General features: G+C 35.7%; 56 protein-coding genes, 1 pseudogene, 1 riboswitch and 1 other annotated feature. Of the genes and pseudogenes, 37 read left to right on the top strand and 20 right to left on the bottom strand.

Annotated features, from left to right (window positions below):
- Positions 1-134: 134 nt before the first annotated feature.
- Positions 135-458, bottom strand: a complete 324-nt coding sequence (locus D8M06_RS17360) for a hypothetical protein (protein ID WP_121205850.1) — start codon at positions 456-458, stop codon at positions 135-137.
- Positions 459-661: 203 nt separating this feature from the next.
- Positions 662-768: riboswitch (SAM riboswitch) on the top strand.
- A gap of 262 nt (positions 769-1,030) precedes the next feature.
- Between D8M06_RS17360 and metK the strand changes: the two genes are divergently transcribed.
- Both metK and D8M06_RS17350 read left to right on the top strand, forming a co-directional pair.
- Positions 1,031-2,227: a methionine adenosyltransferase gene (gene metK / locus D8M06_RS17355; protein WP_121205849.1), complete on the top strand. Its 1,197-nt coding sequence runs from the start codon at positions 1,031-1,033 to the stop codon at positions 2,225-2,227.
- Positions 2,228-2,448: 221 nt separating this feature from the next.
- Positions 2,449-3,405 carry an SLAC1 anion channel family protein gene (locus tag D8M06_RS17350; RefSeq protein ID WP_121205848.1) on the top strand — a complete coding sequence of 319 codons (957 nt, stop codon included), beginning with the start codon at positions 2,449-2,451 and terminating at the stop codon, positions 3,403-3,405.
- A 109-nt stretch (positions 3,406-3,514) separates the two neighbouring features.
- On the opposite strand, the gene D8M06_RS17345 is transcribed toward D8M06_RS17350, so the two are convergent.
- The gene (locus D8M06_RS17345) at positions 3,515-4,036 is read right to left on the bottom strand and encodes a gamma carbonic anhydrase (RefSeq protein ID WP_121205847.1); all 522 of its coding nucleotides are present in this window, start codon (positions 4,034-4,036) and stop codon (positions 3,515-3,517) included.
- Between the two features lie 101 nt (positions 4,037-4,137).
- On the opposite strand from D8M06_RS17345, the gene D8M06_RS17340 reads away from it, so the two are divergent.
- Complete coding sequence (locus D8M06_RS17340; protein ID WP_338323000.1) at positions 4,138-5,214, top strand: tetraprenyl-beta-curcumene synthase family protein; 1,077 nt, start codon at positions 4,138-4,140, stop codon at positions 5,212-5,214.
- 629 nt (positions 5,215-5,843) lie between these two features.
- Here D8M06_RS17340 and D8M06_RS17335 read toward each other — a convergent pair.
- Positions 5,844-7,037, bottom strand: a complete 1,194-nt coding sequence (locus tag D8M06_RS17335; protein ID WP_121205846.1) for a DUF4317 domain-containing protein — start codon at positions 7,035-7,037, stop codon at positions 5,844-5,846.
- Positions 7,038-7,121: 84 nt separating this feature from the next.
- Entirely contained in the window at positions 7,122-7,688 is a 567-nt protein-coding gene (gene mnmM / locus D8M06_RS17330; RefSeq protein WP_121205845.1) for a tRNA 5-(aminomethyl)-2-thiouridylate-methyltransferase MnmM, read from the bottom strand.
- Positions 7,689-7,848: 160 nt separating this feature from the next.
- Positions 7,849-8,068: a binding site (T-box leader), on the top strand.
- A 64-nt stretch (positions 8,069-8,132) separates the two neighbouring features.
- Here mnmM and leuS point away from each other — a divergent pair.
- Positions 8,133-10,547: a leucine--tRNA ligase gene (gene leuS, locus D8M06_RS17325; protein ID WP_121205844.1), complete on the top strand. Its 2,415-nt coding sequence runs from the start codon at positions 8,133-8,135 to the stop codon at positions 10,545-10,547.
- Positions 10,548-11,017: 470 nt separating this feature from the next.
- Here the strand turns inward: leuS and D8M06_RS17320 are convergent, their stop codons facing one another.
- From D8M06_RS17320 to D8M06_RS17315, 3 genes are all read right to left on the bottom strand, one after another.
- Positions 11,018-11,770: a hypothetical protein gene (locus D8M06_RS17320; protein WP_121205843.1), complete on the bottom strand. Its 753-nt coding sequence runs from the start codon at positions 11,768-11,770 to the stop codon at positions 11,018-11,020.
- A gap of 218 nt (positions 11,771-11,988) precedes the next feature.
- On the bottom strand, positions 11,989-12,156 hold the full coding sequence (locus D8M06_RS19915; RefSeq protein ID WP_158591819.1) for a hypothetical protein: 168 nt from the start codon (positions 12,154-12,156) through the stop codon (positions 11,989-11,991).
- A 120-nt stretch (positions 12,157-12,276) separates the two neighbouring features.
- Positions 12,277-13,548 (bottom strand): BaiN/RdsA family NAD(P)/FAD-dependent oxidoreductase, encoded by a 1,272-nt coding sequence (locus D8M06_RS17315; RefSeq protein WP_121205842.1) that lies wholly within the window; start codon positions 13,546-13,548, stop codon positions 12,277-12,279.
- Between the two features lie 333 nt (positions 13,549-13,881).
- Between D8M06_RS17315 and D8M06_RS17310 the strand changes: the two genes are divergently transcribed.
- The 6 genes from D8M06_RS17310 to D8M06_RS17285 all read left to right on the top strand — a co-directional run bounded on the left by D8M06_RS17310 (position 13,882) and on the right by D8M06_RS17285 (position 19,632).
- On the top strand, positions 13,882-15,507 hold the full coding sequence (locus D8M06_RS17310; protein ID WP_121205841.1) for a putative polysaccharide biosynthesis protein: 1,626 nt from the start codon (positions 13,882-13,884) through the stop codon (positions 15,505-15,507).
- A gap of 18 nt (positions 15,508-15,525) precedes the next feature.
- Positions 15,526-16,239, top strand: coding sequence for a pseudouridine synthase (locus tag D8M06_RS17305; protein ID WP_121205840.1), 714 nt, complete (start codon positions 15,526-15,528; stop codon positions 16,237-16,239).
- Between the two features lie 11 nt (positions 16,240-16,250).
- The gene (gene thpR, locus D8M06_RS17300; RefSeq protein WP_121205839.1) at positions 16,251-16,832 is read left to right on the top strand and encodes an RNA 2',3'-cyclic phosphodiesterase; all 582 of its coding nucleotides are present in this window, start codon (positions 16,251-16,253) and stop codon (positions 16,830-16,832) included.
- Positions 16,833-16,959: 127 nt separating this feature from the next.
- Positions 16,960-17,796 carry an NERD domain-containing protein gene (locus D8M06_RS17295; RefSeq protein WP_241558982.1) on the top strand — a complete coding sequence of 279 codons (837 nt, stop codon included), beginning with the start codon at positions 16,960-16,962 and terminating at the stop codon, positions 17,794-17,796.
- Between the two features lie 3 nt (positions 17,797-17,799).
- Positions 17,800-18,729, top strand: coding sequence for a diacylglycerol/lipid kinase family protein (locus tag D8M06_RS17290; protein ID WP_121205837.1), 930 nt, complete (start codon positions 17,800-17,802; stop codon positions 18,727-18,729).
- Between the two features lie 84 nt (positions 18,730-18,813).
- Positions 18,814-19,632, top strand: coding sequence for a phosphotransferase family protein (locus D8M06_RS17285; protein WP_121205836.1), 819 nt, complete (start codon positions 18,814-18,816; stop codon positions 19,630-19,632).
- Here D8M06_RS17285 and D8M06_RS17280 read toward each other — a convergent pair.
- A complete protein-coding gene (locus tag D8M06_RS17280) occupies positions 19,619-19,903 on the bottom strand; it encodes a YtzH-like family protein (protein ID WP_121205835.1) in 285 nt (94 codons plus the stop codon). The two genes, D8M06_RS17285 and D8M06_RS17280, sit on opposite strands and share 14 nt — an antisense overlap.
- An 80-nt stretch (positions 19,904-19,983) precedes the next feature.
- Here D8M06_RS17280 and trmB point away from each other — a divergent pair, with 80 nt between their 5' ends.
- A complete protein-coding gene (gene trmB / locus D8M06_RS17275; protein ID WP_121205834.1) occupies positions 19,984-20,625 on the top strand; it encodes a tRNA (guanosine(46)-N7)-methyltransferase TrmB in 642 nt (213 codons plus the stop codon).
- A 187-nt stretch (positions 20,626-20,812) separates the two neighbouring features.
- Here the strand turns inward: trmB and D8M06_RS17270 are convergent, their stop codons facing one another.
- Positions 20,813-20,992, bottom strand: coding sequence for a hypothetical protein (locus D8M06_RS17270; protein ID WP_121205833.1), 180 nt, complete (start codon positions 20,990-20,992; stop codon positions 20,813-20,815).
- A gap of 286 nt (positions 20,993-21,278) precedes the next feature.
- A complete protein-coding gene (locus tag D8M06_RS17265; RefSeq protein WP_158591818.1) occupies positions 21,279-21,701 on the bottom strand; it encodes a YndM family protein in 423 nt (140 codons plus the stop codon).
- A gap of 215 nt (positions 21,702-21,916) precedes the next feature.
- On the opposite strand from D8M06_RS17265, the pseudogene D8M06_RS17260 reads away from it, so the two are divergent.
- Both D8M06_RS17260 and D8M06_RS19910 read left to right on the top strand, forming a co-directional pair.
- Positions 21,917-23,094: pseudogene (locus tag D8M06_RS17260) on the top strand (DHH family phosphoesterase).
- A 113-nt stretch (positions 23,095-23,207) separates the two neighbouring features.
- Positions 23,208-23,375 (top strand): hypothetical protein, encoded by a 168-nt coding sequence (locus tag D8M06_RS19910; protein WP_158591817.1) that lies wholly within the window; start codon positions 23,208-23,210, stop codon positions 23,373-23,375.
- A 70-nt stretch (positions 23,376-23,445) separates the two neighbouring features.
- On the opposite strand, the gene D8M06_RS17255 is transcribed toward D8M06_RS19910, so the two are convergent.
- On the bottom strand, positions 23,446-23,904 hold the full coding sequence (locus tag D8M06_RS17255; protein ID WP_158591816.1) for a YndM family protein: 459 nt from the start codon (positions 23,902-23,904) through the stop codon (positions 23,446-23,448).
- Between the two features lie 183 nt (positions 23,905-24,087).
- Here D8M06_RS17255 and D8M06_RS17250 point away from each other — a divergent pair, with 183 nt between their 5' ends.
- Together D8M06_RS17250 and D8M06_RS17245 are read left to right on the top strand one after the other, a co-directional pair.
- A complete protein-coding gene (locus D8M06_RS17250) occupies positions 24,088-24,426 on the top strand; it encodes a hypothetical protein (protein WP_121205830.1) in 339 nt (112 codons plus the stop codon).
- Positions 24,427-24,443: 17 nt separating this feature from the next.
- Positions 24,444-24,836, top strand: a complete 393-nt coding sequence (locus D8M06_RS17245; RefSeq protein WP_121205829.1) for a hypothetical protein — start codon at positions 24,444-24,446, stop codon at positions 24,834-24,836.
- A 209-nt stretch (positions 24,837-25,045) separates the two neighbouring features.
- Here the strand turns inward: D8M06_RS17245 and D8M06_RS17240 are convergent, their stop codons facing one another.
- Positions 25,046-26,065, bottom strand: a complete 1,020-nt coding sequence (locus D8M06_RS17240) for an NAD-dependent epimerase (protein WP_121205828.1) — start codon at positions 26,063-26,065, stop codon at positions 25,046-25,048.
- A gap of 246 nt (positions 26,066-26,311) precedes the next feature.
- Here D8M06_RS17240 and D8M06_RS17235 point away from each other — a divergent pair, with 246 nt between their 5' ends.
- The 4 genes from D8M06_RS17235 to D8M06_RS17220 all read left to right on the top strand — a co-directional run bounded on the left by D8M06_RS17235 (position 26,312) and on the right by D8M06_RS17220 (position 31,169).
- Positions 26,312-27,403: a glycosyltransferase gene (locus tag D8M06_RS17235; protein ID WP_121205827.1), complete on the top strand. Its 1,092-nt coding sequence runs from the start codon at positions 26,312-26,314 to the stop codon at positions 27,401-27,403.
- Complete coding sequence (locus D8M06_RS17230) at positions 27,378-28,778, top strand: protein kinase family protein (RefSeq protein WP_194074651.1); 1,401 nt, start codon at positions 27,378-27,380, stop codon at positions 28,776-28,778. The genes D8M06_RS17235 and D8M06_RS17230 overlap by 26 nt, the downstream gene beginning before the upstream one ends.
- Positions 28,779-28,946: 168 nt before the next feature.
- Positions 28,947-29,852 (top strand): UTP--glucose-1-phosphate uridylyltransferase GalU, encoded by a 906-nt coding sequence (galU, locus tag D8M06_RS17225; RefSeq protein WP_121205826.1) that lies wholly within the window; start codon positions 28,947-28,949, stop codon positions 29,850-29,852.
- Positions 29,853-29,855: 3 nt separating this feature from the next.
- Positions 29,856-31,169, top strand: a complete 1,314-nt coding sequence (locus D8M06_RS17220) for a UDP-glucose dehydrogenase family protein (RefSeq protein ID WP_121205854.1) — start codon at positions 29,856-29,858, stop codon at positions 31,167-31,169.
- A gap of 135 nt (positions 31,170-31,304) precedes the next feature.
- Here D8M06_RS17220 and D8M06_RS17215 read toward each other — a convergent pair whose 3' ends face one another.
- A complete protein-coding gene (locus tag D8M06_RS17215) occupies positions 31,305-32,414 on the bottom strand; it encodes an MGDG synthase family glycosyltransferase (protein ID WP_121205825.1) in 1,110 nt (369 codons plus the stop codon).
- Positions 32,415-32,563: 149 nt separating this feature from the next.
- Between D8M06_RS17215 and D8M06_RS17210 the strand changes: the two genes are divergently transcribed.
- Both D8M06_RS17210 and D8M06_RS17205 read left to right on the top strand, forming a co-directional pair.
- Complete coding sequence (locus D8M06_RS17210; RefSeq protein ID WP_241558981.1) at positions 32,564-33,118, top strand: YkoP family protein; 555 nt, start codon at positions 32,564-32,566, stop codon at positions 33,116-33,118.
- A 223-nt stretch (positions 33,119-33,341) separates the two neighbouring features.
- Positions 33,342-34,202: a metallophosphoesterase gene (locus D8M06_RS17205; RefSeq protein ID WP_121205823.1), complete on the top strand. Its 861-nt coding sequence runs from the start codon at positions 33,342-33,344 to the stop codon at positions 34,200-34,202.
- A gap of 40 nt (positions 34,203-34,242) precedes the next feature.
- On the opposite strand, the gene D8M06_RS17200 is transcribed toward D8M06_RS17205, so the two are convergent.
- The 3 genes from D8M06_RS17200 to D8M06_RS17190 form a co-directional block, all read right to left on the bottom strand.
- Entirely contained in the window at positions 34,243-34,527 is a 285-nt protein-coding gene (locus tag D8M06_RS17200) for a hypothetical protein (protein WP_121205822.1), read from the bottom strand.
- Between the two features lie 117 nt (positions 34,528-34,644).
- On the bottom strand, positions 34,645-35,154 hold the full coding sequence (locus D8M06_RS17195; protein ID WP_121205821.1) for a DUF3231 family protein: 510 nt from the start codon (positions 35,152-35,154) through the stop codon (positions 34,645-34,647).
- Between the two features lie 128 nt (positions 35,155-35,282).
- The gene (locus D8M06_RS17190; RefSeq protein WP_121205820.1) at positions 35,283-35,489 is read right to left on the bottom strand and encodes a heavy-metal-associated domain-containing protein; all 207 of its coding nucleotides are present in this window, start codon (positions 35,487-35,489) and stop codon (positions 35,283-35,285) included.
- 137 nt (positions 35,490-35,626) lie between these two features.
- On the opposite strand from D8M06_RS17190, the gene D8M06_RS17185 reads away from it, so the two are divergent.
- The 5 genes from D8M06_RS17185 (at position 35,627) to D8M06_RS17165 (ending at position 39,438) form a co-directional block, all read left to right on the top strand.
- Positions 35,627-35,842, top strand: coding sequence for a WYL domain-containing protein (locus D8M06_RS17185; RefSeq protein ID WP_121205819.1), 216 nt, complete (start codon positions 35,627-35,629; stop codon positions 35,840-35,842).
- Between the two features lie 382 nt (positions 35,843-36,224).
- The gene (gene uraA, locus D8M06_RS17180) at positions 36,225-37,484 is read left to right on the top strand and encodes a uracil permease (RefSeq protein WP_121205818.1); all 1,260 of its coding nucleotides are present in this window, start codon (positions 36,225-36,227) and stop codon (positions 37,482-37,484) included.
- 543 nt (positions 37,485-38,027) lie between these two features.
- Complete coding sequence (locus D8M06_RS17175) at positions 38,028-38,297, top strand: hypothetical protein (protein WP_121205817.1); 270 nt, start codon at positions 38,028-38,030, stop codon at positions 38,295-38,297.
- 63 nt (positions 38,298-38,360) lie between these two features.
- Complete coding sequence (locus D8M06_RS17170; RefSeq protein ID WP_121205816.1) at positions 38,361-38,612, top strand: YppG family protein; 252 nt, start codon at positions 38,361-38,363, stop codon at positions 38,610-38,612.
- Between the two features lie 103 nt (positions 38,613-38,715).
- Positions 38,716-39,438, top strand: coding sequence for a class I SAM-dependent methyltransferase (locus tag D8M06_RS17165; protein WP_241558980.1), 723 nt, complete (start codon positions 38,716-38,718; stop codon positions 39,436-39,438).
- A gap of 168 nt (positions 39,439-39,606) precedes the next feature.
- Here the strand turns inward: D8M06_RS17165 and D8M06_RS17160 are convergent, their stop codons facing one another.
- Complete coding sequence (locus tag D8M06_RS17160; RefSeq protein ID WP_121205815.1) at positions 39,607-41,193, bottom strand: peptide chain release factor 3; 1,587 nt, start codon at positions 41,191-41,193, stop codon at positions 39,607-39,609.
- A 318-nt stretch (positions 41,194-41,511) separates the two neighbouring features.
- On the opposite strand from D8M06_RS17160, the gene D8M06_RS17155 reads away from it, so the two are divergent.
- On the top strand, positions 41,512-42,081 hold the full coding sequence (locus D8M06_RS17155) for an O-acetyl-ADP-ribose deacetylase (RefSeq protein WP_121205814.1): 570 nt from the start codon (positions 41,512-41,514) through the stop codon (positions 42,079-42,081).
- A gap of 31 nt (positions 42,082-42,112) precedes the next feature.
- Here the strand turns inward: D8M06_RS17155 and D8M06_RS17150 are convergent, their stop codons facing one another.
- Entirely contained in the window at positions 42,113-42,658 is a 546-nt protein-coding gene (locus tag D8M06_RS17150) for a transcription repressor NadR (RefSeq protein WP_121205813.1), read from the bottom strand.
- 415 nt (positions 42,659-43,073) lie between these two features.
- On the opposite strand from D8M06_RS17150, the gene nadC reads away from it, so the two are divergent.
- From nadC to D8M06_RS17130, 4 genes are all read left to right on the top strand, one after another.
- Positions 43,074-43,955 (top strand): carboxylating nicotinate-nucleotide diphosphorylase, encoded by an 882-nt coding sequence (nadC, locus tag D8M06_RS17145; RefSeq protein ID WP_121205812.1) that lies wholly within the window; start codon positions 43,074-43,076, stop codon positions 43,953-43,955.
- Entirely contained in the window at positions 43,940-44,956 is a 1,017-nt protein-coding gene (locus D8M06_RS17140) for a TAXI family TRAP transporter solute-binding subunit (protein ID WP_121205811.1), read from the top strand. Before nadC ends, D8M06_RS17140 begins: the two co-directional genes overlap by 16 nt.
- Before the next feature lie 49 nt (positions 44,957-45,005).
- A complete protein-coding gene (locus D8M06_RS17135; protein ID WP_121205810.1) occupies positions 45,006-46,988 on the top strand; it encodes a TRAP transporter permease in 1,983 nt (660 codons plus the stop codon).
- A gap of 151 nt (positions 46,989-47,139) precedes the next feature.
- Positions 47,140-47,499, top strand: a complete 360-nt coding sequence (locus tag D8M06_RS17130; RefSeq protein ID WP_158591815.1) for a biotin/lipoyl-containing protein — start codon at positions 47,140-47,142, stop codon at positions 47,497-47,499.
- A 67-nt stretch (positions 47,500-47,566) separates the two neighbouring features.
- Here D8M06_RS17130 and D8M06_RS17125 read toward each other — a convergent pair whose 3' ends face one another.
- Positions 47,567-49,477, bottom strand: a complete 1,911-nt coding sequence (locus D8M06_RS17125) for a vWA domain-containing protein (RefSeq protein WP_121205808.1) — start codon at positions 49,475-49,477, stop codon at positions 47,567-47,569.
- 15 nt (positions 49,478-49,492) lie between these two features.
- Positions 49,493-50,365 carry an ATP-binding protein gene (locus D8M06_RS17120; RefSeq protein ID WP_121205807.1) on the bottom strand — a complete coding sequence of 291 codons (873 nt, stop codon included), beginning with the start codon at positions 50,363-50,365 and terminating at the stop codon, positions 49,493-49,495.
- Between the two features lie 213 nt (positions 50,366-50,578).
- Here D8M06_RS17120 and D8M06_RS17115 point away from each other — a divergent pair, with 213 nt between their 5' ends.
- The 6 genes from D8M06_RS17115 (at position 50,579) to D8M06_RS20315 (ending at position 57,535) form a co-directional block, all read left to right on the top strand.
- A complete protein-coding gene (locus D8M06_RS17115; RefSeq protein ID WP_121205806.1) occupies positions 50,579-51,148 on the top strand; it encodes a biotin transporter BioY in 570 nt (189 codons plus the stop codon).
- A 182-nt stretch (positions 51,149-51,330) separates the two neighbouring features.
- A complete protein-coding gene (locus D8M06_RS17110) occupies positions 51,331-52,059 on the top strand; it encodes a YkgJ family cysteine cluster protein (protein WP_121205805.1) in 729 nt (242 codons plus the stop codon).
- A 261-nt stretch (positions 52,060-52,320) separates the two neighbouring features.
- Positions 52,321-53,409 (top strand): DUF6920 family protein, encoded by a 1,089-nt coding sequence (locus D8M06_RS17105; RefSeq protein ID WP_241558979.1) that lies wholly within the window; start codon positions 52,321-52,323, stop codon positions 53,407-53,409.
- 204 nt (positions 53,410-53,613) lie between these two features.
- A complete protein-coding gene (locus D8M06_RS17100) occupies positions 53,614-53,958 on the top strand; it encodes a DUF378 domain-containing protein (protein ID WP_121205804.1) in 345 nt (114 codons plus the stop codon).
- A 79-nt stretch (positions 53,959-54,037) separates the two neighbouring features.
- The gene (locus D8M06_RS17095) at positions 54,038-56,101 is read left to right on the top strand and encodes a sensor domain-containing protein (RefSeq protein WP_121205803.1); all 2,064 of its coding nucleotides are present in this window, start codon (positions 54,038-54,040) and stop codon (positions 56,099-56,101) included.
- A 225-nt stretch (positions 56,102-56,326) separates the two neighbouring features.
- Positions 56,327-57,535, top strand: a complete 1,209-nt coding sequence (locus D8M06_RS20315; RefSeq protein ID WP_121205802.1) for a PcsB-like coiled-coil domain-containing protein — start codon at positions 56,327-56,329, stop codon at positions 57,533-57,535.
- Positions 57,536-57,671: the final 136 nt, after the last annotated feature.

Raw genomic sequence — 57,671 nt, 5'->3', positions numbered from 1 at the left:
TTTCCCCAGGAGGCTCGAAGCCGTGCCCACGGAAAGCGTAGTATTCTGCAGGAGCGAATGTAAGTACACTAAATCATTAGAACAATCAAGAGGCAATAACAAGGAAGATATTCATAATTTCAGCCTCTTCTACATTAAGTTAAGTTAGATAAGGATGCGATGTCATCTTTAGAAAGAGGGTTGTTGTTAATTAACAACCTGTCAAGTAAAACTTTTCCATCAATTAAGTTTTTTTCTAATATGATGCAGGGGATATCATAGTTAATTATTTTCCCTTCATTGTCATAAAAAAGATGACCTTCTTTTTCATCAAAGATAAAAGAATTGATTTTCATATTAGGGGTGATAAATAATGTTATTTTTTCATTGTCATTCCACATTACTTTAATGAGAGTTTTTTTCTTTAATTTACTTTCCACTAACGATTTAAGAGCGCTTAAGGAAACTGTTTTCTGCATGATAATACACCAACCTTCTGTAATAATGAACAATGCATTACTTTTGTGTTTTATTATTTGCAAATTGTAACATTAATATAGTAACTAATAAATTGATATTAATATTGTTATCTTAATGTAATACTTACTCCTACTTAGTTACCTACAACTAAATTGTTGACAATATAAGGCTGTTTCGTTACCATAAACAACGAACGGATACTCTCTTATTCAGAGTCGGTGGAGGGACAGACCCGATGAAGCCCAGCAACCATCACTACGGTGAAAAGGTGCTTACCTGAAGCAAGGAACATTCCTTGGACAATAAGAGTGAAAGGACCGGTACCCCCTTTCCTCATTGCAGGAAGGGATTTTTTACTTTTGTAGAGAGATTTTTCACTCCTCGGTATAAAAATCTTTGGCTTCTCCAATGCTTTATTATAGATAAGAATAACAGGAAAGGCCTTAGGTGTACTTTGAATAGTAGATAGTTTTTGAGTGTGTGTTCTAAAAGATAATGTACTGGATTTTTTGAACTGCCTCTTTGATTTAATAGAGTTCCGTAACATTACATAAAGGAGAGAATGAGCCTAATGGCTGAAAAACGTCGTTTATTTACATCCGAATCTGTAACAGAAGGTCATCCAGATAAAATGTCAGATCAAATTTCTGATGCCATTCTTGATGAAATTTTAACAAATGATCCAAATGCCCGTGTAGCATGTGAAACTACTGTAACTACAGGATTGGTACTAGTAGCTGGGGAAATTTCGACAAGTACATATGTGGATATTCCAGCAATTGTACGAAGAACGGTGAAAGAAATTGGGTATACAAGAGCGAAATTTGGTTTTGATGCAGAAACTTGTGCCGTATTAACTGCAATAGATGAACAATCCCCTGATATTGCGATGGGTGTTGATCAGGCACTTGAAGCACGCGAAGGAAAAATGAGTGATGAAGCTATCTCAGCAATTGGAGCTGGGGATCAGGGGTTAATGTTTGGCTTTGCTTGTGACGAAACAGAAGAATTAATGCCACTGCCAATTTCATTAGCTCATAAGTTGTCCAAGCGTCTGTCCGATGTACGGAAGGAAAATGTAGTGGATTATTTACGCCCAGATGGGAAAACTCAAGTGACTATTGAATACGATGAAAATGACAAACCTGTTCGCGTGGATACTGTTGTCATCTCTACACAGCATCATCCGGAAGCAACACAGGAACAGATTGAAAAAGATATGAAGGAGCAAGTTATTGAACCAGTTGTTCCTGTTGAGTTATTGGATGAAGGGACGAAATATTTCATTAATCCAACAGGTCGATTTGTTGTTGGGGGACCACAAGGAGATGTTGGATTAACAGGGCGTAAAATTATTGTTGACACATATGGTGGTTACGCTCGTCACGGTGGTGGTGCATTTAGTGGAAAAGATTCTACAAAAGTAGACCGTTCTGCAGCTTATGCCGCACGTTACGTGGCTAAAAATATCGTGGCCGCTGACTTAGCTAAATCTTGTGAGGTGCAATTAGCTTATGCTATTGGTGTTGCAGAACCGGTTTCTATTTCCATAAATACATTTGGAAGTGGAAAGGTTTCTGAAACGGACTTAGTAAATGCTGTGCGTGAATTATTTGATCTGCGTCCAGCAGGAATTACCAGTATGCTTGATTTAAGAAAGCCTATCTTTAAAGATACTGCAGCTTACGGTCATTTTGGCAGAACGGATATCCAATTCCCTTGGGAGAGAACAGATAAAGTAGAAGAATTAAAAGCATTAGTAAAATAACTTGTAAGAGCCACTTAACTAGGATTAGTTGAGTGGTTTTTCTTTTTTGGCTATTTTCAAAAGAATATTTCTTAGACAAAACTTTGTTCTGAATTTTATATAGAATGTGAAAATCTTTAAAGCAAAAAAGATGACAAATGGTACTTTTTTTCGTATGATTCAAATGACATCATACCTATATAGGTATATTAAGTTTATATTATGATTATGGGGGAAACTAAATGAATCAAGAACGGGGAATACGTTATTTTCCAATTGGGTTATTTGCTAGTGTTATGGGGTTAGCAGGTGTAACCATGTCCCTGAAGCTTTGGGAAAATTTATATGAAATCCAATCAATAATTTCGACTATCTTTCTTATTATAACTTCCATACTTTTTGTTATAAATGCAGGGATATTGCTTTATCGACTTTTTCGGTATGGTTCTGATGTAAAAGTGGATTTTGACCATCCATTAAAAGTTAACTTTTTTGCAGCTATTTCAATTAGTTTATTATTGTTAGCTGCATTGTATTACGAGATTCATGTAACATTATCGTTTGTTGTATGGGGAATGGGTACTATTTTGCAACTCCTTTTAACACTTATTGTTTTGAAGAGGTTGTTGGGTAATACAACTTTTGAGCTTTCACAGTTTAATCCTGCCTGGTTTATTCCTATTGTTGGAAATATTGTAGTGCCATTAGCTGGTGTAAATCATGTTAGTCAAGATATTAATTTGATTTTTTTCAGTATAGGTATATTATTCAGTATTATTTACATGGTATTATTTGTTTTTCGTATGTACTTCCAGAAACCATTACCATTAAAATTAATTCCAACTATCTTCATTATCTTAGCACCACCAGGTATAGGTTTTGTTTCTTATATAAAAATTACTGATCAGATGGATGTATTTGCATATATATTATTTGGAATAGCGTTTTATTTAGGGCTGCTTCTCGTTATTCAAATCAAGCAATTTATAACGATTCCATTTTTTATTACTTGGTGGGCATATCTCTTCCCATCAGCGGCGGTAACAAACGCAACTTTTTATATGTATTTAGAAACAGAAAAAATCTATTATTATTGGTTTTTTCATATCCAAATTGCTGGGTTAATCATATTGACAATCTATTTATTGTGGAAGACAATAGCGCTTGCTCGTACGCGTAAATTATGTTTAAAAGATTAAAAGCCCCAATAATACACACGTTATTTTCCATTTAAAATAAACGTGTGTATCATTTTTGGGCATTTAAGTACTAGGGCTAATATAAGAAACTGTCGATTGTTGGAATCAGTTACTTTCCAAAATTTGTTTTTTCATTATAATATTGACCTTTTTCTACATAGGATTTTCTAACTCGTTCCATTTCCGCATAATCCTCTGCAGTTAATTTGCGAACTACCTTTGCTGGTCGCCCCATTACAAGTGTATGAGGAGGTATTTTCTTTCCAGGTGGGACAAGACTTCCAGCTCCAACGAAAGCACTTTCTCCAATCTCAGCGCCATCTAAAATAAGAGCCCCCATTCCAACTAACGCATTTTTTCGAACGATAGCAGAATGTAATGTTACTTGGTGGCCAACTGTGACATCATCTTCGACTATTAACGGGTTGTTTGGACTTTGGTGCAGCATAGATAAATCTTGGATGCTGACTCGTTTACCGATATGGGTTGGTGCAACATCTCCACGTATTACAGTTTTAAACCAGATACTTGATTGTTCCCCAATAGTCACATCCCCTACGACTACAGCGTCTTTTGCAACGAATGCAGAATCATGAATTTTCGGTGAAACTCCTTTATATTCTCCTATCATTCTTGAATCCCTCCAATATGTATTTTCTACAGGGTAATCTGATATAATTAAGTATAGCAAATAATGAAGAATGATTGGAAATAATGATCGGAGGAAAAATCTTGTCTCACGTACCAACTACCTCAGTAACATTAATGACTGCTGTTTATCGTAAAATTTTCCCCGCAGTAAAAACTGAACTTCAGAAATGGGAATCCCGTGCCAAACAAATACCTAATAATGAATTGCGTACTCAAGCTCTCGCAAGTATTGCATCCAAGCGATTTCACTGTCAGGGGGGAGCAGTATTTGCATTGCTAGCAGGAGAAAGGTGGAAAGAGGCGGTTCGCTTTATTGTTGCCTATCAAACAATAAGTGATTATCTTGACAATCTCTGTGATAGAAGTACTTCTCTTGATCCGAATGATTTTAGACTTTTGCATCAGTCGATGGAAGATGCTCTATCTCCTGGGAATTCCGTAAAAGATTATTATCAACTCCGAGAGGATCAGGAAGATGGTAATTACTTAATAGACTTAGTTGAGACATGTCAGGATGTTATAAGAAATACAGAAAATAAAGAACACATGAGAATACACCTAATAAACCTAGAAGACATGTACGCTAACTTACAAATACATAAACATGTAATACTAGAAGAACGAATACCAAGGCTTACCAAATGGTACGAAAGGAATAAAGTAAAAGTACCAACTCTTACATGGTATGAATTTGCTGCAGCAGCAGGTTCTACTTTAGGTATATTTTGCCTGCTTTCTTACGCGCTATCAGGTCGATTGGATAAAAAATTAGCAGAAGCTATATATGATAGCTATTTTCCTTATATGCAAGGTCTGCATATATTATTAGATTATTTCATTGATCAGCAGGAAGATAAAGAAGAAGGAGATTTAAACTTCTGTGATTATTATCCGAGCAAAGAAAAAATGAAAGAACGATTTACTTTTTTTATCAATCAGACGGATAATCGAGTAAGAAAGTTGCCAGATGCTAAGTTTCATAAAATGGTTCATCATGGTTTGGTTGGTTTATATCTAGGTGATATGAAAGTAAAAACATTGGATAGTGGACATGAAATAGCAAAAGATTTATTAAAAATTAGTGGAAATAGGGCAAGATTTTTCAACATGAACACAAAGATTTATTATAAACTTAGCAAAAACAAAAATGCTGTATGAAAGAAAAGTTTATTCTAAAAGATGGTTGAATCTCTTTAATTCAGTAATAGTATTACTCTCGTTCACACTATGCTTGTATCAACTGTGACAGTTAAAAGGCAACAAGAGGCAAGTAAAAGAGGGGAGGGGATCTGTCCAAGGGAATAATGAGGCTGGGACATAACTAAAGTGTTTAACTCAGAAAACGAACAATGTGCTACATAGCGGAGGAAATATACGTAGACTCCTTGAAAAAGAAGATGTTTCGCTGCCGTAGCATTCCTTGTCCTGCGGGAAGAAGAGCATCGGTGAGACTGCGTAGTGAGGGAACTACTTGAATACTCTTCCCTGCTCCCTTGCGCCGAGGAAGCCCGCTTCAAAGCATCACTGGAAGACGCAGGCGCACACGCTTTTCAGCACGAAGGAGGCTCACCAGCTCCCCTAAGGTGTGCGAAGTATATTTCCGGAGCGGTATTTATGCACCAATCCACAATCATGTTCGGATTTTCCTTTGAGAAAATACTTTTGTCCCAGCCTCATTAACTGCAGGATTTCTCTTCAGCTTATATTAAAAAAGCTTGTTGTTGTATGAGTATAAATAATCGTATCAGGCAGTAATAAATAACGAACAGGAATACATGTATAAGTAATTATTCTTTATCCTCTACATTATTGTTAAATGCCTCTGGAATCATGGTAAATCCTTCAATCACTGTATCTTCTTCCACTTCAATCATAAGGTATCTTTTTCCACTGAAATTCACTTGTCTAACGTATCTTAAATCTTGTGGACTAATAGCTATCTTAGCTAACTTTGTTTCGATTTTAATTGATTTTGAATTGTACTTAGGTATGATGCTACTTGCTTTTAGTTCATAGTTTCCATCATCAATTACTTTTTGAAAAGCTGATTCTACTTTTTTTGTGTCTACATCTTCAATTCCACTCATTGCTAAAACACGTTCAACGTCTTTGTAATCTAATTTTGGTACTTCTTCTTCCTCTTCTTCGTTTTCTTCAATCACACGGTGAATTTCTTCATATACATTGGCGAGAGTAGAAGTGTTCAATCGGTCTCCTGTTACATCTTTAACAATTTCTTCAAAAACGATTTTATCATCTTCAGCCGTCATCATGTCTTCACCATTTAATACTTCCTCTATGAAGTAATAATCAGGCTCGTATGCTTTTGGTGCTGAATATAAAATATGGTTGACATCTGCTGCGTTATTCGTGAAGCTGGGAAATAAAAAACCTCCTACAGGGGCTTTCAGGTTGATGATAGGATCAACGACAATATTATATTTGAACTCCTTTTCGACATAATCAAAAAGCAATTCCTTTTTTGGCTCTTGCGTTTTGTTAATACTGCAAAGGATGAAGGAATGGGAATAAACGGTATCACGATTACTTTCTTCGGTTTCTTCGGACTGCCGTTTGGTTGGCTTTAAATATTCGCCACGAATAAATGTAACAACGATATCCATCTCATATTGTCGATCTTTAAGCATCTTTTCTACAATGTGTAACATTTGCTCTTTCCAGCTATCTACATCACTGCTTAGTAATCCTTGATGCAAAATAAGCTGGCTATTATTCTCAGCTTCACGCTGAAACTTTAATTCAAAAAGTTTTTGATCCAATTGACCTGTCAGAACTTTTTTGAAGTTATTCATAAATAACTCTTGCTGATCTTGATCCAATAGTTCGAAAGCTTGACTTTGATGATGATAAATTTCACTTGATTCTTTCATAATATATACATTAAAGATATCGTTAATTTTAAGTAAATCATTCCCAACTTTAAATTGCTTCCGAATATTTGCTATGTCCTTTTTATTCATATATAGTTTCTCTCCTAAGTTGATTGTTCGCTTAAATGCTCAAAAATAGAGAAGCTAATTGCTTCTCTAGAAATATCTTAACCTTTATTTCTTCTGTATGGCAATAATAAACGGTGGATTATTTTTTTGATTAATAAACCCGTATCGAAGTACACTGTAATCCTTTTGATTAAGCTTAAGTACATGTTTTAAGATAGCTTCTTTTTCTTCTTGACCGCCTTCATGTCCGTGATAAACAACAAGGACTATAAGCCCGTTCTGTTTTAAAGCATCTAAAATGATAGTTAATGCGGTAATGGTAGATTCAGGTTTAGTAACCACTTCTTTATTACTTTTTGGCAAATAACCAAGGTTAAAAATAGCACCACCTACTGTTTTCTTTTTATCCTTTGGCAAGTAGTCTGAAAGGTTTGCATGACTATCATGAATAAGGGATACATTTGATTTACCATGTTTTATTAACACATTTCTAGTTACCGCAATAGCTTGCTCCTGAATATCGAACGCAAGTACATGTCCATTCTCCCCAACAAGTTCACTTAAAAATAACGTATCATTTCCATTTCCGCATGTAGCATCGATTACTGTTTCTCCTTCATGGACGGATTCTTCTAATAAGTAATGAGCGTAATTTAGAATTCCTTTTAACATAGCTATCGCCTCACTATCCTGTACAATTTCGTACATATTCGTAACATATTTCTTTATTTCATCATATAATATATTTTAACATAAATAGATACAACGAATGTATAGAAATGGGAAGTATTGACAAAGATGATACTATTCTTTATAATTTCGATATAATATGACAACGACTCTGATTAAGGATTATTAGTAAATGTCTCAAGGCATAGAGAGGCAGTGGGTGGTGTGAACTGTTGCTTGAACATTTATGAACTCACCTTAATCGTTGCAGGTTCGAATGATTAGTAGTTCTTGCCGTTTAATCTGCGTTAAAGATTTTAAGTGAACGTTTCAAAACGTTAATTTGGGTGGTACCGCGGGAGTTAAAGCTTCTCGTCCCTATTTAGGGATGAGTGGCTTTTTTTATTTACTTTACGTTGTTGTTGACAGAAAAGGGAGGAAACAGAATTGAGTTTTGATCATAGGAAAATTGAGAAGAAATGGCAATCGTATTGGCAAGAAAATAAAACATTTAAGACAGATACTTACACAGATAAAGAGAAATTTTATGCTTTGGATATGTTTCCGTATCCTTCAGGATCAGGACTGCATGTAGGACACCCGGAAGGATATACAGCTACTGATATTCTATCACGTATGAAACGGATGCAAGGATATGAGGTGCTTCATCCGATGGGTTGGGATGCATTTGGACTTCCTGCTGAACAGTATGCAATTGATACTGGGAATAGTCCTGCTGAGTTTACAGAGGAAAATATAGCAACGTTTAAACGGCAAATCCAAGAACTAGGGTTTAGTTATGATTGGGATCGTGAAATAAATACAACAGACCCTGATTATTATAAATGGACCCAATGGATCTTCGTGAAACTATATGAGAAAGGCCTTGCCTATATTGATGAAGTTCCAGTTAACTGGTGCCCTGCTTTGGGGACAGTCTTGGCGAATGAAGAAGTAATAGACGGAAAAAGTGAACGTGGTGGACATCCAGTTATCCGTAAACCTATGAAACAATGGATGCTTCGTATCACCGCATATGCCGATCGTCTTTTAGAGGATTTAGATGAACTGGATTGGCCAGACAGTTTGAAAGAAATGCAACGAAATTGGATTGGTAAATCAGAAGGTGCGGAAGTCAATTTTTCCATTGACGGACATGATAAAGAGTTTGTCGTATTCACTACAAGACCAGACACGCTATTTGGAGCGACCTATGCTGTTCTAGCACCAGAACATCCTTATGTAGAGGAAATTACTACTGGAGATCAAAAAGCACAAGTAAAAGCTTATCTTGATAAAGTACAGAGTAAATCAGAATTGGAACGTACAGAGCTAGCCAAAGATAAAACAGGGGTATTTACGGGAGCGTATGCCATTAACCCTATTAATAACAAGAAAGTTCCAATCTGGGTTGCTGATTATGTATTAATGTCTTATGGAACAGGTGCCATTATGGCCGTTCCAGCACATGATGAACGGGACTATGAATTTGCACAAAAATTTGAACTTCCTATAGTAGAAGTAGTTGCTGGTGGTGACGTTTCGAAGGAAGCCTATACGGGTGACGGAGAGCATGTAAATTCAGATTTCCTAAATGGACTAGGAAAAGAAGAGGCTATCTCTAAAGCCATTGATTGGTTGGAAGAAAACGGCAAAGGTGAAAAGAAAATCACGTATCGCCTTCGTGACTGGTTATTTGCCAGACAACGTTATTGGGGAGAACCAATTCCAATCATTCACTGGGAAGATGGAACAATGTCAGCTATTCCTGAGGAAGAACTTCCGCTTGAGTTGCCTAAGATGTCAGAGATTAAACCATCTGGAACAGGAGAATCACCACTTGCTAATAATAGTGAATGGGTAAATGTTGTTGATCCGGAAACAGGGAAAAAAGGGCGTCGAGAAACAAACACAATGCCTCAATGGGCAGGAAGCTCCTGGTATTTCTTGCGTTATATTGATCCAGAGAATGCTGAAAAAATCGGTGATCCAGAAGCGTTGGAAAAGTGGTTGCCAGTAGATGTATATATTGGTGGTGCAGAACATGCGGTGCTTCACTTGCTATATGCACGTTTCTGGCATAAATTCCTTTATGATATCGGAGTTGTGCCAACGAAAGAGCCATTCCAAAAACTATTTAACCAAGGGATGATTCTTGGTGAAGGTAATGAAAAAATGAGTAAGTCCAAAGGGAATGTCGTAAATCCTGATGATATCGTATCTTCACACGGTGCGGACACGTTACGACTATATGAAATGTTTATGGGACCACTTGATGCATCCGTTGCATGGTCCACGAATGGTCTGGATGGAGCAAGACGTTTCCTTGATCGCGTCTGGCGTTTGTTTGTAAATGAAGATGGTTCACTAACTGAAAAAATTACTGATGGGGAGAATTCAGATTTAGATAAGGTTTATCATGAGACGGTAAAAAAAGTAACCGAAGACTTTGAAAATCTTCACTTCAATACTGGTATTTCCCAAATGATGGTATTTGTAAACGAAGGATACAAAGCAGAGAAACTTCCAAAAGCTTTTGTAGAAGGATTTGTGAAACTGCTATCTCCTGTTGCACCACATATTACAGAAGAAATCTGGGAGAAACTAGGATATAAGGAGTCCATTGCATATGCACAGTGGCCAACTTTTGATGAATCCAAATTAGTAGAAGATGAAGTGGAAGTCGTTCTACAAGTAATGGGGAAAGTTCGTTCCAAAATAAATGTTGCCAAAGATATTTCCAAAGATGATTTAGAAAAACAAGCATTAGAAGACGAAACACTGAAAAAATGGCTGGAAGGGAAAACCATCCGTAAAGTTATCGTTGTTCCCGGAAAACTTGTTAACGTGGTAGCTAATTAATGAAAAACACTCTTCTCGTATAAGCGGGAAGAGTGTTTTATTAGTTAGATTATTTTCTAAAAATTGTTGCTCTTTATATAACCTATTTCCAGATTTTGTATAGCCTGTTGATATCTTTAATTCAGAATACTGCTTAACACGCGCTACGGAAATATACTACGCTTTCCGCGGGCGCTGCTGAGCGCCGAGGAAGCCCGCTGCAAAGCATCACTGGAAGACGCAGGCGCACACGCTTTTCAGCACGAAGGAGGCTCACCAGCTCCCCTAAGGTGCGCGTAGTGTATTTCCATAGCGAATATAAAGCACTATTCTTAATTAAATAAATCCTAATTAAATATATCAACAATTTCTATCAACTATGACATTTAAAAAGCAACAAAACTTACGAAATGAGCCTTTAGTTATTTTTTCACCCACAGAAATTAATGTAAAATTAAACATGATACGTGGAAAAGGATGCTCTTAATACATTATTCTTTCTTCCATTCAGATTGCAAGACAATCCATTCACCATCTCTATAATACCAAAGTGCTTCAATGGTACCGAGCTGGTCAGCGTGATAGGCCCCACTTACCTGTTTAAAGCTTTTTAACCCATAGCCTTTTTTATCCGTTAATTTAACTGGTTCAAAAAAAGCAATAGGATCAATCATAAGTGAGGTGGATTTCTTTAGCTTTCCATCCTTATTGTATATACCTAGCCGAATGTATTCCTTGGAACGATTACTTATATCGATTTCTATAGGTTTTTCATTCGGCGAGATTTTAACCTCAGCTAAAAAATGGTCCGTAAATTCTCCAGAAACATATTCATGTTTAGGGAGTGGAATTTCTAATAATTGATTATTGGCAATGGTATGTAAGTCATAATGATACAAACCGCCACTTCCACCAGTAGGACTTTGATAAAGCATATCTTGAATCTTATCATGATTTATATCAACAAATTGTATTTCTGGCTCATATCCATCCCCATAATTTATTCTCCAGCGCCCATCATCCGTACTTTTGCTTTTTACCTCAGCCCAAATGTTATGGAAGTATTCTGCACCATCTGAGAAAGGGACACCTTTTAAATTTATTTCATCTAAAACGCCATCACCTGTTACGTCTTTTTGATATGTATTAATTAACACAGCCTCTTCTTCGTTTGTAACGCCATTCAGAGACATGGGGGAGATAAGTAAAAATAAAACAACAAATAGTATTTGTTTCGCATTCATTGGTCATTCTCCTATAAATTATTTAACACACAGTTATATTGTGTCTTATTACCTAATGCTATACATGTATACAATATAGAGGTAACTAATGGATGAAGAAACAGAGCTGACGAGATGAGATTGAAAATACAAAAGATCAATTATTCGTTTTTAAAAAGCGCACCACCATGTGGCACGCCTTTTAGCTAATTTTAGCCTATTTTAAGGGAGAAAAGTATCTAATGGACTCCTTGATTGTTCCCACCACTCATACCTGTTACGAACGGTAGTACCTTCTGAACGGTTTGACCGAGACTCTGGTTGTTCTTAGTCATTGTATAGTAAGTTGCAGCACCTACTCCTACAGAAGCAATGATTGGTAACCAATTTTGATTCCTCATACCCATCTTTTAACACCCTTTCCAGGCTAAGGTTGTATAAATGTCTACAGAAAAACTCGCTTCCGCTCCTTTGTCTGTCTCCAGACATTAATAGGTTGGCTAAAGGACTATATAAAATGCGAGGTATCATCTTCCAGTAACAGATACAGCATCAAGCGCTGCGTTCATCCCTGCGAGTCTCCCTGTTACAAGAGCGGATGTAATGTTGTATCCACCAGTATAACCATGGATATCCAAAATTTCACCACAAAAGTATAAACCATGCATTCTTTTGGACTGCATCGTGTTTGGTACGACTTCTTTAATGGATACACCACCACCAGTAACAAATGCTTTTTCTAGAGGCAGGGATCCATTTACATAAAAAGTAAATTTTTTTAAGCCATGTACGATAGACCGTATGGTTTCTTTAGATACATTAGCACATTTTTGCTCATCACTTACCTTATTTTGCTCCAGTATGTATGTTAAAAAACGTTCAGGTGCAACTCCTTTTATCACATTTTTAAATGCTTTCTTTGGATTTTCCGCAGCGGATTTCATGATGCTTTGAAATAGCTGTTCTTCATTTTCACTAGGTAAAGCATCTAACACCATAGGGACTATTTCTCTTCCTCGCATTAGTTCTTTTACAACAAACTGCGAACAGCGGAGTACAGCTGGACCCGAGACACCAAAATGGGTAAAAATCATGTCCATTTGATGGGTGATAATAGGCTTATTCCGTTTATTTAATACAGATAGAGCGACGTCTCTTAGCGATAATCCTTGAAGACTCTTGTTTTTAATAAACTCCTCATCGGATTTTAGTGCAACTTCAGTAGGATAAAGCTCTGTTATTGTGTGGCCGGCTTTTTTGGCCCAAGCATATCCGTCACCAGTTGATCCTGTGTGCGGAACCGCTTTTCCTCCTGCTGCAATGACTATCGATTTTGTCGTGATCTTTTTCCCGTCTTTTAATATAACTGTATGTTCCAATTCATCATAATGGACAGCTTCAACGGGAGTGTTCAATTTCACCTCTATGCCTAGCTCTTCCATTTTATTGACTAATGCATCAACAACTGATTTTGCAGAATTAGACTTTGGAAACATCCTGCCATGATCTTCTTCTTTCAGACCTACACCCATGTTTTCAAAAAAGTCTACGATGTCATAGTTGTTAAAAACGGAAAATGCACTATATAAAAATTTTCCATTACCTGGTATATGTTTAATTACTTCTTCTTGTGGCAATTTGTTAGTCACATTACATCTTCCACCGCCAGAAATAGCGAGCTTCTTCCCTAACTTTTTACCTTTTTCCAAAAGTAGAGTTTTGCCTCCATGTTCTGCCGCAGCAATTGCTGCCATCAATCCTGATGGACCACCACCAATGACTATAACATCATAATTCAATACGCTTCATTCCTTTCGTTAGTATATTACCACTAACTAACGTCTTTACTCAATTTTTAAACAGCAGGTGAAGAGTGAATGTACGGCAAATTTGACCATGAAAATTTTTTATGTAACGGCGAGCTCTATCATGTATGCCTCATTTTAAATCAACTTCAATGATTAAGATGCATCAAAGATTACAAAAAATCTAAGGGTCGGCAGAAAAAAATTCCTCAAAACGAGTGAAGTTAGGTTATCTGTCTATGCCTTAGGTATGATAAAATAACAGGAGTGTATAAAAAACTCCATTTAGTTTAGAAATCTAAGTTTATTAGAAATATAGGTGAAAATATGTCTTCGAATATTGTAAAAGGTGCTTTTATATTAACGTTAGCATCTTTCTTATCCAAATTCTTAGGAATGATATACGTTATTCCATTTAATGCGTTAGTTGGTGAGACAGGTGGAACATTATTTAGCTTTGCCTATACACCATACAGTATATTCATTAGCCTATCGACTGTAGGAATACCTGTAGCTGTTTCTAAATTTGTTTCTAGGTATAATTCATTAGGTGATTATGAATCAGGAATGCGAATGTTCAGAGTTGCTAGTATGATAATGGCAATAACAGGAATAGTTGCATTTCTTGTCATGTTTTTCAGTGCAGAATGGCTAGCGAAATGGATGATTACAAGTGAAGATCCAGTAGGAATTTCTGTAGAAGATGTTACATATGTGACGAGAATGGTGAGTGTTGCCTTATTAATTATCCCTGTTATGAGTATTGTTCGCGGCTTTTTCCAGGGGCATGAGACGATGAAACCCACTGCGGTTTCACAAGTTTTGGAACAAATTGTACGTATTGCCTTTATTTTAATTGGCTCTTTCCTTATTTTAAAAGTTTTTAACGGAACGATTGTTCAAGCAGTTGGTTTATCCACTTTTGCTGCATTTATAGGCGCATTGGCGTCATTAGCCATTTTGCTTATCTTTTGGAAAGTACGCAAACCTTATTATAATCAACAACTACAGTCACAAACACATACGTATGATATTTCAACAAAAGAACTTATAAGGGAATTGTTTAGCTATGCTGGGCCATTTATTTTGGTTGGATTAGCAATTCCATTATATCAATTAGTTGACCAATTTACGTTTGAACGAGCGATGGTAGATTCTGGTTTGGAAAGTATTTGGGAAAATGCCTATGCTGTTATTAATTATTACGGGCACAAAATAGTTATTATCCCAATGACGATTGCAACAGGATTATCCTTATCGCTGTTACCAACTTTAACCAAATCTTTTACTCAAAATAATCGGAAGCTGTTAAATGAGCAAATTAATCAGTCATTACAAATTGTCCTAGTATTAGTTGTTCCAGCTTTTGTAGGGATTGCCGTACTGTCTGAAGAAGTATATGGAGCATTATATGGACTAACTATTATTGATATGGCTGGACCGCTTTTAGGCTGGTATGCCCCAGTTGTTTTATTATTCGGTCTATTTAGTGTGACAGCTGCCATATTACAAGGAATTAATGAACAGCGATATGCCGTGTTTAGTTTGGTAGCTGGTCTTTTGGTTAAAATATTATTGAATATACAACTTATACATTGGTTTGGTGCGAAGGGTGCAATTTTTGGCACAGCTTTAGCATCAGGTATTGCCGTTCTTTTAAATTTATGGCGAATAAAAAAAGCCATTGACTTTAGCTTCAAACAAACGATAAAACGGACCATATTAATAGGAATCTTTGTCATGATAATGGCGCTAGTTATTTGGGGAGTAAAGGCAGTTTTTGATCTGTTCATTCCTACAGAAACACGTTGGGGTACAATAATTATGCTTGGTCTATGTGTAAGTATTGGTGGAGGAGTCTATTTGTATCTTGCCAATATCTCTACTTTACTCGAACGGGTTCTAGGGAAGCGAATTTCAATCGATTTATTAAGAAGAAAACGTAGCAGATAGTTTGGAGGAACAGATTCCATGCGATTAGATAAACTTTTAGCAAATATGGGGTATGGAAGTAGAAAAGATGTTAAATCACTCTTAAAGAAAAAGAAGGTCACCGTGAACGATGAGGTTGTGAAGGATGGTAGTACTCATGTCGAACCTAATAAAGATATCATAAAATGCAACGGAAACCTGGTGACCTATAAAAAATACATCTATCTAATGATGAATAAGCCACCAGGAGTTATTTCGGCTACAACAGATCAACGGGAGAAAACGGTTATAGATATATTATCTGAAGAGGAACGAATATTTGAACCATTTCCAGTTGGAAGACTTGATAAAGATACAGAAGGCTTACTTTTGTTAACAAATGATGGTGACCTTGGACATCAGTTGACATCCCCTAATAAAGATATTGGCAAAACTTATTTTGCCAAAATTCAAGGGAGGGTGACAGCTTCTGATAAAGAGGAATTTAAAAAGGGTGTTGTCCTAAATGATGGGTATCAATCTAAGCCAGCTGACCTTGATATCATAGACTCTGACGATGTATCTGAGATTACTGTAACCATTACCGAGGGGAAGTTTCATCAGGTAAAAAGAATGTTTGAAGCAGTTGGTAAAAAGGTTATTTATTTAAAACGACTCCAGATGGGTAAATTAGAACTGGATAAAAGGTTACAATTAGGCGAGTATCGTGAACTTACTGAAGAAGAATTAACGTATTGCCAATCATTGAAATAGGAGGAACTCTAATGAGCGGTGCACCTCATTATTTTATTGGTATACATCTACCAGAAGAACTACAGAATTATTTTTCGAAATGGCAAGAAGCATTAACTAATAAATTGCCATATAAACAATGGTATAATAAAAAAGATTTGCATATAACTCTGAAATTTCTAGGTGCTATGGAAGAAGAAAAGTTGGATATGCTTAGTGAGTCATTATTATCAGCAAAAAATTTCTCTTCCTTTGATATTCAATTAGGAGGTATCGGTACTTTTGGAAATCCTACAAAGCCTCGAGTGCTTTGGGCTGGTGTTCAAAAAAATGATCGCTTAGAAGAGTTGCATCATTTGGTAGAACAAAGAGCAGCACAGTTAGGATTCCCCAAAGAAAATCGTATCTATCGCCCTCATATTACATTGGCAAAAAGGTGGAAGGCTCACCCACAGGAGGACTATACAGACTCACTCACAAATATACAAAAACAATACACAGAGACGAAAATAATGCATGTAGGTGAAGTGATCGTATTTCAAATTCATCCGGGAAGAAAGCAAAAGTATGAACCAGTTAAAACATATGTATTAAGAAAAGTGAGTAATAGTTGAGGAGTGTAAGGAGGTGTAGAAAGTAGCACAGTTAATAAAACTTAAAGACTACATTTCCCGTTATGAGTGGGATACATTTCGTTATCCAACCCAATTTATACGAGTGAAAAAACAAAACTGGGATAAATTGTACAGAACTTGGTCTAATCCTGAACTAACCAGTTTGTATGATGAGGAACATAATCAGGAAACAACATCTGTAACATCTAAATTTTCAAAGTTAAAAACTTTTATACAGCGTAATCAGAAGGTAGAAGTAGAGCAGGAAAACCAAAAGGAATTAACAGATGAACTTCCGAATACAGAGGAAGAGTTAAAGCATTATTTTTTAGACAAAATACTGCCATTTCAATTAAAATGGGCAACATCCACCGTAAACCGTATTTCTTATGTTCATAAAAAATATTATACAGATCCGTTGCTAAAGTATTTTCTGCAACGATTTCCAGATACATACCTGCTGATGTACTTTCCGGTTTTTACTGTTAAAAATGCACCAATAGATGGTGAAATATTGCTTATATCACCACTTGGGATTGAGATACTCTATGTTATCGAGGAAGATTCACAGGCAATCGTAATGGCTGGGAACGAGAGGTCTTGGACGGTTGAACAGCAAAATGATTTTACAAAAATGATTAATCCAACGATTGCTTTAAAGCGTACAGAACACATCATAAAAAGTATTTTACAAAAATATGAAGTAGATTTTCCTATTTATAAAACAGTTATTTCCCGAACGAATTCCATTTTGTATACTACCGAACCTTACCAAACAAGATTAATAGGAAAAGATGAGTATAAAGAGTGGTTTGAAAAGCGAAGGAAATTAAGAACTACTTTAAAGAATAGGCAATTAAAAGCTGCAGAGGTATTACTGCACCATTGTCAGTCTACTTCTGTCCAACGTCCTGAGTGGGAAGAAGATATCAGTTTACGGACAATTGGAGAAATGGGGGAGTGAAGAATGTACGTATTTATTGTAAATCCCCAAGCAGGTAGTGGTCGGGGGATGAGAATCTTCTCGAAATTAAAGAAGAGTACGTTATTTCAGACCTTAGAAAAGATGGTATATTTCACAGAATACCCTGGTCATGCCAAAAAGATAGCAGGCCAAATAAATCAATTACATGATATTACCACTATTATTGTCATTGGTGGGGATGGGACTTTGCATGAAGTGATCAATGGTCTCTATCATAGGAGAATTCCTATAGGATTTATTCCAGGTGGATCAGGAAATGATTTTGCAAGAGGATTAGCTATTCATAATAAACCAAATAAACTGCTTAAACAGATAGTAAATAGTAACGAAGATTTACTGTATTGGGTTGGTTCTATAATAATAAATCAAAACGAACATAAGAGATTTGTTAATTCTGTAGGGTTTGGATTTGATGCACAAATAACTAGAATGGCTAATGAAGCGAGTTATAAATCATTGTTTAATAGATTAGGCTTGGGGAAGTTAACATATATAGTTGCACTTATTCAGGTATTAATGAAATTTAAACCAATGACTATTGAATTAGAAATAAACGATGAGAAAAAGACTCTCCGAGATTGTTGGATGTTGACAACTTGTAATCATCCCTACTATGGAGGGGGAATGAAAATTATCCCTACTGCTAAAATTCAAGATGAGGTGCTACCTCTGTTAATTCTACATAAAATATCAAAATGGAAAGTGTTATCTTTGTTTTTAACTGTTTTTACCGGATTGCACGTAAAATATAAAGAAGTGGAAATAATAGAAACGACAGGATTTAAAATAATCTCGAAAGATAACGTTTGTGCACAGATAGATGGCCAAACTTTTCAATGTCGCATGGGAACTTTAACAAAAAGACAAGAATTCATCAATATTCGCGGAAGAAAATATACACAAACTGTATAAAAAGCTATTATATGGTTGTAATTTGTCTTTTATACCTATAAAATATGTAAAAGGAATGCTATTTTTGAAAGATGTGAATACTATATGTTGGAATGGCTCGAACAAGCATTAGGGGATGGCTGGAAACTAACACCAGCTGGTGGATTAACAGGGGAAGCGTTTATAGCTGTCAAAGATAACAAACGGCTATTTTTAAAACGAAATTCTTCTCCTTTTTTAGCTGTGCTATCAGCAGAAGGAATTGTCCCGAAGCTTGTATGGACAAAGCGTATGGAAAATGGTGATGTCATAACTGCACAAGAATGGGTAGAAGGGCGCGAACTAAAGCCAGATGATATGCAAGATAGTCGTGTCGCGGATCTCCTGCACAAAATTCACCATTCCACTGAATTACTTGATATGTTAATGCGAATTGGAATAATGCCCTTAACTTCTGATGATATTTTCCATTCCATTAAAACAAAATTATTGGAACTAAATTTAATTAATAAATATGAAGATGTTCGACAGGCTTTAGAATATTTGGAGCGATTACTGCCAAAAACTAGAAACCAAAAATTAGTCGTTTGTCATAATGACTTGAATCATAATAATTTATTAATGTCCAAAGATGGGAGCCTATATCTAATTGACTGGGATAACGCGACGATAGCAGATCCAGCATCTGATTATGGCTTAGTATTAAAATGGTACCTTCCGAGAGAGAAATGGAGAAACTGGTTATGTAAGTATGGAGTTGAAAAAGATGATTGTATTCTTGAGAGAATGTACTGGTATTTGTTGCATGATTCACTCCACTATTTAATATGGCATTTAAAACGAAAAGAACCCGCAAAAGTAATGGAAAGATTGCGGGATTTACAGGAATTAAACGAACAAGTCGCAGAATTTATTGAAGGTTAGCATCTATAGCACTCATCCATGTTTCTAAATTATTTTTATTTGCAGTAATGTGTTCTTCGACGTTCTGTGCATTTTCGCCTTGTCTTCCGTAATTATAGATTTCCGGAAGTAACTGCAAAAGTTGTTCGTCTGTAATTTGATTATTGGCCGTCATATTTTTGACTAGACGTTTGATTTGCTGATATTCTGATACTTGACCACAACAGCCAACACACTGTTCATCAAGAATATCGTGCAGCAATGTTAATAAATTATTTGTTTTTAGTGTCATCAGAATCACCTCATGACACTATTTTTTGTCATATCGTGTTTTCTATACTTGTTAAAAAACAACAAAGAGAGGTATATATAATGCGTCAACGTAATAAACCATGGGCTGATGAGTTTTTGAAAGAACATAATCAGTTAATTATTCCAAATCCCTCAGAGCATAAAGGGAAATGGAAAGAGCTTTTTGGGAACGACCATCCAATTCATATAGAAGTTGGAACAGGTAAAGGGCAATTTATTGTCGGAATGGCAAAGCAATATCCAGAGATTAATTTTATTGGAATTGAACTGGCAAAAAGTATAATTGTTTCTGCAGCTCAAAAAGTATTGGAAACGGAGTCAGACCAATCTAATATTTTATTGCTAAATGAAAATGCCAGTGACTTAAGAGAGATGTTTGATATAAATGAAATCTCTGGTATTTACTTGAATTTCTCAGACCCGTGGCCGAAGAACCGCCATGAAAAACGCAGATTGACTTATAAGACTTTTTTGGAACAATATAATGACATCTTAATACCTGATGGTTCAGTGATTTTTAAAACTGATAATCGCGGCTTGTTTGAATATTCTCTTGTAAGCTTAAATGATTATGGAATGAAACTAGAGGAAGTAAATTTAGATTTGCATGATATTGATGATCCAACTAATATCATGACGGAATATGAAGAAAAGTTTTCGGCTAAAGGACAGCCGATTTATCGATTGAAAGCAAGGTTTTAATTGATTTCACTCTGGTCCTGGCATAATTATTATTGGCTGTGAGATAGTTGCCATAAAATTAGATGTGAAATATTAAGTATAAACAATTACGTAGAAATGATGATATATAGAATATAGTTAGATCAAAAAACCTGTATCCAAAATGAGTAATCATTCTAGATACAGGTTTTTTTTGGGTCTTGATTAATTAGTTATTACGGTTGTTACGGTTACGATTACGATTGTTGTTATTGTTGTTATTATTGTTGTTATCGAAATCGTTGAACTCGTTTTCGTTCGCAAACTCAACATTGTTTACATCGTTGTTGTTGTTATTATTGTTGTTGTTGTTGTTGTTGTTGCGATTACGATTGTTATTCTTCGCCATTAATCGACCCTCCTGTTGTTAAGTATTTGATGTAATTACGGTTTAGAAAAGGCTTTCTTTTCTATAAAGTAATTTCACCGACAAGACATATTCTAACCAATTTCATAAAATTAAACCGCTAAATTCTATTGATTAATTTTTACTAAAATTTGCAATACTATTGAAAGATATAGGAAAAAGGACTGGGGTATTTTGTAACATAATAAAAACTCTTGTCCAATTTTTAAAATTAGACAAGAGTCCGTTGTCATGTGAGTGCATCCTTGATAGGTGTCGTTCATTACCTTTACTTTTTGTCTTCCGGACTAAATTCCTCGCTATATTCGGTCTGCATATGATGTGTTTGCATGAAGTCTTTTTCGAGCCCTGCAAAAACTTGATTTTTCATGTAGCGGTGATAGAATATCTCACCAACACCAACAAATAAAGCGGAAATAAACGCAGCGGTTACTACTGGTATCTCAAACGCAAACAAAGAATTTCCAAGTCCCCATATTACAAGAAAGGAAAGTGCAAAGTCACCAATTACTGCAAGAACATTTCCGATTCTTGGTAACAGGAATACGTCACCAACGAACGAAACGACGGATAACAAGATGCTTATGGTAAAGATATCACCGAGGTTAATACCATAAAATATGCCAAGAACAATCCATAGTATCGCAGTTAACATCACAAATTTTACGATAAGGGCAAATAAATATCTCATTTTTTTCTCCTTTCTGTTTTCGCTTATTTTGTCCACTTTTATCGATAACATGTATGATTCCATAAATTCAAAACTTCGACAAAATCCGGGAGGTGACAGGCACCGATTTGGGATAAGGCTGTTTTTGCTGGTTAACCTAATGGAAGGAGGAGATTTTATGAAGAATTTAATACCGGTAAATCAATTCGACAAGATTCGGGAGGTGACAGGCACCAATGTATAAGTTGTTGTCACATAATGATTTGGATGGGGTGGGGTGTGGGATTATTGCGAAGCTTGCCTTTGGTGATAAGGTAAGGGTGCGTTATAATTCGATTGGCAGTCTTAATAAAGAAGTGCAATGGTTTTAGAAAACGAAAAGGACTCTTTTTTATTTATCACTGATTTATCCGTCAATGAAGAAAACGAGATGCGATTGGATAAATATTATAAAGCTGGTGGGCAGCTCCAATTAATTGACCATCATCAAACCGCATTGCCCTACAATGATTATGACTGGGGACATGTGGTTGTAAAAGACGAAGAAGGAAAATTAACATCTGCGACTTCTTTATTATATGAATATTTAATAGAGCATAAATTCATTGAACCCAAGGATGCGATAAATGAGTTTGTGGAGCTTATTAGACAGTATGACACTTGGGAATGGGAAAAAAATATGAATAACAAAGCTCAACGACTTAATGCGCTATTTTTCTTGCTTTCAATTGATGAATTTGAAGAAATAATGATCCAGCGACTACAAAAAAGTGATCGTTTTAACTTTAACGACTTTGAAGAAAAGATTCTAGATATGGAAGATGACAAGATTGACCGGTATATGCGAAGGAAACGTCGTGAACTAGTTCAGAAAAAAATAGGTGAATTGTATGCAGGTGTTGTTTATGCAGAATCATACCATTCTGAATTAGGAAATCAATTGGGGAAAGATTATCCTCACTTAGATTATATTGCAATCTTAAATATTGGTGGAAGGAGAATGGGCTTTCGTACCATACATGACCATATCGATGTATCTGAAGTTGCTACACGATTTGACGGTGGCGGTCATGCTAAAGCAGCTGGTTGTTCAATGAATGATATTGCTTTTAAGTTATTTGTCGAAGAGACGTTTCATTTAGATCCACTACGAGAAGACGCTAGACGAAATCGATTCAATTTGAAAGGTGAATCATTTGGAGCATTATATCAAAACCGTTCCGATGATATTTTCTTCATTTATTCAGAGGATGAGGAAAATTGGATGATACAAAAAAATGAGGAACCATTGGAACAGAAATTTTCCAATTTCGAGAATGCAGAGATATTCCTAAAACGAAATTATCAAGCATGGTTAGCCAGAGATGAAGTGTTTGTCAAATATCTTATTAATAAGGTGAAAGAGCAAAAATAGGTGAAAGTGAGTATCATCTTGCCTATTTTAATAGTTAATTAGAGATTATTCCCCAATTGTTAAAAAATTCTAATAATGTTATAATGATACTATCTCGCATTGGGGGGAATACGATGTTTTGGTTATATATTTTTATTCCAATTGCTGTTATCGGTGGTATTGCTGTTTATTTTGAGAAAAAAACAGGTATGAAGAGACCAGATGAGGATAAACAAAAAGATAAACTAATTGAAGTACTGAACCAAAATAACAAGAATCAAAGAGGACCTGGAAGTTTTTAAATTGATTTATATAAATTGAAGAAAACACCGTGCTATTTATGGAATAGCACGGTGTTTTTTCTTACTAACCTTATTCAGGCCGTTTCTTTTTCTTTCTAATATAATCTATATCCTCTTCCTCAGAAAACTCCGCCTGTAAACGGGATTTTGTAAATGTGAGGTCATCACGTCTGTCATCTTCTTTTTCGAATACTTTTTCATTCATATAAATATGAAATAACGCTTCACTAATTGCAAGGAAAAATGCAGAAAATGCTGAAACTGTAACAATTGGACTAGCTGCGTAAATAAAGAATGAGGAAAATAGCCAAATTGCAGCAAATGCCAGTCCGAAATCTGCTATCGTAGCTACTAAGTTACTAAATCTCCTTAAAATTACTAAATCTCCAATTAAATAAGCTATCCCCGTTACTAATAAGCTAATCAATAAAATTTCCGTTAAAGAAGCTGCTTCGAAAATGGTGAGTAACGAATAGAGAACCACTGCTGTAAAAATAAATTTAATTGCTAAAGCTTTCATATGCCTCATCTTCATGTCCCTTTCATAAATGTTCTCACTTTAGTATTTGGAATTCTATAAAAGAATATACGATTTTCCAATCAATAATGTACATAGTAACTAGGACATTTGCTTGTTAACACTAATCTGGTGACAAGCACCCGTTCGAAATCATTCGTGTCTCATAGAATGCTTAAGAAGGAGGTGGAAAAGATGCAGGAAAGTATCTTTCCTTTTATAAAGAACACATTAGCAGAATTAAATATGTATCCAGTTATCGAATGTATGAACAATAAAGCGAGTAAACAAGAAATCATAAAGGAATTCGAAAAAAATTTGCTTTATCAAAATCCCCAATACCGAACTATGCTAAAAACCCAATTAAAAAGTCAAATAAATCCTAAGCAATGGGAGCAACTGGTTCGCATGTACAAAAAACAAGAATTGACTCAACACCCAAAAATGAATCTTATTTATCAATTTCTCCAATCATTGGAAAATAATAGATCTACTACAGATTCAACCACTTCCGTACAGAAAACCAATAATTAAAAAGGAGGTAATAATTTATGTCAGATAAAGGAAAGAAAGAAAAGAAGAAATATCAAGTCGTTAATAACCTGATTGATCAGCATAATGTAAGTATTTTTCAGAGTCAAAATAGTAATGGTATTAATCAAATGGTGTATGAAAATGTAACGAATAGTAACAATCGCGCACAGATTACTGCTTTTAATTACACTCCTGCTCCAAATACGATGATATTGATAATTGAAGCAAAAAATCAGCCTTTAATAGAACGGGTTGTTCCTGATAATGTAGTGTCTGGTCAGTCATCCTATGTCATTGAAGTAGAAAACTTGAAGCATCTATCGGTTCGTTGCCAAGGAAACCCTTCAGGTAATGGGACCTACCAAATTAATATTGACACTACATTCTACATGAATAATTCTGATTCCTAGATAATCTTTTCTTAGCTACAAGTCACCTCCAAAGTATTATTGTATAACAAAAAAGGTATCGCTTCCGTTGCGATACCTTTTTGCGTGCATTTGGTTTGAAAAAGTAAAACGTTTAATCAACGGTTTGATTTTACCATTAAAACAGAGGTATGCCAGGTTTTTTCTTCCTTGCGTACCTCTTAATTGTTTATATAACACTTCTAGTTGAGCTATTCATTATGATAGAACTTTTTATACCAATCGATGAAATGGGCTAGACCTTCCTCAATAGATGTGGTAGGTGCGAACCCAACATCTTTTTGCAAATCTCTAATATCAGCATAGGTTTCTTTTACATCACCTGATTGCATGGGTAAGAAATCAATTATTGCTTTTTTTCCACATATTTTTTCTAAGGTCTGAATGAAATTCATTAGATGAACTGGTTTATTGTTACCGATATTGTAGATTTTGTATGGTGCATGACTAGAACTGGGAATGGGGGTTAATTTATTATAAGCTGGATTCTCTTTAGGAGGATCGTGCAATAGCCGAGTGATTCCCTCAATAATGTCATCGATATAAGTGAAATCTCTCTTCATTTCCCCATAGTTGTAAACCTGTATTTTCTTGCCTTCCATAATATTTTTAGTAAAAGAAAAATAAGCCATATCAGGGCGTCCCCATGGGCCATAAACGGTGAAAAAGCGAAGACCAGTGGTAGGGATTTGATATAAATGACTATAGGTGTGAGCCATTAGCTCATTAGCTTTTTTGGTTGCAGCATATAAACTGACGGGATGATCAACCGAATCATTGGTTGAGAATGGAAGTTTTTCATTTGCCCCATACACGGAACTGGATGATGCGTAGATAAGGTGTTCTACCTGAAACTGTCTGCATGCTTCTAATATATTCATAAACCCAATTAAGTTGGAATCTGCATAAGCATAAGGATTTTCAATACTGTAACGGACGCCTGCTTGAGCAGCAAGGTTAATGACAATAGGAATATTCCACTTTTTAAATAGCCCAAATAATTTATTACGATTGGTTATGTCCATTTTATAAAATGTAAAATGATCATGCGCTTTTAACTGTTCTAAGCGTGCGTGTTTTACTTTTACATCGTAATAATTATTTAAGTTATCTATACCGATTACATGAAATCCTAAATTTAATAGACGGTTGGAAAGATGGTATCCAATAAATCCTGCTGCACCTGTGATTAGAATGGTCTGCTTCGTCATTATTTTTTCCTCCTTTCAGGTGTATTTGTCTCTATTACTATTAATTCATATATTGATTAGTTGGTAACGGTTAGTACCCATAAAGAAGGCTTTTAGGCAGTGAATGGCGGTTTAATAGACAGGTGTCCCTATCACTTCTCTATTTAGGCATAATACACTTCCTATTCGTCCATGCCTTTCATCAATAACTTGCATAGAATAATGGGAAAAGTTGAAAAGCTTATTTTGTAGAAAGGGGAAGATACTTTGCGAACAGTTATGCACTTGAATTTAAGAGTGGATCCCACACAATATGTTCCGCAAATCCGTAAAGTACCTGATTATGACTATATTCATCTCGTGCGGCAACCTAAATATATGATAGATATGTCTCTTCTTAATGAAAAAGTTCATTATCTAAATGAGATATATTCGCCTAAGAAATTTGTTGGAAAACATGATGTTGGCATTCTGCATGCACATCACGCCCAGCTGGGAATGCTGCTTCTTCCTTTTAAAAAGAAGACTGAACTTCCATTAGTAACCAGCATACGCGGTAGAGATGCTACACTTGCAGATCAGCCTGTTGGATATATGGATGGTGCGAAGAAATTATTTGAAGAGGGGGACCTATTTCTTCCTGTTTGTGAATATCTAGCTGAACGGATTATCGATTGGGGGTGTCCACCTGAAAAAATTAAAGTGCTATACGGTGGAGTAGATTTGGAACAGTTTAAATTTAGACCGCCAGATGTCATTGGTAATTCTCAAAACATTTTGTCAATGGGCAGGTTGGTAGAAAAGAAAGGCCACCACATTCTGATGAAGGCATTTGATAAAGTTAGAGAAAATTTTCCTAAGGCTACACTTACTATCATTGGTGGTGGAGTGATGGAAGAAGAACTAAGGAATTTAGCCAAGGAGTTAAATCTAGGAGACTCCTTTCAACTATTAAATAAGATCCCTAAAGCTCTTGTACAGGAGAAGATGCAAAATGCCGATTTATTTGTTGCAGCGAGCATGGTTGCTTCGAACGGTGATGTTGAAGGGATACCAAATACAGTGAAAGAAGCAATGGCTACTGGGCTTCCTGTGGTTTCTACCACTCATGCTGGGATACCAGAGCTAGTCACTAATAACAAAGATGGATTACTAGTAGAAGAAAATAATGTTGATGAACTTGCAGAAGCATTAGAGTTCATGCTATTAAATCGACCTTTATGGGAAAGTTATGCACTCAATGCTCGTGATAAAGTTGAAAGGTTATTCGATCAACAAAAACAACTAGCTGAGCAGGCAAGAATCTATGATGAATTGTTAGGAGGGGAGTTAATTGAGCAAAAAGAAGAAAAAAAATAACAAGAAAAAAAGTTTTAAGGGTTTTAAAGATATAAAAAAGATTACTGTAACAAAAGGTGAGAAGACTCTTCTTATAGATAATCCAACTGATTATCAACTAATTGGAATGGGTGCTCAAGGAGCTGTATTTAAACTGTCAGAAGATAAATGTGTCAAAATTTATCCCGATCCCTTAAAAGCGAAAATGGAGCAAGATGCGTTAAAAGCAGGAAAGGACTTGGACTTCTTCCCAGAGGTGTATGAAACTGGAGAGAATTATATCATTATGGAGTATTTCAATGCACCGAATTTAAAGGAGTACTTGAAAAATAGTACGTATCTTCCAGAAACTATTACCAGAAAATTACTGGATATTCTAAGTGCATTAAAGAAAGCAAATTTTACGATGATTGATGCTCCCCTTCGCCACATATTCGTTCTGGAAAATGAAGAACTCAAAGTCATTGACCACGTTAATTCCTTTAAACGTCAACACCCTGTTCCCTTAAAATTATTACGAGATTTAAATATTATCCTGTTAAAAGAAGCATTCTTGGATCAGGTAAAAGAAATGGAACCAAAGATGTATAAAGAATGGGATAACTACTATAACAAAAATAAAATGGACTATAAAAATATTGACGTATCTTCTGGTGGTTCTGGAAGTGCGGTGAAAGTAGACAGTGCTATATCTCAGACACTTGTTGGAAAAGGACATCAGGGAGCCGTTTATCGAATTTCAGAAGATAAATGTGTAAAGATATATCCAAAGAAAGACCATGCCAAAAAAGAGCAGGATGTGCTTCTAGGTAATCAGAATTTGTCTTTTATCCCAGAAGTCATGGAAACTGGTGATAATTATGTAGTAATGGAATATTTGCTTGGTCCAGATTTAAATTCTTTTTTAAAGAAACAATCAGAGTTGACTGAGGACGTTACACGAAGATTACTAGATATTCTTATTGCCCAAAAAGAATCTGGATTTAAGTTAATCGATGCTCCATTACGTCATGTCTTTGTTACTTCTAAAGGATTTAAAATGGTGGACCATGTTTATTCTTATACGCGAGATCAATATCGTCCAATAGAGTTATTCCAGAACCTTCATGAGAGGAACTTTTTGGAGGCATTTTTAGAGCAGACAAAAGAAATGGAACCGAAGTTGTATAAGGAATGGACAAAAGAACCAATACCTCTTGAAGAGGAGGAAGAAACAAAAGTAGAGGACAATAAAAAGAAAAAAGGGAAAAAATCGAAGAAAAAAGAAAATATCAAAACTTCCAAGAAAACGAAGGGAAAAGGGAAAAATAAAAATAAACGAAAAAAATCTATTAACAAAGTCAAAAAAGATAAGAAGTTTAAAGATAAATATTTCTCCTATGAGCTCAATGAATGACTGAATGTAAAAAGGAGGGCTAATTCTAGAGGTGGGCTTAGATTAAACGATGAGTTCCCACCTCATTATAGTCAAGAGCCAATTCTAGTAAATGATAGGCTGTCAATGATACTTCCGTTCAATCATTCACATATATAAGTAAGTAGTGCTAGAAGGGAGGCACATTATATGAGGATTAGAAAGGCTATCATTCCAGCCGCTGGACTTGGTACACGTTTTTTACCTGCTTCCAAAGCACAAGCCAAGGAAATGTTACCTATAGTGGATAAACCAACCATTCAATATATCGTCGAAGAAGCAGTCGCATCAGGAATAGAAGAAATTGTAATGGTGATAGGTAGGGGAAAGCATATGATTGAAGACCACTTTGATAAATCCTATGAATTAGAGGATGCATTGCAAAAGAAAAACAAAACAGATCTATTAGAGGAGATTCAATCGATATCGAAATTAGCAAAAATTTATTATGTTAGACAACAAGAACCATTGGGATTAGGTGATGCCATACTTTGTGCCAAGAGTTTCATAGGGAATGAACCATTTGCTGTATTATTGGGTGATGACATTGTGATGTCCGAGAAACCTTGTTTAAAACAATTATTGGATGTGTTTAATTATTACCAGAGTTCGGTGATTGCAGTACAACATGTACCCGATCAAGAAGTTCATAAATACGGAATTATTAAACCAAAGGAGGGTAAGATTGATTCAAGACTACTATATGTTGATGCACTGGTAGAAAAACCAGAAATAAAATATGCACCATCTAACTACGCAATTATGGGAAGATATGTACTAAAACCTGAAATATTTAATGTTCTTTCAAGGATTCCATTTGGTGCTGGTGATGAACTTCAGCTTACAGATGCAATAAATGAGCTTAATGCAGAACAGGCAGTCTTGGCATATAACTTTGAAGGAAGACGGTTTGATATTGGAGATAAAATTGGTTTTATTAAAGCAACAATAGAACTTGCATTGCAAAGACAGGATACAAGGGAAGAAGTAGTTAGCTATTTAAAACAGGTTATAGAGAGAGAACACCTTCATGTTCCGGTGGAAGGGGTTGATTGAATGATGAAAATTGCAGTATTAGGAACAGGCTATGTGGGATTATCAACAGGTGTGTGCTTGTCAGATTCTGGACATGAAGTTGTTTGTATGGATGTTGATGAGGAAAAGATAGAACAATTAAGCAAAGGGATACCGCCAATTTATGAGCCAGGTTTGAAAGAGCTTCTCAAAAGAAATATAGGAAACGGCCGATTGAAATTCACTACTTCGCATAAGGAAGGTTTGCATAATAAAGAGGTTATTATTATTGCAGTCGGAACTCCTCAAAGCAATAATGGATCTGCAGATTTAAGCTTTTTGGAACAAGCGGCGAAAGACATTGCTGAAAATCTTAATCAAAATGCAATTATCACAATAAAAAGCACGGTGCCAGTAGGAACTAATGATGTAATTAAGAATATATTGAAAGAAAATTTACCACATGATATCTCTGTTGATATGGCTGCCAACCCTGAGTTCTTGAGGCAAGGTTCTGCGATTAGCGATACATTGAAAGCTGATCGTATTGTGATTGGTACAGAAAACAAACAGGCAGCCTCCAAATTAGAAAAAATGTACAGTATACTTCATATACCTATCCTTCATACAAGTATTCGCAGTGCAGAAATGATTAAGTATGCATCTAATGCATTTTTAGCCATGAAGATTAGTTTTATTAATGAAATAGCAAATCTTTGTGAAGCAACGGGAGCAAATGTGGAGGATGTTTCTATAGGGATGGGGTTGGATAAGCGCATTGGTGAAGCTTTCCTGAAACCAGGCATCGGGTACGGCGGATCATGTTTTCCAAAAGACGTAAAAGCACTCTACCACACGGCTAGTGAGCACGATATGAACTTCGGATTATTGGAAGAAACAATGACCATCAATAACCAGCAGCGTGAGCTCTTAGTGTGGAAGGCACTTTCCAGATTTGGTGATTTAAATGGAAAGAAGATAGCTATGCTTGGGCTTTCGTTTAAGCCTGAAACAGACGACCTAAGAGAGGCACCTTCCATTGTTATCTCAAATGAGTTAATCAATCAAGGTGCGAGAGTTTCAGCATATGATCCAGTTGCAATGAATAATGCTAAAAAGGTACTAAATACCCAGGTAGAATATGCAAAATCACCAGAGGAAGCGGTGCTGGATGCAGATGCAGTCTTTATCGTCACAGAATGGAAATCCTTCGTGGAATCAAATTGGAAACAATTAGTAAAAGAAATGAAATCACCTATCATTTTCGATGGCAGGAATTGTTTGAAAGAAGAGGAAATCATAAAATGTGAGCAGGTGGAATATTACCCAATCGGAAAGCCGAAAATTATAAAAGCATAAACCCGCAAAAGCCGCCTATCAATACATTGGTATGCGGCTAAATCATTCGACAAAAAACGGGAGGTGACAGGCACTATAGGATGGATGATAGCAGTTTGAAGGATTCAAAAAAATCCGGGGAGTGCCTGTCACCCTTTAAGTCTGGGCTATTTGTTTTATGATTTGTGGGATTTCTTTTGTATCTAGATGTTGATGGAATTTTTTGAGTTGATCTGTTTGCTGGAGGTTTGTATTATTTAGAGTACGGAGAATGGTTTTCTCTATATTTCCAGTTGTTTTCCAGCCCTTTAACGGAAAAATTAAATCCTTCTCTATTAAATAATTTAAATTATATTCTTCTTGTCCAGGCAATGCTTCATATACAAAAATGGGCAATTTCTTCCATAGACATTCGCTAATGGTAACGCCACCAGGTTTGGTAATAATGGCATCCACCTCTTCATACCATTGATTCATTTCTACTTTTGACTTCAGGTAGGAAAGTGTCAAGATGGATGGGTGGTTTAATTGTTTTATTTTATCGTACAATGCTTTATTTTTGCCGCAAAGAACGTAATACAGAATGTCGCCGGACGGGTCTAGATTACGAATTAATTTCTCTATCGAACCTGCCCCCATATTTCCACCACTAATCAGCACTTTGAATGGTTCTTTCTTTTCCTTTTTTTTCTGTTGGTTTTTGAAAATTGGATGAACAGGGATTCCTGTCACTAGGATACGACTTTCCTTAATACCTCCTTGAATTAATTCCTGCTTTATTTCTGAACATGGTACAAAATGATAGTCAACAAACTCCTTGCCCCATAAATCATTGATAAAGTAGTCGGTATAAACGTTAATTATAGTACCAGAGAAATGATTGTGTTGTTTCATATCATCAAGAAGGAAAGAGGGAAGGGCGTGTGTACAGATAATAATATTCGGATTCTTTTCTTTCAAAATCTTCATTATTTTCCTAGTGAATAAACTTTTATAAAGGGAATAATGTTTCTTTTTTTCTCCTTTTACGGCTGCAGTTCTGTAGATTTGACTATAGATATTAGGTAATTTATGAATAGCAAAGAGGTAGAGGCTGGAGACAAATGACTCTAGTTTACCGAAACAAAAGGATAAAATCTCTAACTTTTCGCAATGAATTTCTGTCGAGAATTCTTCTGTTTTCTCCAGCTGTTCTATTATACTATCTGCTACATGATGATGACCTGATGGAATATTAAGTAATGGCATAAACAAAATTCGAATCATATGATACTCCTCCTACAAACAACTTTCCATTCTTAGTTTGTGAAGCATTCATTGTTTCATACTTTAACTTTTTCTTATTTTTTCAGTAATAGGATTTATAAACTAAAGCAAAATAAGATTGTAATTATAATTGGTAAGGGGTAGCAATCATGAGCATCAAAGAAAATTTCCTTCATATATGGGACTTGATTGATCCTGTTTATTATCACTTTTCAAGACTAGAGTATATTGAAAATAAACGTGGAGAACGAACAATTATGCGTGTAAGGTTAACGAAGTATAAAGGGAGGGACTTGAGGTTAAAAGATGGTACAGAAATTCATAAAAATGATTTACTCATAAAAATTCATTTGCACAATGTGAAACTGCTCAAGCAAATTCATGCGTATGATAATGAACTTAGAAGGGCCCTGGTAACATACAAATCAGTGCAAGACTCCATGCCGTCCATTGTAAACTACATACAATTAATGGGTTACACCAATAAAATAAAAGGTTTAATAGGGATTACCACCTTGCATAAAGGATGTCAAAAGTTAGGATTTGAAGTATACCCTATTCGAAATAAATATTACAAGTGGTTTAAACAAATAGCGCTTCTACCTATTTATTTTCTTTCATGTAAAAAATTTAACAAGGAAGTTCCCGTTCCCATGTATCTCCTTATGTCCAAAGATACACTGTACAAAAACTACAATGAATAAAAAGTGGTTTGTGAAAAAGAATGATTGTTGATGAAAAAATCCAAACTTAAGAGAGAGTTTGGATTTTTTGGGGTGAATTGCCGTTATATCACCTTAACTCTCTCCTATTATTATCTAATTGGAAACAATAGGGAGATTTGTTAAGGAAGTATTCATTAACCATAAATTACTACTGAAAATAAGTGCGATGGTACTTTATAATGAAAGAAGAGGAGGCGAATAAATGACACAAGCTATCATTGCTATTGTCTTAATTCTATTAATCTATTTTTTTTATAAAGGATATAAGAACACGCACTCCGTAACAATAAATACCATTGAAATGAAGAATATAAATGACGGTAAACAATCCGATGTACCGTTTCGTATACTGCATATATCTGATATGCACATAGAAAATATCTCTATCACACCTGAACGATTATATCATGATTTGAAAGGTCAACCGATTGATTTCATTGCTTTAACAGGTGATTTTCTTGATAGAAAAAGAAGTATTCCACGGCTTCAGCCATATCTAGATACTTTTGCAAAACTGAATCCTAAGTATGGAACATATGCTGTTTTCGGGAATCATGATTATGTACTAAGAGAAAAGAACTTTAATAATCTAAAGAAACTATTAAATACGTATCATATAAAAACGTTACAAAATGAAAATGATACGATAGAGATAGATGGAAGATCAGTAAATATTATTGGAATAGATGATTATAGTACAAGTCACAGTGATATTGGAAAATCATTTGGAGGTTTAGAAGAAGGGTATAATTTGGTCTTGACTCATGACCCTAATATTGTACTGCAAATGAAGGATTATCACTTTGATTATTTACTTTCTGGTCACTTCCATGGTGGACAAATCTATTGGCCCAAACCATATCACTTAGTGAAGATGGGGAAATTAGTTCGTTTAAATATGGTTAAAGGTCTACATTATTATGATGGAAAAGCCTTTTATATTAGTGAAGGTCTTGGTCAAACCGGTGTAAATATACGCATAGGTAGTCGTCCGGAAATAACATTTCACGAGTTGGGAATTTCTCATGTTAAACAAGGTGTTAAATCAACAATAGCCGGATAACTTTATCCGGCTATTTTTTTACACTTAAAACAATCCCATGTTAATCCAAACTTGAGCTTCCAACATGTTGCTGAATTTGATTGTCGCTAGGGATATCGATAGAAGAGTTTGTTTGATTTGTTTGATTTTGATTACTCATCATGTTTTGAATCGGTTCTGCTATTTGTTGAACGGTTTGGTTATTCATTGAATTTTGTACTGCATTTGAAACTTGTTGAGGGAGTTTCTGAAACGTACCATTTTGAACTCCTTTTGTTATACCATATATTGCTGCACCAGCTGCACCGATAGTTAGCAGGGAAGTCATCATACCGCGGTTATTCATGGAATCATCCTTTGTCATTTTATTGGCCTTAGCTTCTAATAAAGAAGCAGTATTAGTTTTATTAAAAACGGTGAACAATATACGCTTCAGTCTTTTCCAATTTCGTTCATCATTTTACTATTCTTCGGCATGATGGTTATGAAGCGGAGGGGGTACTAACCAGCCTTTTTCCTTATTGAGACGAAGAATTTTAGCTCCTAATGTTGCCTTTTGTGTGTGAAATTGACCAAACATGGTCGCAATATCTTCTCTGATGGCCTGACCAATCATCGTACTGCAGGATATTAACCCAGCAGCAGTATCGGCAGACATGGTTGCAGCAATTTCTTGGTCCATTGCTCGTGCACCAGTTGGAATGTCATCTAAGTTTGCTTTAGGACGTTCAGGTGGTGTTGGCGGAAGACCAACTCCGTTTTCTTTTAAAAGGGTTTCCACTTCCTTTATTTGTTGCTGGCTTAATTTAATGACTTCATCAATCAGTTGAATTAAATCACGGTCACCTGCGTGATTTCGAAAGACTTGATAGCCAGCAATCATTCCTTTTCCACCGTTAATAAATGACCAAGTACCATGAACTTCACCATAATGCATGGGCTCTTCTTTTGGATTTCCACTTAAAATACCCATCGCAAACCTCCTCATTATATTCATAAAATAAATCACCTTTCTCCACCGTCTTCATTATAATTTGCTTGGTACAGCCTTTTTATACTAGGAGGTAAGAGGATTAATGGAGGATTAAATTAAAAATCTTCTCAATGTATCGTATAGTTTTGTTCCATTAAAGCTGTAGCTATTTGTTCATCTGTAATAAGGCGATCATTAAATTCTATTCTAATTTCTCCGTCATCTGTATCGATTAATACTCTTTCCATGCCGTCATATTCATTTAACAGATATTCGATATTTTGAATATCCCTTCTACTTGTTGCTTCCTGTACGAAAAATGTTATCTCAGCCATCTTTTTTCTCCTTTTTATGAATAAAACTCATTTGGGAATAATATTTTTAGTATCCCAATTTAATTTAAAAACATGTTTATTATAAAGAAAATATGATAAAATAAGAACAAACGTTCCGTTTTGGTAGGAGGTTACGTATGAATAAGTTGTTGCTTCAATCCATTAATCAGCAAAAGAGACTTTATATTATATACCTTTCAAATACCAATCAAATTACCAAAAGAATGATTCGGGTAATTCGAATAAACGAAGACCGTGTGCTGGCTTATTGTTATTTCAAACAGAAATTTAGAATCTTTAAATTAGAAAATATCTTAGCTGTAGAACCTGTTCGAGAGCATTTTGGTGCATAATTATTTTATTAGTGTTTTACAATAGTAATACGAAGAAGAACACTGTATTGCATTTAGAAATATACTGGGGATTTAGTGGTTAAAAAATATGAGTTATAAAGCTAGTACAAAACGTATATTTAGTCGATTATTGTAAAATGATGCTTGACTTTATCTCTATTTGTCTGTAATAATGTATATAAATACTAAAAACCTTTAAATCAGTCCTGTGAGGCTGGCAAGGTTGTGCGGAATACAGTTGTACTCTCATAGCAATATAGGAAGACTAGGAATCTACCTTCTGTTTTGCTGTGTGCAATTTTGTGTGCACCTTGCCAGGACGCCAGGCAAGGTGCTTTTTTTATGATTTTATAACATATTTATAAAAGGGAGAGAAGAAGTTATGTCACAACGTGAAATCCAAGTAGATGAACGTTTACCATTGTTACAAAGTTTACCTTTAAGTTTCCAGCACTTATTTGCCATGTTTGGTTCAACCGTCCTGGTTCCTATTTTATTTGGAGTAGATCCTGCAACAATCCTTTTAATGAATGGGATTGGAACGATCCTTTATATCTTTATAACGAAAGGGAAAATACCTGCTTATCTAGGTTCTAGCTTTGCCTTTATTTCACCTGTAACAGCAGTTTTAACAACTGGTGGAGGGTATGGAGCAGCATTAGGTGGTTTTTTCGTTGTTGGGCTTGTTCTTGTTCTAGTAGGATTACTTGTCAAAGTAGTTGGAACATCATGGATTGACGTTATTTTTCCTCCAGCAGCAATGGGAGCGATAGTAGCGGTTATCGGATTGGAACTTGTACCAACTGCAGCAGATATGGCAGGCTTATTGCGACCTGCTGATGCTGCTATTGATACAACTGCAATTACTGTTTCTTTATTAACACTTGGTTCTACGATTATTTACTGGGTAACCATGAGAGGCTTTTTTAAGATTATCCCAATTCTATTAGGAATTATAACAGGCTATATCATAGCAACTTTTTTCGGAATCGTGGATTATACCGCTGTTCGTGAAGCGGCTTGGATTCAAATGCCAACTTTCTACCAAATTGAATTTAACTCGTCTGATATCTTAATTATCTTACCGGCAGCATTAGTATTAATACCAGAGCATATTGGTCACTTAGTAGTAACAGGTGATATTGTGAAAAAAGACTTGGTAAAAGAACCAGGACTTGATCGTTCCTTGTTTGGTAATGGTATTTCAACGATGATTTCAAGTTTCTTAGGTTCAACACCAAATACAACCTATGGAGAAAATATTGGTGTACTAGCAATTACTAGAGTTTATTCTACATGGATTATCGGTGGTGCAGCTGTCATAGCAGTGCTTCTATCCTTCTGTGGGAAATTGGCTGCATTAATTCAATCTATACCAACACCAGTAATGGGCGGGATTTCTCTGTTATTATTCGGAATCATCGCAGTAAGTGGTTTACGTATGTTAGTTGAAAGAAAAGTAGACTATAATAATTCACAAAACCTAATTCTTACTTGTGTTGTATTAGGAATTGGTGTTAGTGGGGCTTCCTTAAATATTGGAGAAGTTGCCCTATCAGGAATGGGACTAGCAACCATCGTAGCAATCGTCCTAAGCCTATTCTTTAAACTCTTAGACATCCTTAAACTCTCTAACGAATAAATGGGTGCCTGTCACCTCCCGGAATTTGTCGAATGACTCCGCAGCTATTAAGAGCTGTGGAGTTTTTTCTAATGTCGTATCTTTATAAAGAATCCGATATGATTTTAGTGAGGAGTGATGATTTGAGACGTGACTATTGCCATTATTGGCAGATTGAATACGGATATGGTGGTTGAAACGGAAAACTCGCCGTTAGTAGGTGAAACAATCCTAAGTAAAAAAGTAAGTTTCATTCCTGGGAGGGAAAGGAGCAAAACAACCTGTTGCAGCAGCTCGATTGGATGCAAAAACTTCAATAATTGGTGCCATTGATAAAGGTGATTCGGGTCAACTATTGGATAATTTGCATACTAATGGGGTTTTAGGAGTAGCTATAACAAGTGGAAAAACATAGAGTGCGATTTTTGGTGCCTGGCACTTCCCGGAATTTGTCGAATGGATATTTGGTTTAAGGCCTTGTATCAATTTGTGATATTCACCCCTTACATAAATTGATTGGGATTCATAAGATGCCATATGATGACATAATTTGGAGGTGAAAAGATGTCAAGGTATTATTATGATTTGTGTAATCGTCATCGAGGAAAGGCGGTAGAAATTACAACACGAGATGGTAGAAAGCATAGGGGAATAATTCGCAATGTTGATCAACGCCGGGTATTTATCCAGCCTCTTGGGGGCGGTAGACGCATCGGTGGATTCGGATATGGATTTTACGGATATGGCCCGTATGGGTATAGACCTGGATTTGGGTATGGAGTTGCACTAGGAGCTATAGCTACTCTTGCATTGCTTCCATGGTTCTGGATTTAATAAGCACTGTGTTGGTAGATTTTTTATAGTATAATATTAATCCTTGAAGGAGGGAGGAATAAGATGTTTCCGGAAAGACAACAAAAACCTGCTAGCCCCCCTCGTAGAATACCACCTCATTCTCAGCGAGATCCATTTCTCTTCGGACCACCATCTAGACAAAGACAACAGCCATCAAATATTCAAGCGCTAATAAGAATGTTCCAAACGCCTGATGGAGAGATGGACATTGATAAAATAATGGGGACAGCTCAACAAATAAATGGCTTATATCAACAAGTTAGTCCGATGATTTCAAAGTTTATTAAACGATAAAAATATTAGTCTAACTAAAACAAACTCTCTCATAAATAACGAGGAAACAAGATGATTTGGCTTCATAGAATAATATACCAACTATTAATGAAGGGGGAGAATATTGCAGCCAACTTATATGAATTGTATAGCGGAACTAGGTGTCGGTGGTGCTCATCCGGGTGGACTAAAGTTGACAAAGGAAGTATTAAAAAAAGAGAAAATCGTCGCATCTACAAAATTATTGGATGCTGGTTGCGGCACTGGCCAAACTGCTGCTTACATTGCTAATAAATATGGATGTCAAGTTACGGCATTAGATTATAATACAGTTGTACTGGAAAAAGCGAAAGCGCGTTTTCGCTCCATGAAATTACCGGTACACGTACACGCGAAACGAGGAAACATCGAAGACTTAGACTTTGCGGATAATAGTTTTCATATTGTTTTATCAGAATCGGTTCTCGGTTTTACCGATGCGGATAAAAGTATCAGCGAATGCAGCAGAATATTAAAGGAACCAGGAACATTGCTTGCGATTGAAATGGTATTAGAAGATTCTATTTCAGATGTTGATAATTTAAGCGAAATTACACATTTCTACGGTATTCCCCACCTTAAAACCACCGAAGAATGGATAAACATGTATAGAAATGCTGGGTTTAAACATATACAAGTAGATAAATACAAACCTAATCTAGAATCGCATAATTTAGAGAATTCACCTGACTTTTCTTTATCGGATGAAATAGATGATCAATTATTTGACGTATTAAGAAAACATCATTACTATATGAAAAAATATGATAATATACTAGGGTTTCGGATCTTTTATTGTAATAAATGAACCCCTTATTCATATAGAGCTCTGCCATTTCAAATGCAGGGCTTACTTTGTTTTTTGCAAGTATAAGAATAGAATATTAAAGCGATTATATATTAAGATGTTTCAGAAAGCAAAGTGAAATTCACAAAAAACGTGAGATACTCCATGCTGGACTATCTCACGTACAAATTATTGTGCATATTTATTTACCTCAAATAGATCTATTAAGTCAATGCTTGGATTGTTTTCCTTAAACCAATTTAATGCAAATTCGTTTTGGAAAAGGACAAGATAGTTATCATTACGATCTCTACATAACATTCTTCGCTCATCAAATAATGACTCATCGACTTGCTGTTCTGGGTTTAACCAACGGGGAATTCGATCACCAATTGTATCAAACATCACTTCCACATTATATTCATTTTCCATACGATATTTGAACACATCGTATTGAAGTTCACCAACTGCACCAAGAATATAGGACTCAGTACGTTTGTCTCTAAACAGTTGAATAGCCCCTTCTTGAACAAGTTGCTCAATTCCTTTTTTAAATTGCTTCGATTTCATCACATTTTTTGCGGTCACTTTCTTAAATACTTCTGGTGGAAACTGTGGTAATTCATCGTATTCAAACTGATGTTTTCCCTCTATTAAAGTATCCCCGATTTGGTAGGCATTCGGATCATAAATTCCGATAATATCTCCAGCAAAAGCTGCTTCGACCGTTTCTCTTGTTGATGCGATAATCTGCTGGGATTGCGCAAGCTTAAGTGTTTTTCCTGTTCTGGCAAGTTTTACACTCATTCCCCTGTCAAACTTTCCAGAACATACTCGTAAGAAAGCAACACGATCTCTATGTGCAGGATTCATATTTGCTTGAATCTTGAAAATAAATCCTGAGAAATCTGGATTATTCGGCTGCATAACTCCCTCAGTTGTTTTTCGAGGTTTAGGTGTAGGTGCCATTGATATAAATGTGTCAAAAAAGATATTCACCCCAAAAGGCGCTAAAGCACTTCCGAAAAACACTGGAGTTTGCTCTCCTTGTAGAACAGCTTCTAAAGAGAAGTCATTTCCAGCTTCATCTAGTAACGCCACTTCATCTTTAGTGGCATCAAACGTTGCGTTTGTGGTTAGGTTTTCATGCATTCCTTTTTCTAAATCTTCATATGGAATATATGTTTCTTCTTCATTGCCGTTATACTTTACAAACTGTTTTCCGTGGCGATCGAATATCCCAAGAAACCGTTTGCCCATACCAACTGGCCAATTCATTGGATAGGTTTCTATTTGGAGCACATCTTCAATTTCTTCTAATAAATCTAATGGTTCTCTTCCTTCACGATCGAGTTTATTAATAAATGTAAAGATTGGAATTCCACGCATACGGCAAACTTTAAAAAGCTTGAGTGTTTGTGCTTCTATCCCTTTAGTAGCATCAATAATCATGACCACACTGTCTACAGCTGTTAAGGTTCGATACGTATCTTCACTAAAATCTTCGTGACCAGGTGTATCTAATATATTAACCTGAAAATCATGATACTCAAAGTTCATTACACTGGATGTAACGGAAATTCCACGTTGTTTCTCAATTTCCATCCAGTCAGAAGTTGCAAATTTTCCTGATTTCTTACCTTTTACTGTACCAGCAGTTCGAATTAGGTTTCCAACTAATAGTAATCGTTCGGTTAAAGTTGTTTTCCCAGCATCTGGGTGGGATATAATCGCAAATGTTTTTCGCTTGTTTACTTCATTCGTTATCGTACTCATAAAAAATCCCTTTCATTTTATATTTTAGCTTTATAAGGTGTTTGGGGATTTTTATATTACATTGGTAAACGCTCCTTTTTACAGTTTCAACCTTTTCATTATACCCTTTTTTACTAAACAATAATAGAACATATTTTTGTGATATTGGATGAATGATAGAAAGAATTTGTGCATAAAGATTACTAATAGTTTTCTTAACTATAGAAAAATATAAAAATAACTATGCTATTTTATAAAATTATTGTTATAATAGATATTTGTAAAGCCATTGTAAATTCTGGACGCTAGAGCTATTAATTTGAGGAGGGACTAGCACGCATGAAAATAGAGATTAATGGAAACTCTCTAGAACTGATGATAGGGGATATAACAAAACAATCGACAGAAGCCATTGTTAACGCAGCAAATGGTACGCTTATGGGCGGTGGCGGTGTTGATGGTGCGATTCATCAGGCTGCTGGTAGTGATTTAGTAGAAGAATGCAAGAAAATTCGCGAAGAAGATTTGGACGGTAATTATCTACGTACAGGAAAAGCAGTAATCACAAAAGGTTATAATCTTCCTGCAAAATTTGTCATCCATACGGTTGGGCCTGTTTGGGATGGAAATAAACAATCAGCAAAAGAACGCTTAGTCCATGCATATAATAACTCACTTAAGCTAGCAATGGAGAATAGAATTACTAGTGTTTCATTTCCTTCTATATCTACTGGTGTATACAGATATCCAGTCCAGCTAGCATCTGTTGTTGCCATTAATGCTATTATAGATTTCCTTCAAAATAATACATTTGGTAAAGTTGTACTGACATTGTTTTCTGAGAAAGATTATCAGGCATATGAAGATGCTTTAAAAAAGAAGTTATCTAATTTAGATTATGCCGTATAGATAAAAAGTCCCTTGAAACCAAGGGATCTTTTTAATTTTCCTTCGATAGTAATATTCCTGCTTTTTCCAAATCTTTACAAGCAGCTTCTAACTTTTCTTTGGAATCTGCTTCTATAGTATGTAGATGAATTCCATCTGTTAGTGTAGATAAATAAGCTGCACTGGTATTTTCAATTCTTTCCACAAATTGATCTACTTCTTTTCGGTTGTTAACGCGAATAGATGCTGTTAAATCTCCATACACTTGATGTTCAACAATTACATCTTTTATGGTCACCCCATGATCAACAATGAGATAAAGTTCTTCTTTTGTATCTTCTGGTTTATGTCGACACACAATTACTATCTGATGTAAATCTTCATTTGTATCCTGAGTTAGATAGATGTAACCTTGACTGGTAGCAACTATAGGCTCACCCTTTGCCTTTAATAAGGAGACATCTTGGACAATGACCTGTCGACTCACATTCGTTTTTTTAGCAAATTCACTCCCTGTTATTGGGGAATTTGTTGCTTTTAGCTGTTTAATAATTAAATATTGACGCTCGCTTGAAGAAATTTTCGCTTTATCGGGCATTGTTTATTACATTCCTCCTTAGATTTCTGCTCTTTTGCATTTTCAGTAATCTCTCTCTTCCGTACACTTCCCTAAATATTTCATCGTATTATATCGTTTATATCATATCAAAAAAATTTAATAAGGGCTGTTTTTTGTTTTATTGTCGCACTTTTTTCTTTTTACAAAAGTTAAAAAGCAGCAGACGTTGCGAAAAAAAGCTTAAATAGTGATATTTTTCTCTTGATATTATGTTAATCTTATGTAAATATAGGTGTCAAGACACATGTATATATTGATTGTTTTATAGGGGGAATCATAGGGGAATACATATAATTTTTTTATGTTAATGTGATATTTTTCACAATGACAGAGATTTCTTTGAAAAATATATAAAATAAGTAACGATATAAAAATAGTGTAGGGAGTAGAAACGATGAATCAATTAAAATTGCGTAGAACATTGCAATCTTTATTATTGGAAGATATTGGGGATAACGACATAACCAGTCAAACAATCTTTCCGCTTGATAAATATGGGAAGGGTATCTTTATTGCAAAGGAAGATGGTATTCTATCTGGATTGGAAGTTATTGCAGAGGCTTATCAATTGTTAGATTCAAAGATGGAAGTTGTTTATTATTTTAAAGATGGAGATCGAGTATCAGCAGGTCAAAAAATAGCGGATGTGTCCGGACCTATTGCTCACTTACTCACAGGTGAAAGAGTGATTTTAAACTTAATACAAAGAATGAGCGGGATAGCAACAGTTACCAGAGAAAGTATACAGGAATTGAATGATAAAGCGATTCAAATATGTGATACAAGAAAAACTGCACCTGGACTACGAATGTTTGATAAGTATGCAGTTGTTTGTGGAGGTGGTAAAAATCATCGCCAAGGTTTATATGACGGTGTAATGATAAAAGATAACCATATTTCATTTTGTGGATCAATTACCAAGGCGGTAAAGGAAGTACGGAAACATGTTGGCCATATGGTGAAGATTGAAGTAGAAACAGAGTCAAAGGAAGAGGTGTTGGAAGCTGTAGAAGCTGGTGCAGACGTTATTATGTTTGATAACCGGACACCAGAAGAAGTGAGAGAATTTGCTTCCCTTGTTCCGGAAACAATTGTGACTGAGGCATCTGGAGGAATAACATTAGAAAATCTAGTAACCTACCGTAACTGTGGAGTTCACTATATTTCTTTGGGATTTCTAACTCATTCCGTGAAAGCATTAGATATAAGTTTACAAGTTAAAGAGGGGAGTAAAAAAGGCGTTGCAGTGGGGGAGAAGATATGTTTAAACGATTAATCATCATTCTCCTATTTGGACTAGTATTCTTAACTGGATGTGGAAAAGAAGAATCAACCGTTTCTAATACAAGTCAGTCAAAGTCCGAATCCAATGAGGTAATTCAAACCACTATTATGGGAGGGCGCACTGGTGGAGCGTGGTCTGTTTTCACTGAGGGGGTGGCAGAATCTATTAGACGGGAAAATAATGAAGCGATTATTACTGTAGAACCCGGTGGCATTGTTGAAAACCCGCTAACAGTAGGGACAAACAAAGCACCATATGGATTGTCCTATTCGATGACTGCATATGCTGCATATAGTGGGGAAGAACCGTATAATCAGTCATTTGAGGACATACGAGCAATAAGTGTAGTTATTCCAGCAAATTACTATCAATTTATCGTTAGAGCAGATTTCAAGTATGATTCATTAGAATCTATGTTTGAAAGTAAAGCTCCTCTCCGTTTGTCAGTAGATCAAAAAGGGTCAGCAGGTGAAATTATTACTAGAAATATTTTTCAGGAATACGGTGTGACATATGATGATATTGTGGATTGGGGTGGTTCAGTAGACCACTTAGGAGGATCCAAAACATTTGAACTAATGGCAGATAAAAGAATTGATGCTACAGGTGATGCTGTATCCGTTCCTTCCAGCGACATTATTGAAGCATCAACAACAAATGAGTTGAAATTATTTAGTTTGACCCCTGAAATTGTTCAACGTGTTTCTGATAACTTAGGTATGGATGCAGGTACAATAGAGGCGGGGAGCTACGATTTTTTAGAAACTGATATAAATACCGTTAATACACCAGCTATTCTAATTGTAAATAAAGAAGTGCCGAAGAAAGAAGTATATCAAGTGACAAAGTCTATTTATGATAACTTGGATTACTTAGGTACTGTACATGAAGAATTTAAAAATTTGACATCTGAAAACATGATCGACGTCGGGAGTGTGCCTCTTCATCCAGGTGCAGAAGAATTCTTCAAGGAAATAGGAGTACTGGATTAGTTGAAAGAGGTAAATAAAAACATTTCCTTGAGAGAGGAGTTCTTTTTCTATGGATGTTGGAAAGATATTAAAAGGATGGTTCTATGAAGGATATAGACGTCAATTAACTGGTTTTCATGTAAATGTTGTGGCAATTGTCGCTTTTTCTCTAGCAGTTTTTCAAATATGGTCGATGGTTTGGGGGAAAATGGATCCAATTAACCAAATGTCGATACATCTATCTTTCATATTAGCGTTGAGCTTTTTAGTCTATGGTTTCTCAAAAAAAAATAAACCAAGCACTAAGCCCACAATCATAGATTATTTCTCAGCACTAATTGTTTTGGCGGCAGGTATTTATTTCACCATACATGCTGAACGTATTGCTGTTCGTATTCCAATTATGGATCCTTTATCTGGTTTTGACATTCTCTTTGGTCTTGTTTTCGTTATATTGACGATTGAGGCAGCTCGTAGAACGATAGGATTACCAATAATAGCTATTGTTTTTTTATTTTTTGCTTATGCATTATGGGGGCATCATTTACCAGGTATTTGGGGGCACCGTCAGTTTAGTGCAGTGGAATTCTTAGATGAATTGGCTTTTAGCTTTAATGGATTATGGGGTTCGCCAATTTCTGTTGCAGCTTCTATTGTATTTATGTATATGTTGTTTGGAGCATTTTTGAAAAAGGCTGGTGCAGGAGAATTCTTTTTCAAATTATCGTCGGCAATTGCTGGAAGATCGAAGGGAGGAGCGGCTAAGGTAGCTGTCCTTGCAAGTGCATTTTTTGGCTCGATATCTGGAAGTCCAACAGCAAATGTTGTGACAACTGGCAGTTTCACTATTCCTGTTAGCAAAAAAACCGGATATAAATCCTCCTTTTCTGCAGCAATTGAAGCAGCTGCTTCGACAGGTGGTAGTATCTTGCCGCCAATCATGGGGTCTTCTGCCTTCTTAATGGCAGCAGTTACTCAGTTATCTTATGGAACGATTGTCATGGCAGCTTTAATACCAGGTATTTTATATTATATTTCACTAATTACGATGGTTCATTTTGAAGCAATGCGATTAGATCTACCAAGAACGGATGACAAGGACATACCTAAGATTTACACGTGTTTAAAAGAAGGTTGGTATTATTTTATTCCATTGATTGTATTAGTCATTTTCCTTTTCCAGGGCTATAGCGCATCTAGAACAGGTTTTTATGGAATCTTAGCAATCATTGCAGTTAGCTGGTTTGGAGGAAACTCAAAGATGGGTCTAAAGGAAATAGTGACTGCAATGGTAGAGGGGGCGAAATCAGCTATACCTGTAACAACAGCTTGTGCGGCAGCAGGTTTAGTTATTGCAGGAATCATGTCTACGGGACTTGGAGGGAAGTTAACTAGTATTGTCCTCGGATTAACAGAAGGTATGTTGATTCCAACATTAATTTTGATTATGTTTATTTGTATCATTCTAGGTATGGGAATGCCCGTTGCTGCTGCTTATATTCTAACTGCAATGTTAGCTGCACCTGCGTTAATTGAGTTAGGTGTTTCCGTCCTTTCTGCTCATTTATTTATTGTGTATTTTTCTATTTTTTCTGCGATTACACCACCAGTTGCTGTTGCAGCGTTTGCAGCAGCAGGTATTGCTAATGCTAATCCGAACCGAGTTGGTCTTGAAGCGGTTCGATTAGGATTGGTTGGATTTATTGTGCCATATATGTTTGTACTAGAACCTTCTTTACTGATGGATGGAAGTATATGGCAGGTAAGTATAGCATTTGTTACAGCGTGTATTGGTGTTATTGCTTTGGCTACAGGAACGATAGGCTGGTTAGTAACTAATACAAGTCTGCTGGAGAGAATAACATTGCTTTTTGGTGGTTTGATGACCATGTTCCCAGGAGTGTTTTCAGATGGGGTAGGATTAACGGCGATTGTCCTTATTTATTTCCTTCAAAAACGCAGAATCGCACAAATGGAGCAAGTACAGTCAAGTAATGAAATAAGAGAAAATACACAAATGGATAACAGTAAATCAATTAGTGTAGGAAGTTAATAGCGAATAAAAGCAGTGAGCGAATAACTACGATTCGCTCACTATTTTTTTCGACAAATTCCGGGGAGTGACAGGCACCAATCTTTTAACATAGGACTTGCTGAATAAGTATATAGATTATACATAAATGAAATTAGATTGGAGGGGTTGTATGGTAAGAGATAATTGGAAAGTGACAGGGGATGGATTGTGGATAGCTAAGACTATGAAAGGATGTAGGATTGGTTTTACTCCAAAAGTAGTTGCAAAAATGGGGAATATTAGGTTTATGGAGCTGCTGACAATAGGTGAAATTGAAGAAGGAGAACCTCTTTTAATTGTGGAAACATTAAAAGCTGTTCATGAGATATCGGTTCCTATTTCAGGAGAAATCGTTTCAATAAACAAAAAAGTTTTTGAATCTCCTGAGTTACTTACAGACCAGGCGTGGATTATTCAAATGACAAATGTAAAGGACATGGAATATCAAAAGTTACCTGATTATAAGCAGGTAGAATGGCAAATCGGGTAAAGTATGGATTCCGTGATCGAACGTCGACAAATAACGACAAAATCCGGGAAGTGCCAGGCACCTCCCGTTATATCGTTTTTAATAGTAATTTTTTTATTAATGGTGCGAAGTGTTCTGGTAATTCGGAAACGCTTGGTACCATTAGGCGCTCTTTGCCATAAATGTTCTTCATGGTTAGATCTTCACTCTCATCTATCTCGCCATCAGATAAGAACATTCCAATAACTTCTAAGCCTTTTTTTCGTGCCTCTGAAACAGCAAGATGGGTATCAACAATCCCGTTTTGATCATATCCAGAAGCAGCTGGTTCGCCATCAGAAAAGACTAATAAAAATTTATTTTTCTCACGGCGAGCTTCTAGTTCCTTTGTTATTACGCGAATACTATAACCATCTCGATTATCTTCCTCAGGTTCCAGCTGCATGATTTTTGCTCCGTTATTCTGATAAAAGGAATCATTATAGGAATGAATAACATGGAAATAGTTCGGTTGATAATTTTCTGTCACTTCCATCGCATCTTCCCAAAAACCGACAATGGAGTGGGGGATTTTAAATTGTTTTAATACTTCATGAAAAAGTACAATCCCACGTTTGGTTTCTTCCATTTTTCCTTGCATGGAAGCAGAGCAATCCACTAATAAGGTGAAAGCGGCATCGAATTCTTTGGATTCTTGATTTTTCTTATAAAAGACACGAGGGCTTTCGTCTAGTACAACAGGTAGTAATTTCTTAGATAAACGTCCAATAATTAAATCTCTTCGTGGGGCATTCTTTTTGTGTTCAATGGTTTTTTTAATAGTGTTAGCAAGTTTTCGCTTATATGGATCAATATCCAAAACATATTCTTTATAAGTTTGTATCTCTTCTGTTGTCGGGGGATTTGCTTCCTTAATATGTTTTACAGCATCTTTATTTTCCTCACCAAATTCAAATTCGCCATTTTTCCCTTTAGTTGCCTCCTGTTTGTCCAATGATTCAAGCTCGGAATAGTCTTTGTTCTTACTTTGACCTGAAGCACCTTGAATAGTGCCCATCGCTTGATCGGCGTCCTCTGTTTCCCTAGCGCCGCCACCCATTATATTTGTTTTTGTTCCAACTTCTAATTCAAACTGCAAGAATGTTTGCTTTCTATCACTGTTTTGATTTTCCCGGTGCCAACTAGAAAACTGCTCCTCCATAACCTCATTCTTATCTTCATCGACTTCTTCTTTATCATCATTTTTTAACTCATCCGTTCGAGTCAGCTCATCAAATAAAGTATTTTTCTCCATGTCCTGAACATGGCCAATGGGAAAGATAAAGTATTCATAGATTGTATCTTGATAATAGCCGTCCAATCTGAAAACAATCTGTTCACTAATTCTTGTAATATCATCTGTTGTTCTTGCTTCAAACACAGAATAAAGGAGGGGTTTCATTTTTTCCAATTGCTCAAGTTGTGCTTCGGTATATCGTGGAAAACTTGGTTCCGGGCTATCCGACTGTAACAATAAATAGATCAAGCATAAAAGCTCATCTAAAGCCAAGCCTCTCGTAACGTGAGAGTTAAGTTCGTTTTCAAATTTATGCTTTAAGTAGCACTTACGGATGGTAAAAACTTTTTTTGTGCCTGGTCGCTCTTTTTTTATTTCTTCTTCAAGGCGAATATCTTCTAGCAGCGCAAATAACTGGGAAGCAAATTTAGTTAAACTTGCTTCCCTCACGTTTTCTAAATAGCTTTTCATGGAAGGGATATGAGAATATTTTAAGGAACCAATCGTTCGTAAATAGACATCCGATTTAAATCCAGCCTCTTTGTATTCTTCTTTCGCTGTGTCCCACATTCTGCTGGCTGTTACCTTATCATCGATAATATCGATAAACGATCCGAAACTATATTCGAACGCAAAATTAGGTTTACCAGACAGGACAGTTGTTAAGTCCTGCAGTTGCATGAAAAGATTTGTATCCACCTTGCGATCATGAAAACGGTACATTACGATTACTCCTATCTAAAATAGTGTTTCAGTTAAATTCATGACAAATTCACGTTCTCTATCTTCGTCCAGTTTATCAACAATGGAACGCTGAATAGCACGTTTAGGTGGAATTAATACACTTAAATCACAAGCATCTAAAAGGGCACGAATAGATGCTGCATCTTCTGATAATTTTCCTTGATAAACGGCTTGTATTAAGTCAGCAGACAGTTTAACAAATAAATCGATTGTCGTCTCATCTTCTAATTGTGTGTTGGTGTTGATTAAGTTCTTTAACTGCTCACCTTCAATGTATGGCACTTCAATAACTACGAAGCGGTTCTTCAAGGCTTCATTTAGTGGTACAGTACCAATGTAGCCTTCGTTTATCGCTGCGATTACTCCAAAACCTTGTTTTGCTGAAACAATTTCGTTCGTAAACGGATTGGTAATCGTTCTGCGGTAGTCAAGAACTCCATTAATTAGTGGAAGTGTCTCCGGTTTTGCCATGTTGATTTCATCAATATATAGAAAAGTTCCATGTGTCATCGAATTGATGACCGGACCTGGAATGAATTCAATTACTTGTTTCTCACCTTCGTATGCTAATGTCTTAAACCCAAGCAAACTTTCAGCATCCAAGTCCACGGAACAGTTAACACTGAACATTGGCTGACGGAATAAATGAGATAGCGTTTCAGCAAACTTGGTTTTCCCAGCACCAGTAGGTCCTTTTAACAATACATTCTTCCCCATACTTAAAGCAGATATGGCATCCACAAGTAAATCCATATTCGGAGGCATATAACCACCATCACGGATTAACTCCATAAAAGTAGACTCTGATTTTTTATTTAGATCCAGAATGTTAGAAATAGATTCTGGTAATTGATAATCTGTGTTCATTTAAATAAACTCCTTTCCCAAACATTGTAAAGTTTTTTTCGGTGCCTGTCACCTCCCGAGTTTTGTCGGTATTTGTCGGCTGGACGAGTGGGGTTTTGATTGGGGGTAATAATTGTTTACCTTATAAAAATATAAGTTGACAATTAACAGGTGTTAAAATACAATCGAAATAATAAGAAAATTTTATAAAAGGGAAAGGAGTTGTAGTTGCATATGGATAACAAAAATACAAAGCTTCGGATGCTGATAAATTGTTCTATATTTGCAGCAATAACAGCAATTTTAGCTCAAGTGGAAATTCCACTCCCACTTATTCCGATAAGTGGACAAACTTTGGCAGTTGGGATTGCTGCCACCATTTTAGGAAGCCGTCAAGGTGCTATAGCAATGGTATGTTATGCGGCCATTGGAGGTGTAGGTCTACCAGTTTTTGCTGGTTTTAGCGGAGGTCCACAAGTACTCGTTGGTCCTTCTGGCGGCTATATTTTTGGATTTATTGCTGCTGCTTATGTAACGGGTCTAATACTCGAAAAAACGAAATTCACTATTCCTATGGCACTGTTTGCGAATATAGTGGGAATGGTTGTTACATTGATTTTCGGTACCTTACAGTTAAAGCTCGTACTAGATTTGGAATGGGGGGCAGCAATGGCTGCTGGAGTTTATCCATTTATAGTTGTAGGGTTAATTAAAGCATTTCTCGCTAGCTGGATTGGTATAACAGTGAGACAAAGACTGCTTCAAGCAAATCTTATTGTTGGTAACCAAAAGGAGACAGCTTAATACCTATCAAACAGTCCAGAAATCCTTAATTTGGATTTACTGGACTTTTATGTTGTTTGGAACTTATTGGAACATTTATAAACTAGTAATACGTCCAGTAGAGGAGGATTTATCCTGTTTACTTTTTGTTAAATATCGTTAACAATAGAGATAGATTGTAAGTTGAGTGAAGGAGTATTTATATGAAGCAATTTCTTACCTTTGAAGAAGTTCAGGATAAATGTAATCAGTTGATGGAGAGATATGAGATAGATGAAGAGAAGTTTTATAAGATTATTGAAAAATGGGCAGAGGAAGACGCAACTGCAGAAGAGAAAATAGTAGCTAGTTTCCAAGAGTTATTGCAAACAGTCAGTGATGAGATGGATAGTATGGAAGCAAATGTAAAAATGGAGGCAACATGCCGGTTAGGTTGTGCTTTTTGCTGTTATTTTCCAATTATCATTAATGAAATGGAAGCGAAAATGATGAAGAAAGCTATCGAGAGATTCCCACAAGAGAGAAAACAAAAAATTCATTTGCACCTATTGGATTATTATGAGAAGTATGGTTCGAAAATTGACCAAATTACGACCTTGAATTATGAGGAAGACGATGATTTTAAAAGAAAATATCGAAAAAGCTTTGTTCCTTGCCCTTTACTTGATACGGAAACGAATCAGTGTATGGCATATGAAGTTCGGCCCATTCCATGTCGTACCTATGTAAATTATACAGATCCAGCCTTCTGCGAAGAAAATCTCATGCCAAAGGAAACAGTTAGTTTTGAATTTCTATATGAACAGTATATGGGAGCTTTAAACGAATTTATGCAATTCCTCTATGAAGAGGGAAACACTGCTTTTATTAATTATCCAGATGATGTATATACGCATGATTATTTAGCAAACTGGCTTCGTACTATGAATTAATTACTTAAGAATCTGTCACCTCCTATGAGGAAGGAGGTGGCAGTATTTTATGTTTTCAATCAATATATATATATTTATATCTCACCTCCATAAATTTTGAGATTTCTAAGAGCTTGTTTATCCATCTTTGCCTATATAACAACTCCAATGGAAAATGATCCAGGTGTTAGTAAATTGTCAAGTTTATAAGGCATGTGACACTTATATTCTTTTACACTAAAAGTAGGGAGTTGTCTTTATTAAAGGAGAGGAGGAGCTGAGGTGCGGATATTATTCGTTCTCATTGTTGTACTGCATGGATTGATTCATATGATGGGATTTATGAAGGCATTTAATCTTATGAAATTAAACGACTTTAAAATGGAAATTTCAAAATCACTGGGAATTATTTGGTTGTTAACGGCATTCCTTTTCTTAATTGTCGCCATCTTATATTTATGGAACATAGACTGGTGGTGGATACTTGGGGGAGCTGCAGTTATCATTTCGCAGCTATTGATTATTCTATCGTGGCAGGATGCAAAAGTCGGTACTATCGCAAATGTAATTATTCTTGTTGTTCTAATCATCGGATCTGCAGCTTGGAATATGAATAATCAAGTAAAGAGTGAAATACAAGAAATGTACCAGCAGCAAAAATCCACGGAAAGAGAAGTTGTTTCAGAAGCTATGTTGAAGGACCTTCCAATACCAGTACAAACATGGCTGCAGCAAATTGGGGTAGTAGGAACGGAAAAAATCCAGACCGTTTCATTTAAACAGAAAGGGCAGATGAAGCTAAAACCTGATCAAGAAAAATGGTCCAGTGCGGAAGCCGAACAATATATAACAGTGAACGATCCGGGCTTTGTATGGAAAGTTAACATGAAAATGATGCCCATTATTCCTGTGTCAGGTATAGATGTTTTTAAGAATGGGACAGGAGAGATGACCATGAAAATAGCTTCTGTCATCCCTGTTGTAAAAGTAGCTGAGAATGAAAAAGTGAATCAATCCTCCTTACAAAGATATTTACTTGAGTTGCCCTGGTATCCCACTGCAGCTCTTCACCCGTCTATAACCTGGGAATCCATTGATGAGACAACAGCAAAGGCTACGATGGAATATGGTGGAACTACGGGCACTGCTACTTATTTTTTTGATATAACCGGGGATTTGCTTAAGGTATCCGCAATGAGATATAAAGACCATGATGAAACTGCCCAACTTATAGAATGTATTGGTGAAGTAAAAAATTATGGAAGAGTTAATGGAATTAAAATACCGATAGAAATGGATGTCTCTTGGGTATTGGATGAAGGAGTGTTCACTTGGTATAAGCTGGAGATATACGATGTTACCTTTAATTAAATTTTTGAAACGTTACGGTAGCAAGAACTCTCTAGCACTACTATGCTCATTAACATGTCTCTAACTCAAAGGTAGAGGCATTTTTTTGGTTTAACCACCGACAAAATTTGACAAAAAACGAGGAGTGACAGGCACCGTATGTATGTTTTTTTATAAATGTTTCAAACTAATGGTGTAATGTAGTAATTTTTGGGAGGTGATGGCATGAGGTTTTTGAATAGCTTAACTTTAACATTAATTATAATTGGTGCGCTTAACTGGGGATTAATTGCATTTTTTCAATTTGATCTAGTCGCTGCGATATTTGGTGGACAGAACGAATTTCTATCAAGAGTGGTTTATGGCCTGGTTGGATTAAGTGGATTGTATTATTTAACAAGACTTCTTTATCCAATTGGGGAAGATCCAGTAAATCGCCCAACAAGAACATCTGGTCAAGTAAATTATGGGACAGAGTTCGCTGAAGAATTAGATGTTGATGATCCAACTCCACACTCATTGCAGACTTATGAAGAATTTAGACGACCAACTGGAAGAGAAGAGGATTAAGCATACGAGATTTAAAGCCAGGCGTATCTGCGCGTGGCTTTAAATCACCCTTACATAATTTGTAATAAAAGGTGATGCTATGAATGAAAATAAGAAATTAAAGCATTATTTGGAGGCGGATAATCGCTTTTATAATAAACTGCTTAATTCACATACTGATACGATTTATATATTAGACACCACGGGGAAAATTATATATTGTAATGAAGGTTTCTCAGATACTACTGGGTACAAAAGAGAAGAATTAATAAATGAAAAGATTTTTCGTATTTTACACCCGGAAGATAAAAGTAAAGTTAAGGATTTTTTACATGATACCTTGAATGAGAAGATAACTAGGAGAGAATTTAAAATAGTACATAGCACCGGGAAGATAAAAAATATTTTTGCTGATGCTGTACCTATATCTGTTGATGATGAAAACCTTGGCATTTTTGTTATCGGTAAGGATATAACTCAATACATGCAATGGTTTGAACAAAAAGAGAATCAAGATAAAAAATTTCGATATCTGATAAAGAAATCTAGTGATATTATTAGTATTATCAACAGTTCTGGTAACATTGTTTATTTTAGTTCATCACTTGAAACGGTATTAGGATATCAATCCCATGAAATGTCAGGTGATCTATATCAACTTATTCACCCAGATGATAAGGAATTAATAAGCAAGGAATTTCAATATCTTCTTACTAAGGGCACAAATGACTCACTAATAGTTGAATTTCGTTTAAAGCATAAAAATGGTGAATGGCGTTATTTTCAGGCGGTCGCTACAAACCTCATTACCGATCCAATCATAAACGGAGTTGTGGTAAATTATCGTGATATAACAGAATTGAAATTAGTACAGGAAGAAGCAGAATACCTCGCGTATCATGATTTTCTGACAGGTTTACCAAATCGTAGGTTTTTTGAAGAAAAATTGCAAAAACAATTAGAAACATGCAAAGAAAATAAGAAGAGGCTAGCAGTTTTATTTGTGGATTTAGATAACTTCAAATCTATTAACGATACATTAGGCCATGAGAGTGGAGATAGACTATTAATAAAAGTTGCGCATGTATTAAAAAGGTCAGTACCTAAAAATGGAATGATTAGTAGATGGGGTGGGGATGAATTTATTATCATGCTACCAAATATTAAACATGATGAAGAAATATATAATACAGCAACATCTATAAAAAGCAGTTTAAAAGAAACGATTTCCATTAATCAGTATGAACTAAACATCACTGGTAGTATTGGAATCAGCAGTTTTCCTGAATCAGGGGAAGATATAGACTCTTTACTTCGAACAGCTGATTTAGCGATGTATTTAACTAAGGAACGTGGTAAAGGCGACTTTTATATATTCACACCGGATATGTTAGAGAAGGCATCCAAATCACTTCGACTGCAACACGATTTATATCAGGCTCTTTCAAATAATGAGTTCGAACTGTTTTACCAACCTAAGGTGAATGCAAAAAGTGAAAAAATCTGCGGAGCAGAAGCGTTAATCCGTTGGAACCATCCAACGCTAGGCATGCTTTATCCAGATGACTTTATTTATCTAGCTGAAGAATCAGGATTGATTGTTCGAATTGGAGAATGGGTTTATCAGGAAGCATGCAAACAAGTAAAAAAATGGAAAGAAGCGGGAAAGGAAATATTTAAAGTATCCATTAATTTCTCTACACTTCAATTTTTGCAAAAAGACTTGGTAGGAAGGATTGCAAGCTTCTTAGATGAAAGTGGAATAGAGGGCAAGTGGTTAGAAGTGGAAATAACGGAAAGTATACTCATTCAAAATGATCAGGAATTAGTAGATAAGATAGAAGGTCTAAAAAAATTAGGAGTTCAAATTGCCTTGGATGATTTTGGCAAAGGATATTCATCATTGGATTATCTAAGGAAGTTTAATTTTAGTACCTTAAAACTTGATAAGGATTTCATCAAGGATATTCACACAAACAGAGAAAGCGAAGATATTACTAGTTTTATTATTGCGCTAGGAAAGAGATTAAATATTAACATAGTTGCAGAAGGCGTTGAATGCGAGGAACAGGCTCAAAAATTAAAAAAACTTGAATGTAATGAACTTCAAGGATTTCTATTCAGTAAACCTGTATCAGTTAGCGAATTTGAGAAATTACTCTGAATATGTAATCAAACAATATTTGTAAGAAGTATAGAGTACATGGAAAACTCAGCTTTCTATTATGTAAGTTGAGTTTTATTTTGTGAGCAGAGCGTAATAGAGGTGAAATATAATTGTAATACCATGATAATAATTATGTCACTTGTACATGATATACTAACTATTAGACTAGTAAAATTTTATAACTAGGATATAGACTCGTAATGAAGGAAGCAGGGGAAAAAGTTGAAAAAGAAATTAACTGTAATTACTCTAGCTACTGCAATGGTAATAGGAAATCCATTTCACAATAGTTATAGCCACGCAGAATCGACAGATGATTTAAAAGATATTCAAGAACAGCGAGAAGATATTCAGAAAAATTTATCTTCTGCTGAAGGAAAAATTGCAGGAATACTGGAAGAAATGGAAGATTTAAATACAGAAATTGAACGAGTTAACCAAGTATTAACAGAAAAACAAACGCAAATTGAAGAAACGGAAAAAGATATAGATAGAACAGTAAGTGATATTAAATTCTTACAAGAAGAAATTAAAGAATTAGAGACAAGTATTGAGAGACGACATGAAATTTTGAAAAACAGAATGGCTTCCTATCAGGAAACAGGAGGCTCCATAAGTTATTTGGAGGTAATCTTCGGCTCTAGCAGTTTCGGTGACTTTATTAGTAGAGTAAATTCCGTAAATAAAATCGTCGAATCAGATGCTTCTTTAATGAAACAACTTGAAAACGATATAAAGAAAGTAGAAGAAAATAAAGAAAAAGCTCTACAAAAATTGGCCGAGTTAAATACGATGAAGGTAGAACAAGAAGAGACATTAGCTTCAATAACTGAAGAAAAGCAAAACATAGAACGGAATAAAGCTGCATTAGAAAGCAAGCAACACGAGTTAGCTTCACTGGTAGAAGAACTGGAAACGAAGGACAGTAATCTTGCTTCTGTAGAAAAAGAAGTAAAAGAACAGATTGCTGCAGCGCAGAGGGAAGCTGAGAAAAAAGCAAAAGAAGAAGCGAAAGCGCAAAGAGCCTCGACTGATAAAACGACAAAATCTGAGAAGAAAGAAAATAGTAATTTAGAGCATAAAAGTGAAGTGAAAGAAAGCTCCAAATCATCTGAATCCCCAGAGGAAAAGCAGGAGGAAGATGCGAAAGTAATTACTGTAACAGCAACTGCTTATACGGTTGACTGTGCTGGATGTACTGGGATTACTTCAACGGGAATTAACTTAAAGAAAAATCCTAATTCAAAAGTTATTGCAGTAGATCCTAGTGTTATTCCTTTAGGGACGTTAGTTCATGTCGAAGGTTACGGTTATGCTATTGCGGGTGATGTTGGTAGTGCAATAAAAGGAAATAAAATTGATGTATATGTGCCGACACGCCAACGCGCGTTAAGCTGGGGAGTTCGTAAGGTGAAAGTTACTATTCAATAATAATCCAGAAAGTATCTGATATTTATCGGATGCTTTCTTTTGCGAGTGGCAGCACATACATCTTTAGGGTGAGAGTCCCGAATGCGCCGTGCAGCCGGTAAGCATTAGCTGACAAATAGTGCGTTGACTGCGAAGT

The sequence above is a fragment of the Oceanobacillus halophilus genome, from assembly GCF_003628505.1.
Taxonomy (GTDB): domain Bacteria; phylum Bacillota; class Bacilli; order Bacillales; family Amphibacillaceae; genus Oceanobacillus; species Oceanobacillus halophilus.
Note: the sequence above shows the minus strand (reverse complement) of the source record. Positions and strands in the feature narration are given on the sequence as shown.

Bases quoted from the DNA above. Each gene is read 5' to 3' on its own strand.
- D8M06_RS17160 (WP_121205815.1), bottom strand. From the start codon at position 41,193: ATGAGTACGATAACGAATGAAGTAAACAAGCGAAAAACATTTGCGATT.
- D8M06_RS17280 (WP_121205835.1), bottom strand. From the start codon at position 19,903: ATGACACTAAAAACAAATAATTTATTAACATTGCTGCACGATATTCTT.
- D8M06_RS17140 (WP_121205811.1), top strand. From the start codon at position 43,940: ATGTTTAAACGATTAATCATCATTCTCCTATTTGGACTAGTATTCTTA.
- D8M06_RS17125 (WP_121205808.1), bottom strand. From the start codon at position 49,477: ATGTACCGTTTTCATGATCGCAAGGTGGATACAAATCTTTTCATGCAA.
- D8M06_RS17155 (WP_121205814.1), top strand. From the start codon at position 41,512: ATGAAAATAGAGATTAATGGAAACTCTCTAGAACTGATGATAGGGGAT.
- D8M06_RS17110 (WP_121205805.1), top strand. From the start codon at position 51,331: ATGAAGCAATTTCTTACCTTTGAAGAAGTTCAGGATAAATGTAATCAG.
- D8M06_RS17210 (WP_241558981.1), top strand. From the start codon at position 32,564: ATGAGCATCAAAGAAAATTTCCTTCATATATGGGACTTGATTGATCCT.
- D8M06_RS17170 (WP_121205816.1), top strand. From the start codon at position 38,361: ATGTTTCCGGAAAGACAACAAAAACCTGCTAGCCCCCCTCGTAGAATA.
- D8M06_RS17255 (WP_158591816.1), bottom strand. From the start codon at position 23,904: ATGAGGCATATGAAAGCTTTAGCAATTAAATTTATTTTTACAGCAGTG.
- D8M06_RS17100 (WP_121205804.1), top strand. From the start codon at position 53,614: ATGAGGTTTTTGAATAGCTTAACTTTAACATTAATTATAATTGGTGCG.
- D8M06_RS17360 (WP_121205850.1), bottom strand. From the start codon at position 458: ATGCAGAAAACAGTTTCCTTAAGCGCTCTTAAATCGTTAGTGGAAAGT.
- thpR (WP_121205839.1), top strand. From the start codon at position 16,251: ATGAGCGGTGCACCTCATTATTTTATTGGTATACATCTACCAGAAGAA.
- D8M06_RS17095 (WP_121205803.1), top strand. From the start codon at position 54,038: ATGAATGAAAATAAGAAATTAAAGCATTATTTGGAGGCGGATAATCGC.
- D8M06_RS17190 (WP_121205820.1), bottom strand. From the start codon at position 35,489: ATGGCTGAGATAACATTTTTCGTACAGGAAGCAACAAGTAGAAGGGAT.
- D8M06_RS19910 (WP_158591817.1), top strand. From the start codon at position 23,208: ATGTTTTGGTTATATATTTTTATTCCAATTGCTGTTATCGGTGGTATT.
- D8M06_RS17265 (WP_158591818.1), bottom strand. From the start codon at position 21,701: ATGAGATATTTATTTGCCCTTATCGTAAAATTTGTGATGTTAACTGCG.
- D8M06_RS17285 (WP_121205836.1), top strand. From the start codon at position 18,814: ATGTTGGAATGGCTCGAACAAGCATTAGGGGATGGCTGGAAACTAACA.
- D8M06_RS17245 (WP_121205829.1), top strand. From the start codon at position 24,444: ATGTCAGATAAAGGAAAGAAAGAAAAGAAGAAATATCAAGTCGTTAAT.
- D8M06_RS17240 (WP_121205828.1), bottom strand. From the start codon at position 26,065: ATGACGAAGCAGACCATTCTAATCACAGGTGCAGCAGGATTTATTGGA.
- D8M06_RS19915 (WP_158591819.1), bottom strand. From the start codon at position 12,156: ATGGGTATGAGGAATCAAAATTGGTTACCAATCATTGCTTCTGTAGGA.
- D8M06_RS17220 (WP_121205854.1), top strand. From the start codon at position 29,856: ATGAAAATTGCAGTATTAGGAACAGGCTATGTGGGATTATCAACAGGT.
- D8M06_RS17115 (WP_121205806.1), top strand. From the start codon at position 50,579: ATGGATAACAAAAATACAAAGCTTCGGATGCTGATAAATTGTTCTATA.
- D8M06_RS17185 (WP_121205819.1), top strand. From the start codon at position 35,627: ATGAATAAGTTGTTGCTTCAATCCATTAATCAGCAAAAGAGACTTTAT.
- D8M06_RS17270 (WP_121205833.1), bottom strand. From the start codon at position 20,992: ATGGCGAAGAATAACAATCGTAATCGCAACAACAACAACAACAACAAC.
- D8M06_RS17290 (WP_121205837.1), top strand. From the start codon at position 17,800: ATGTACGTATTTATTGTAAATCCCCAAGCAGGTAGTGGTCGGGGGATG.
- D8M06_RS17150 (WP_121205813.1), bottom strand. From the start codon at position 42,658: ATGCCCGATAAAGCGAAAATTTCTTCAAGCGAGCGTCAATATTTAATT.
- D8M06_RS17305 (WP_121205840.1), top strand. From the start codon at position 15,526: ATGCGATTAGATAAACTTTTAGCAAATATGGGGTATGGAAGTAGAAAA.
- galU (WP_121205826.1), top strand. From the start codon at position 28,947: ATGAGGATTAGAAAGGCTATCATTCCAGCCGCTGGACTTGGTACACGT.
- D8M06_RS17175 (WP_121205817.1), top strand. From the start codon at position 38,028: ATGTCAAGGTATTATTATGATTTGTGTAATCGTCATCGAGGAAAGGCG.
- mnmM (WP_121205845.1), bottom strand. From the start codon at position 7,688: ATGTTAAAAGGAATTCTAAATTACGCTCATTACTTATTAGAAGAATCC.
- D8M06_RS17135 (WP_121205810.1), top strand. From the start codon at position 45,006: ATGGATGTTGGAAAGATATTAAAAGGATGGTTCTATGAAGGATATAGA.
- D8M06_RS17120 (WP_121205807.1), bottom strand. From the start codon at position 50,365: ATGAACACAGATTATCAATTACCAGAATCTATTTCTAACATTCTGGAT.
- D8M06_RS17215 (WP_121205825.1), bottom strand. From the start codon at position 32,414: ATGATTCGAATTTTGTTTATGCCATTACTTAATATTCCATCAGGTCAT.
- D8M06_RS17320 (WP_121205843.1), bottom strand. From the start codon at position 11,770: ATGAATGCGAAACAAATACTATTTGTTGTTTTATTTTTACTTATCTCC.
- D8M06_RS17205 (WP_121205823.1), top strand. From the start codon at position 33,342: ATGACACAAGCTATCATTGCTATTGTCTTAATTCTATTAATCTATTTT.
- uraA (WP_121205818.1), top strand. From the start codon at position 36,225: ATGTCACAACGTGAAATCCAAGTAGATGAACGTTTACCATTGTTACAA.
- D8M06_RS17195 (WP_121205821.1), bottom strand. From the start codon at position 35,154: ATGGGTATTTTAAGTGGAAATCCAAAAGAAGAGCCCATGCATTATGGT.
- D8M06_RS17200 (WP_121205822.1), bottom strand. From the start codon at position 34,527: ATGAATAACCGCGGTATGATGACTTCCCTGCTAACTATCGGTGCAGCT.
- D8M06_RS17130 (WP_158591815.1), top strand. From the start codon at position 47,140: ATGGTAAGAGATAATTGGAAAGTGACAGGGGATGGATTGTGGATAGCT.
- D8M06_RS17250 (WP_121205830.1), top strand. From the start codon at position 24,088: ATGCAGGAAAGTATCTTTCCTTTTATAAAGAACACATTAGCAGAATTA.
- trmB (WP_121205834.1), top strand. From the start codon at position 19,984: ATGCGTCAACGTAATAAACCATGGGCTGATGAGTTTTTGAAAGAACAT.
- nadC (WP_121205812.1), top strand. From the start codon at position 43,074: ATGAATCAATTAAAATTGCGTAGAACATTGCAATCTTTATTATTGGAA.
- D8M06_RS17350 (WP_121205848.1), top strand. From the start codon at position 2,449: ATGAATCAAGAACGGGGAATACGTTATTTTCCAATTGGGTTATTTGCT.
- D8M06_RS17335 (WP_121205846.1), bottom strand. From the start codon at position 7,037: ATGAATAAAAAGGACATAGCAAATATTCGGAAGCAATTTAAAGTTGGG.
- D8M06_RS17345 (WP_121205847.1), bottom strand. From the start codon at position 4,036: ATGATAGGAGAATATAAAGGAGTTTCACCGAAAATTCATGATTCTGCA.
- metK (WP_121205849.1), top strand. From the start codon at position 1,031: ATGGCTGAAAAACGTCGTTTATTTACATCCGAATCTGTAACAGAAGGT.
- D8M06_RS17310 (WP_121205841.1), top strand. From the start codon at position 13,882: ATGTCTTCGAATATTGTAAAAGGTGCTTTTATATTAACGTTAGCATCT.